This is a genomic window from Actinacidiphila epipremni, from assembly GCF_012034175.1.
Lineage (GTDB): Bacteria > Actinomycetota > Actinomycetes > Streptomycetales > Streptomycetaceae > Actinacidiphila > Actinacidiphila epipremni.
Genome location: NZ_JAATEJ010000001.1, coordinates 57,672 through 115,342 on the forward strand (window position 1 = coordinate 57,672; position 57,671 = coordinate 115,342).

The window sequence follows — 57,671 nt, forward strand, 5'->3', positions numbered from 1 at the left end:
AGGAATCCCGCTCCGAAGACTTGATTGCTAGCTTCAGCCTTCTGCTTGTCCACACCTTGGGGGGTTGCGGTGCGCAGTCATATCGGCATGCCATTGCGGAGACGCTCGGCGCGAGGTGCCCGCAAATCCTGGGCATGGGGCCTGTGGGCCGCCCTCCTCGCACTGGTCGTGCCGTTCGTCGCCGGCGGGCCGGCCGCCGTCGCCGACGCTCCGGACTACCGGGTCACGCTCACGAAGGAACGGGCCGTGCCGGTCACGCCGGTGGCCGCGCACAAGGTCAAGGTCCCCACGATGCCCGCCTGGGACCCGGCCGCCGCGCACCGCAGCTGGCCGGCGGCCGGCAGCGCCGACGTCGCCGTCGCCGCCACGCAGGCCAGGGCGGCGAGCCTGCCCGTGCGAATAGCCCAGGCCCCCGCCGCGAAGGCCACGGCGACCGGCGGCACCGCGAGGACCGCCTCGGGCACGAAGCAACCCGCCACCCGTACCCCCGCCACCCGTACCCCCGCCACCCGTACCCCCGCCACCCGTACCCCCGCCACCCGTACCCCCGTCACCCGCGCCCGCGTCACCGTCGCCGACCGCACGGCGACCCAGCGCCTCCACCTCGACGGCGTCGTCCTCCAGGTCACCCGGTCCGACGCCGCCACCGGCACCGGCGACGTCACCGTCAGCCTGGACTACTCCGCCTTCAAGGACGCCTACGGCGCCGACTGGGGCTCCCGCCTGCGACTGGTCTCGCTGCCCGCCTGCGCACTGACCACCCCCGACCTCCCCGCCTGCCAGACGCAGACGCCGCTGCCCTCCACGAACGACAGCGGCACCCACGTGGTCTCCGCCGTGGTGCCGCTGTCCACCACCGCGGTGCTGGCCGCCGCCGCGGGCACCGCGAGCGGCGGCGGCAGCTTCTCCGCGACCTCGCTGGCGCCCTCGGGCCAGTGGTCGGCCGGCAGCGCGACCGGCGACTTCTCCTGGTCCTACCCGATCGGCCTGCCCGACGTCCCCGGCGGCCTCGAACCCTCCGTCGCCCTCGGCTACAGCTCGCAGAGCATCGACGGCCGCACCTCCAGCACCTCCCCGCAGGCCTCCTGGATCGGTGACGGCTGGGACTACTCGCCCGGCTTCGTCGAGGAGTCGTACGCCGGCTGCTCCGACGACACCGCCGGCGGCAGCCCCAAGACCGGCGACCAGTGCTGGTCGGACGCCACCGACACCCTCACGCTCTCCCTCAACGGCTCCTCCAACACCCTGGTCCACGACGACGCCACCGGCACCTGGCACCCGCAGGGCGACTCCGGCGAGATCGTCAGCATCGCCACCGACACCGTCAACCCGGACCAGGAGCACCGCTACTTCACCGTCACCACCACCGACGGCACCACGTACTACTTCGGCCGCAACCGGCTGCCCGGCTGGTCCGACCACGGCACCGCCGCCGACGACCCGGTCACCAACTCGGTGTGGACCGCCCGCGTCTACGGCAACGACACCGGCGAGCCCTGCCACGCCTCGACGTTCGCCGCCTCCGCCTGCGACCAGGCCTACCGGTGGAACCTCGACTACGTCGTCGACGACCACAGCAACGCCATCAGCTACTGGTACACCCCGGAGACCGGCTACTACGGCGCCGACAACGCCACCACCCCGGCGGCCTACAGCCGCGGCGGCTACCTGACGAAGATCCAGTACGGCCAGCGCGCCGGCAAGGTCTACGACACCGCGGGCACCCCCGCCGCCGCCCAGGTCTTCTTCGACACCGCCGAACGCTGCCTGCCCACCTCCGGCTTCGACTGCGCCCCGGCCAAGCTCACCGCCGCCAACGCCGCCCACTGGCCCGACGTGCCGGCCGACCAGATCTGCGCCTCGACCGGCACCTGCAACAACCACGGCCCCGCCTTCTTCACCACCCGGTGGCTCAGCGGCATCCGCACCCAGATCCTCACCGGCGGCAGCTACCGGAACGTCGACTCCTGGGCGCTCACCCACAGCTTCCCGCCGCCCGCGGACGCCAAGGACACCACGACCCCGACCGCATGGCTGACCGGCATCACCCGCACCGGCCTCGACGGCGGCACCCTGGCCACCAAGCCCCTCACCTTCGCCGGCCAGGCGATGGTCAACCGGGTCGACGGCCTCGACGGCTACCAGCCGCTCGCCCGCTACCGGCTCACCGACATCACCACCGAGACCGGCGAGGTCATCAAGGTCCAGTACACCGCCCCGCAGTGCCACCGGTCGGGCACCACCGTGCTGCCGTCCGCCGCGGACGACAACCACCTGCTGTGCTACCCCGTCTACTGGACCCCGCCCGGCCAGGTCGACCCCCAGCTGGACTGGTTCAACAAATACCTCGTCCACGCCGTCACCGAGCAGGACCCGACCGGCGGCAGCCCGCCCATGGAGACCGTCTACTCCTACGGCGGCGACCCTGCCTGGCACTACGCCGACGACCCCGGCACACCCGCCAAGTACCGCACCTGGAACCAGTGGCGCGGCTACGGCCAGGTCGACACCCGCACCGGCTCCGACACCACCGGCGTCACCCTCGCCCGGGTCAGCTACTTCCGGGGCATGGACGGCGACAAGACGTCGACCGGCACCCGGAACGTCTCCCTCACCAGCTCGGGCGGCGACGTCACCGTCGCCGACAAGGACGAGTACGCCGGCCAGACCTTCGAGGCGCGCAACTACGACGGCGACGGCGGCGCGCAGCTCTCCGACGCGGTGACCGTCCCCTGGGAGAGCGCCGCGACGGCCACGCAGACCCGTACCAAGGCCGGTCTCGGACCGATCAGCTCCCACATCCTCGGGCTGGCACGCGAACGCGTCACCACGACCAAGGCCGACGGCACACCGATCACCGACGAGACCGACTACACCCACGACGCCACGACCGGCCTGGTGCTCGCCGTCGACGACAAGGGCGACCTCGCCACCGCCACCGACGACCGCTGCGAGAAGACCGCCTACGCCAAGAACGCCGCCGGCGGCCTGCTGCCCGCCCCGCGCCGCATCACCTCGCTCGGCGTCGGCTGCGCCGCGACCCCGGCCTACCCCGGCGACCTGCTCGGCGACGACCTGATCTTCTACGACGGCGCCACCGACAGCACCGCCCCGGTCACCGGCCCCGCCGACGTCACCAAGGTCCAGCGGGCCGACTCCGCGGCGGCCGACGGCACACCGCACTACGTCACCGCCACCGCGTACACCCTGCCGGGCACCAACACCCCGGACTACGACATCTACGGCCGGCAGCTGAGCCAGACCGACGCCCTCGGCCACCGCACCGTCACCGCCTACACCCCGGCGACCGGCGCCGCGCCCACCCAGATCAAGACCACGGAACCGCAGGTGACCGGCCAGTCGCTGCCGTTCACCTCCACCACCACCTACGACCCGGCCCGCGGCCTGGCCCTGTCCACCACCGACGTCTCCGGCTACACCAGCACCAGCACCTACGACCCGCTCGGCCGGATCACCGCCGGCTGGAGCCCCGGCTTCTCGCAGGCCCGGGGCGACCAGCCCAACATCACCTACAGCTACGACCTGTCCAACAGCGCGCCGTCCACCGTCACGACGAAGTCGCTCGTCGACAACGGCACCGCCACCACGTACCGCACGTCGATCACGCTCTACGACGCGCTGCTGCGCGCCCGCGAGACGCAGACCGCGACGGCCGACGGCGGACGCGTCGTCACCGGCACCGAGTTCGACGACCACGGCTGGGCGGTCAAGTCCAGCGGCCCCTACTACACCTCGGGCGCACCGGACGGGACGCTCGTCTCCGCGCCCGACGACCAGGTCGCCACCGAGAGCGCGACCTTCTACGACGGCGCCGGCCGCGTCACCGCCTCCGCCGCGTACGCCAAGGGCTCCGAGACCTGGCGCACCACCACGGCGTACCCCGGCTCGGACCGCACCGACGTCACCCCGCCGGACGGCGCCAGCCCCACCACGACCTACACCGACGGCCGCGGGCGCCCCGTCGCACTGCTCACCTACCACGGCAGCACCCCCAGCGGCCCGGCCGACACCATCCGCTACAGCTACGACAAGTCCGGCCACCAGACGGGTATCGCCGACGACGACGGCAACACCTGGTCGTCCACGTACGACATGCTCGGCCGCAAGGTCTCCCAGACCGACCCGGACACCGGCACGTCGTCCACCAGCTACGACCTGACGGGCCTGGCGCTCACCTCGACCGACGCCCGCGGCAAGCAGGTCAGCACCGCGTACGACGAGCTGGGCCGCCCGACCGCCACGTACGACACCACCGGCGGCGCCACCCCCTCGACCGCGAACCGGCTGGCGTCCTGGACGTACGACACGCTCAAGAAGGGCCTGCCCACCGCCACCACGTCCTACGACGACGGGCTCGCCTACACCAGCAAGATCCTCGGCTACGACAGCCACGGCTGGACCCAGTCCACCGAGACGATCATCCCGTCCGGCGACGGCAACCCGGCCGGCACGTACATCACCGACCGCACGTACACGCCGACCGGCAATCTGCGCTCCTACACCGACAGCGCCGCCGGCGCCCTGCCCCAGGAGACCGTCAGCTACGGCTACGACACCTTCGGCCGTCCGACGTCGGCCGGCGGTGACGCCGGCAGCTGGGACTACGTCGACAAGCTCGCCTGGACCGAATACGACGAGCCCCAGCAGTTCACCTTCGGGCCGTCCGGGAACTTCGCGCAGGAGACGTACTCCTACGACGAGCAGACCCGGCGGCTCAAGGGCCAGCTGACCGTCACCCAGTCCGGTCGGGTGCGTGCCGACGACGTCGCCTACGACTACAAGGCGTCCGGCGAGGTCACCCGGATCAGCGACAAGCTCGACTCCGGGCAGACCGACACCCAGTGCTTCCGCTACGACGGCGCGCAGCGGCTGTCGGCCGCGTGGACCGCGACCGACGACTGCGCCGCCACCCCCGCGGCAGGATCCGCCGCCACCGTGGGCGGCCCGGCACCGTACTGGCAGTCCTGGACCTACGACGCGACCGGCGACCGGGCCTCGCAGACCGAGCACAACCTGGCCGGGGACGCCGCGCAGGACGCCGTCGCCACCTACGCCGACGCCAAGGCGAGCGGGGGCCCCGCCCACGCGCTGGCGTCCGTCGGCACCCACACGCCGGGCGCGCCCGTACCCGACGCGACCACCTCGTACAGCTACGACGCGGCCGGCAACGTCGCCACCCGCACCACCCAGGCCGGCACCGACACCTTCACCTTCGACACCCAGGGCAAGCTCGCCGAGCTCCAGCAGTCCGGCCACCAGGACGCGACGACGTACGTCTACGACGCCGGCGGCAACCTGCTGGTGCGGCGGGACGCGGCGGGCAGCACGGTCTTCCTCGGCGACGAGGAGATCACCCTCAAGGCGGGGGAGAGCAACCGGACCGGCGTGCGCTACATCTCCATCGGCGGCATGCCGGTCGCCGTGCACTCCTCGGACGGCACCTTCTCCTACCTCGTCTCCGACCGGCAGGGCACCGGCCAGCTCCAGATCGACGCCGTGAGCCAGGCCCTCACCCGCCGCCAGTACCTGCCCTTCGGCGGCACCCGCACCTCCACCACCGGCTGGGTCGGCGACCGCGGCTTCGTCGGCGGCCAGCAGGACGACGCCACGGGCCTGACGAACCTCGGGGCCCGCGAGTACGACGCCTCCACCGGCCGTTTCCTCACCCCCGACCCGCTGCTCTCCCCGACCGACCCGCAGTCCCTGAACGCGTACTCCTACGCCGACAACAGCCCCGTCACGCTGTCGGACCCGAGCGGCAACCAGCCCGACGACTGCATCTACTACACGTGCAAGCGGGTCGGGAACACCTGGGCGTTCGGCGGCCTGCGCCCGGGCAAGGGCAACGGCGGCAGCAGCGGCGGCACCAGCAAGACCCCGGTGTCCGCGACCACGGCCAAGGCCCAGGACGACGCGGCGGCGGCCCAGCGCGCCGCCGACACCGCCAACTCCGTCGCCGCGGCGGCCCGGGCCCACAAGGAGGGCCTGGTCCACAAGATCATCGACCTGGTCGGTGACCTGATCGGCGTCAACGACGCGATCAGCTGCTTCACCGAAGGCAACGTCATGGGCTGCATCAACACAGCCCTGGGCTCGGTCCCGTGGACCAAGGTCTTCAAGGCGTTCAAGGTCGGCGTCAAGGCGTTCAAGATCTGGCGCGACGTGGAGAAGGCGGAAGCCGCCGTCAAGGACACGTCCGAGGCGCTGAACGTCGCCGAGGAGATCGCGGTCGCCAAGCGGCAGGCCGCCGACGCGGCGGAGCTGGACGACGCGGCGAACGCCGCCGCCAAGTCCGCGGAGGAGGCCCCGACCCCGGAGCCGGCCTCACCGGGATGCCCGACGCACAGCTTCCTCGCCTCGACGCCGGTCGCCCTGGCGTCGGGCGGCAGCAAGCCCATCTCCCAGGTCAAGGCCGGGGACACGGTCCTTGCGACCGACCCGCAGACGGGGCTGACCCGGCCCGAGAAGGTCACGAAGGTCATCGTCACCCACACCGACGAGGACTTCACCGACCTGACGGTGAAGAGCGACGCCCGGCCCAACGCCCCGCCGGCCACGCTCACCACCACCTGGCACCACCCCTTCTGGGACGCCACCCACCACCGCTGGACCGACGCCCACGACCTCACCCCCGGCACCCACCTCCGCCAGCCCGACGGCACCCCCGCCACCATCACCGCCGTCCGCAACTACCACCACCACACCCTCACCTACGACCTCACGGTCGCCGACCTCCACTCCTACTACGTCCTCGCCGGCACCACCGCCCTCCTCGTCCACAACTGCGGAACGGGAGCGTCCTCCAGCGGTGGCTCTCCCGATGAGCCCGCGCGGAGCGCCCACGGGAACACCGACCCTGCGGCGCTTCCGGAACTCCCCACTCCGGACGGTGGCTATGCAAGGCCCCAGCGGAGCACGGAACCCGAGGGGACCACGCGGAGGGCATCGCAGTCGGTCGGCGATGCAAGCCGTGACAGAACGTCCAGCGTCGGACGTTCTGTCAGCAATCCCGAAGACTTCGCGCATGCGATGGGGGACGTCGTACACACTCCGGATGGCTTGACAGGTGCGACGATGACGCTCGGAATGGTCGCCGCCCGGACCTGGCAGTTGATCCGGGGCCGATTCCGTAGGGCTCCTTGACGGGCGAGTGGAAGGGGAACGCGATGCGCAGCGCGGCCTGGGAGATCGTCAGGGAGTACGAGCGTTCGGGCGCCGTGTCGCCCGGCACCGAGAAGGCTTCGGGTTTCGGCGAGTGGAGCAGGCTGACGCCTGCGTGGGTGCTCTTCGCCGCCCTGAAACTCGAGGTCCTGGCTCGCCAGGACGCCGGTGATCCGGTGGAGAAAATTGTCGACGACCTGCGCGGACCGCTTTCTCGTGACGCCGCGACGCAGCTGGTGCGTGCGGCCATGGGGGACATGGAAGAAGTCCGGAAAACCGCTCCACGATCGGCGGTGACCCTGCAGAACGTCGCCGCGACGCTGTCGGCGGCCTGGGCCCGGGACGGCGTTCCGGACGCCGATGTCGACTTCCGGCTGGCCGCGGCCGAGGACGTCGCCTCGGACAGCGTGCGGCTCATGACCGCAGCGGACGGGGCGGGACGGGGGCGGGACACGGGGCCGTGGGACATCCGGGAGGTGCGGGACACCGCCACGGCGGGCCTTGCGGATCTCGGCGGGCTGCTCGTGCCGGTCGGAGCCGGAGTGCGGCTGGATCCCGTCTACGCGTGGGCTGAAGGCCCCGCTGTCGCGATCACGCTCTTCGGCGCGGGAACGGCGCTCCAGTTGCAGGCGTACCGGGCACGTCCGGGACGCTCGTGGGACAGCGTCCGGGCCCAGCTGAGCCGCTCGGTCACCGCGTCCGGAGGAACGGCGGCGGAATGGGCCGGCCCCGCAGGACTCGAACTGCGCGCTCGGCAGCCGGTGCAGAGCGGGGGCGCCCCTCACATGATGGATGTGCGCTTCGCCGGATGCGACGGCCCCGGATGGCTTCTGCGGGCCACGATCACCGGAGGGGGAGCGGCACCGGAAAGCGTCGAGGGCTGGGCCTACGAGGTTGTCCGCGGCACCGTGGTGAACTCCGGCTACGCACCTGACCCCTCGGCCGACTTCGTCACCCTCCGCTGGCCGCCCGAGCGGTGAACCTCGCCGTCCTCGCGGGCTCGATACGCGTCCGCCTCGGCGTGCGAGACCTGACCGTCGCCGGGTCGTGGCGTGGGTCAGTGGCGCGGGGGCTCAGGGGGGGAGGTTCACTCAGGGTCGGAGAATGCTTACGCCGTGGCGTGCTCCACCACGAGGACGACGGCGAGGAGGGCCACGAGGAGGGCGATGAGCGCCGCGGGCGATATCGAGGACCAGCCCGGCTCCTGCTGCAGCCGCGCGCGGTTGGCGCGGCAGACCGCGCAGCGGCCCTCCGCCACCGGGCCGGAACAGTTCGCGCACACCAGCCGGTCGACTGTCATGGTGGTCTCCTCACTCCGTCCGGTGAACGCTACCGGTGGGTGAATCGTTCCCGAGCGCATCCGCTCGTATGCGCCCGCAGCCCTGCCGGCCGCGCCCTCTGCGTGCCCCGACTGCACGACACGCTTACTCCACTCTGCCAGGTTCCCGCCCGCCGCGCCCGCCCACCCGGCCCCCGGCCGGCAACGCTCTGCGCGGAATGGACGCGCTTGCCCGGATATGGCCTGTGGGACCGCGCACGAACCCGCCGCGACGACTGCGCTCCCCGCGCGCTCTCGCGTAGTGTCGCCCCCATCCCCTGTCCGCTCACCCCGCAAACCACTGGTGCGAACGTGATCCGATTCGACAACGTCTCCAAGACCTACCCGAAGCAGAACCGTCCCGCCCTGCGCGATGTCTCGCTGGAGATCGAGAAGGGCGAGTTCGTCTTCCTGGTCGGGTCCTCGGGCTCGGGCAAGTCGACGTTCCTGCGGCTGATCCTGCGCGAGGAGCGGACCGACACCGGCATGGTGCACGTGCTCGGCAAGGACCTCGCCCGGCTGTCGAACTGGAAGGTCCCGCACATGCGGCGCCAGCTCGGCACCGTCTTCCAGGACTTCCGGCTGCTGCCCAACAAGACGGTCGCCGAGAACGTGGCCTTCGCCCTCGAAGTCATCGGCAAGCCGCGCGGCACCATCCGCAAGACCGTGCCGGAGGTGCTGGACCTGGTGGGCCTGGCCGGCAAGGAGGACCGGATGCCCGGCGAGCTGTCCGGCGGTGAGCAGCAGCGGGTGGCCATCGCCCGCGCCTTCGTCAACCGCCCGATGCTGCTGATCGCCGACGAGCCGACCGGAAACCTCGACCCCCAGACGTCGGTCGGCATCATGCGGCTGCTGGACCGTATCAACAGGACCGGCACCACCGTGGTGATGGCCACCCACGACCAGAACATCGTCGACCAGATGCGCAAGCGCGTCATCGAACTCGAGAAGGGGCGACTGGTACGCGACCAGTCGCGCGGTGTCTACGGCTACCAGCACTAGCCCGCAGCCGTACGCGGGCCGCGGCAGGCCCGCAGGACACCAGCCCCCTCCCGAAAGGACCCCTGACCCCCCATGCGCCTCCAGTTCTTCCTGTCGGAGATCGGCGTCGGCCTCCGGCGCAACCTCACGATGACCTTCGCCGTGATCATCTCCGTGGCGCTCTCGCTCGCCCTCGCCGGCGCGGCCCTGCTGGCCAACAAGCAGGTCGACTCGATGAAGGGCTACTGGTACGACAAGGTCCAGGTCACCGTCTACCTCTGCAACAAGAGCGACGCGGGCACCACGCCCAGCTGCGCCAAGGGCGCGGTGACCGACGACCAGAAGGCGACCATCCTGAAGGACATCAAGGCGCTCCCGGTCGTGGAGAAGGTCTACTACGAGAGCTCCCAGAACGCGTACAAGAACTACGAGAAGCAGTTCAAGAACTCGCCGCTGGCCACGTCCATCACGCCCGACCAGATGCCCGAGAACTACCGGGTCAAGCTCAAGGACCCGACGAAGTTCGCCGTCGTCGCGAGCGCCTTCGAGGGGCGGCCGGGCGTGCAGTCGGTCGAGGACCAGCGCGCGACGCTGCAGAACCTCTTCGCGCTGCTCAACGGCATGACGCGGGCGGCGTACGTGGCGCTGGCGTTCATGCTGACCGTCGCGATGCTGCTGATCATCAACACCGTGCGCGTATCGGCCTTCAGCCGCCGCCGCGAGACCGGCATCATGCGGCTCGTCGGCGCGTCCAGCTTCTACATCCAGATGCCGTTCATCATGGAGGCGGCCTTCGCCGGCCTGGTCGGCGCGGGTGTGGCGTGCGTCATGCTGCTCGGCGGGCGGTACTTCATGATCGACGCCGGGCTCAAGCTCCAGGACAAGATCCCCCTGGTGTCCTTCCTCGGCTGGGACTCGGTCATCAAGGTGCTGCCGCTGGTGCTGCTCATCGGTGTGGCGATGCCGGCGGTCGCCGCCTTCATCGCGCTGCGCCGCTACCTCAAGGTCTGAGCGGGGAACGGGAGTTCGGGGCGACGGGCGACCGTCGGCGGCGTCCGGCACGCGCGCCGGCGGTCGCCGCATCTTTCCGTACGGCGCCCGTTTCTCGCCTAGACTTCCGGCCATGTCCGGCCCGTTGCTGTTCGGGACGCCCCGCCGTATCCGCCGCGGGGCCACCCTGACGTTGGTCTTCGGCACCATGCTCGCCACCGGTGCCGCCGCGGGCAGCTTCGCCGAGCCGCAGCAGCGCGCGAGGATCGGCGCCGCCGCCGCGCCCGCCCCGGCCGTACGCGCCGGGAGCCCGGCCAACTCGGCCCGCACGGACGGCGCGAGCGGCGCCGCGGACGCCAAGTCCCGCGGTACGGACGGCCGGGCGACCCCGCGCGAGAGCGCCACCGGCCGGCCCGTCGACACCGACGGCATCGCCCGCAGGATCGCCGAGGGCACGGTCGGCCCGCAGGCCGTCCGCGGGCTCGTCAGCCGCAGCGGCGACCGCTGGTCGTCGGTCTACACCGCGCAGGAGTACGCCGGCCTCCAGGAGGCCCTGGACGGCCGCTACGTCGGCGTCGGGCTGTGGGTGCGGCGGGTGGACGGCGGCCGTATCGAGATCGCCCGGGTGCAGGACGGCAGCCCCGCCGCGCGGGCCGGCATCCGGGTCGGCGACGTCCTGGAGTCGATCGACTCCACCCGATGTACGGGCCTGGCCGTCACCGAGGTCGTCGCCGACCTGCGGGGCGCAGGCGTCCCCGGCTCCACCGTCACGCTCGTCGTCCAGCGCGGCGCCGAGCACCTCACCGTCGCCGTGCAGCGCGCCACGCTCCCCACCGAGGCCGTCACCGTCAGCCACCCCGACGGCGACGACGGCCCCACCGACATCGCCGTCGACGCCTTCTCCCTCGGCACCGGCAAGCAGGTACGGGCGGCCGTCGAGACCGCGCGGCACGGCGTGCTGCTGGACCTGCGGGGCAACTCCGGCGGCCTGGTCGACGAGGCCGTCGCCACCGCCTCCGCCTTCCTCGACGGCGGCCTCGTCGCCACCTACGACGTCCACGGCGAGCAGCAGGCCCTCTACGCCGCCCCCGGCGGCGACACCTCCGTGCCGCTGGTCGTCCTCGTCGACGGCGGCACCATGAGCGCGGCCGAACTGCTCGCCGGCGCGCTCCAGGACCGCGGGCGCGCGGTCGTCGTGGGCTCGCGCACCTTCGGCAAGGGCTCGGTCCAGATGCCCAGCACCCTCTCCGACGGCTCCGTCGCCGAGCTCACCGTCGGCCACTACTGCCTGCCGGACGGCCGCAGCGTCGACGGCCAGGGCATCGAGCCCGACGTCCAGGTCTCCGGCGGCGCCGACGCCATGGCCGCGGCCCGCGAGGTAATGGCTGGCCTCGGCACCCCCTCGTAGTGGGAGAATGGCCCTCCTATGGCAAAAGAGACCGGTCGCAAGATGATCGCGCAGAACAAGAAAGCGCGGCACGACTACCACATCCTCGACACGTACGAGGCCGGCCTGGTGCTCACCGGCACCGAGGTCAAGTCGCTGCGCCTGGGCCGCGCGTCGCTCGTCGACGGCTTCGCGCAGCTCGACGGCGGCGAGGCGTGGCTGCACAACGTGCACATTCCCGAGTACACGCAGGGCACCTGGACCAACCACTCGGCGCGGCGCAAGCGCAAGATGCTGCTGCACCGGGCGGAGATCGACAAGCTCAGCAGCAAGTCGCAGGAGACCGGCCACACGATCGTGCCGCTCGCGCTGTACTTCAAGGACGGGCGGGCGAAGGTCGAGATCGCGCTCGCGCGCGGCAAGAAGGAGTACGACAAGCGCCAGACGCTGCGCGAGAAGCAGGACCGGCGCGAGGCCGACCGCGCGGTCTCGGCGGCCCGCCGCCGCCAGCGCTGAGCGCTACCGACCCCGCGCTGCGCCCTCCGGGGGAATACGCTGGCCGCGTACGCCGTTGATCACGTACGATGGTGCCAGCGCCACCGGGCCATGGTGAGCCCGGCGAGCACCTTGAAAAAAACACATGGGGATGATCGGTTTCGACTGGGGATGTCGAAGCAGGGGAAGCGAGCCGAGGAAGCGGCAATGATCTCGTTAACCATATGCCGAAACCAATAATCGCCAACACCAAGCGCGATTCCTTCGCCCTCGCTGCCTAAGTAGCGACTTGCGAAGTGTCAGCCCGGGGCTGATCCCGACCCGGATCCTGGCATCATCAAGGGATCTAAACTTCCAGGACCGGTCACGGGTCCCGGAAGGAAACCAAACAGTGACTGGGCCCGTCGGCGGCTTGTCCGCGTGACCGCCGGGGCCGAGAAAAGCACAGCGGACTGCGCTCGGAGAAGCCCTGGTTCCGCACCACAGGACGCGGGTTCGATTCCCGCCATCTCCACTCATCCCATGCGCCGAACGGCGCCTCCCGTCTCCGGGGGGCGCCGTTCGGCGTTTCCTCGCGCTCCGGCACGTCACCGAGGGTGCGGCCGGAACGCGTCAGGTCATCACTACATGACTGGACGTGTGCGAGAGGTCCCCCCTAGGGTGAGAGCCGTTTCGTGACGTCTTGAGGTCGATGAATGCCGAATGAGCGCCTCCGTGCCGCGTTGCTCGAACGCGGGCTCACACTCGACGAACTGGCCGACTCCATCGACGTCGACCGGAAGACCGTCGAACGCTGGGTGACGACCGGACGCACTCCGTACCGTCGGCACCGGTACGCCGTGGCGGCGCGGCTCGGCCTCGACGAGACGTATCTGTGGCCCGACGCGTTCACGCCCGACCAGGTCGCCGGCGCGTCCGAGAGCGAGATCCTCACCGTCTACCCGCACCGCTGGTCCGTGCCCTCCGACCTGTGGCGGCGGATCTTCGAGACCGCGGAGCGCGAGATCGGCGTCCTCGTCTACAGCGGGCTGTTCCTGTCCGAGGACGCCGGCACCCACCAGGTCTTCCGCGACTAGGCGGACGCCGGCGTGCGGGTACGGATCCTCCTCGGGGATCCCGAGAGCGCGGCGGTCGCCCAGCGCGGCGCGGACGAGGGCCTGCACGAGGCCATGGCCTCGAAGATCCGCAACGCCCTGCTGATGTACCGGCCGCTGCAGGGTGTGGACGGCATCGACTTCCGCCTCCACGACACGATCCTCTACAACTCGATCTACCGCGCGGACGACCAGCTCCTCGTGAACACCCACATCTACGGCTTCAACGCGGCCCAGGCCCCGGTGCTCCACCTGCGGAAGGTCGCCGGGGGCGGCATGGTGAACCACTACCTCGACAGCTTCGAACGGGTCTGGGACCGCGCCCGGGAACTGGAGTGACCGACGACATGCCCACCCGTATCGACTACTTCGACGATCCGCGGGCCCCGAAGGCCAACAGCATCGTCCCCTCCGCGAACGTCATCGTCGCCGACGACGAGGGCCGCGTCCTCATGATCCGGCGTACCGACAACGGCAACTGGGCGGTGCCCGGCGGCGCGATGGACATGGGGGAGTCCCTCGTCCAGACCGGCGTCCGCGAGACCCTGGAGGAGACCGGGGTCCACTGCGAGGTCACCGGGCTGGTGGGCATCTACACCGACCCCCGTCATGTCATCCACTACACGAGCAACGACGAGGTACGGCAGGAGTTCTCGGTCGTCTTCACGGCGCGGTACGTCAGCGGGGAGCCGACGCCCAGTGACGAGTCCCGGGAGGTGGTGTGGGTGCCGAGGGAAGAGGTCGGCGGCCTGACGATGCACCGCTCGATGCGGCAGCGGATCGAGGCGTACCTCAAGGGCGAAGGGCTGCCCCAGCTTGGATAGCGACTGGGTGGGGGCCGCGGCCGACGTCTTCAGCGCGATCGGCACGGTCGGGGCTTTCGGTACCGGATTCGTCCTCCTGCGCCGCGAGCACCGCCGGGACGCCGACCGTGAGGAGGAGGCGCTCCGCGCCCAGGCGGCGCGCGTCAGCGCGTGGGTCGAGGCGTACAGCCGCCCCGACGGCGTACGGGAACTCGCGCTGCACGTCCACAACGCGAGCGACATGCCCATATACGAGGTGGAGCTGCCGCTTCCCGCACCGGTGGGCGAGGAGTCCCGTACCGAGTTCATCGGCCTCGTGCCGCCCAGCCAGACGGTCCGCCGCGCCGCCCCGCGTGAATGGCTGCGCTCGTACGTCGAGCCGGAGCCCGTCGAGATCGGCTTCCTCGACAGCGCCGGCCGCCAGTGGAGCCGCGACGAGCAGGGCAAGCTCGTCCGGGCGAGCCGCTCGGCGGCTACGTGACGAGCAGGCCCTCGATGCGCCGGACGGACGCCTTGATGTGCGGGACCGCTTCGGTGATGGAGCCGGTGACGACGTCCCCCGGGCCGTACCGCGACAGGATCTCGGCCAGGCGCGCGCCGACCTCGGTGGGTTCGCCGACCGGCGTCGTGGTCATGTCGCAGTAGGTCAGGGCGTCGGAGAGCAGGCCGTCGGGAGGATCGAACTCGGCGGTGAGCACGTCACCGAGGCCGCGGTTGCGGGCCTCGATGCGGGCGCAGGAGTGGTGGGCGACCAGAGCGCACAGCCGCGGGTCGGCGTGCTCGACGTCCCGGAGGTAGCGGGCACCGTCAAGACGGCGCGGAGGCCGGTGTCCACGAGCTTCGGGGCGTAGCCGATGTCGTGCAGCCACACGGCGCAGATCAGCAGGTCGGCGTCGTCCCCGGCGAGGTGCCCGATCGCCTCCGCCTTGCGGCCGACCCCCTGGCTGTGCGACCAGCGCCGCGGCAGCGCCTCGGCGAGGAGGTCACCGGCCAGTTGCTGGGCCCACACGACGGAAGTCACCTGTCGAGGCTATCTCGGTTGGCCGTCACTTCACGAAGCGACCTCTGCCCTGCCGCGTCTCGATGAGCCCGGCCGTCTCCAACTCCGTGAGCGCCTGCCGCACGGTCCAGCGGGAGACGCCGAATCGTGCTGTCAGCGTGGCTTCACTGGGCAGCGCAGCACCTTTGCACAGCTCACCGCCCTCGTCCCGCTGGGTGGGGTTTGTTCCTGGCTGGTGGGGCAGGCGGGGGGTGCTGGAAGCGATGGAGTGGAGGCGGGATCATGAGTGGCAAGGACAAGGCAGGGGCGAAGGCCGACGTGGCCGGGGGGAAGGCCAAGGAAGCGGTGGGGGAGGCCGTGGGGAATGAGCGGCTGGAGGCTGAGGGGCGGGGCGATCAGGCCGGCGGGCACGCCCGGGAGGCCAAGGAGAAGGCGAAGGACGCCGTCAAGGACGCGTTCGGGCGGCATCATTGAGCCCGCGCTGAGGCTGTCGGTGCTGCTTCGGCGCTGGGAGTCCGGCGGAACGGCGTTCCCTCGCAGGGGGCGCCGTTCGGCGTTTCCGGGGGCTCACAGGGGGCGGGTGGCGGGAATGAGTGCACGGTTGCCCGGGTGTCACGTGGGGGCACGGGGAGGGTAACGCGGCGTTTCTAGGGTCGGCGGGGCCGGGGTGGAACCCGGGCGGCGGACACAGGGAGGCGCCATGAGTCGGTGGACGGGCCGGTGGATCGAGCGGTGGGACCCCGAGGACGAGACGTTCTGGCACGAGGGCGGCGGGCGGCGGACCGCGCTGCGCAACCTGGTCTTCTCCGTGCTGAGCGAGCACATCGGCTTCTCGATCTGGAGCCTGTGGTCGGTGATGGTGCTGTTCATGGGGCCCGAATACCACGTCGACCCGGCCGGCAAGTTCTTCCTGGTCGCGATGCCGACGCTGGTCGGCGGCGTGCTGCGGGTGCCGTACACCTTCGCGGTCGCGAAGTTCGGCGGGCGCAACTGGACGGTGGTCAGCGCGCTGCTGCTGCTCGTGCCGACGGTCGCCGCGGCGGTCGTGACGAAGCCGGGCGTCTCGTACCCCACGCTCATGGTCGTCGCCGCGCTCACCGGCGTGGGCGGCGGCAACTTCGCCTCCTCCATGACCAACATCAACTCCTTCTACCCGCTTCGGGAGAAGGGCTGGGCGCTCGGGCTGAACGCCGGCGGCGGCAACGTCGGTGTCGCCGCGATCCAGCTCGTCGGGCTGCTGGTCATCGCCACCGCGGGCGCCGCGCACCCGCGGATCGTGCTTGCCGTCTACATCCCGCTCATCGTGGTGGCCGCGGTGCTCGCCGCGGTGTTCATGGACAACCTCGCGCCGGTGCGCAACGACACCGGTGCCGCGCTCGACGCGGGCCGCGACCCGCACACCTGGATCATGTCGCTGCTGTACGTCGGTACGTTCGGGTCGTTCATCGGCTACAGCTTCGCCTTCGGGCTGGTGCTGCAGAACCAGTTCGGCCGCACACCGCTGCACGCGGCGTACCTGACCTTCATCGGGCCGCTGCTCGGCTCGCTGGTCAGGCCGCTGGGCGGGCGGCTCGCCGACCGGTACGGGGGCGGGCGCATCACGCTGTGGAACTTCCTGGCCATGGCCGCGGCGACCGGTGTCGTCATCGTCGCGAGCGAGCAGAAGTCGCTGGGGCTGTTCCTGCCCGGCTTCATCGCGCTGTTCGCGCTCAGCGGGCTCGGGAACGGATCGACGTACAAGATGATCCCCGGCATCTTCCAGAAGAAGGCGGAGGCCGCGGGGCTGGCGGGGGAGGCCGCGGCGGCGCACGCGCGGCGGCTCTCGGGGGCGTCGATGGGGCTGATCGGGGCGGTCGGGGCGCTCGGCGGGGTCGGCATCAACCTCGCCTTCCGGGAGTCGTTCCTGAACGCGGCGAGCGGGACGCCGGCCTTTGTGTCGTTCCTGGCGTATTACGCGGTCTGTTTCGCGGTGACGTGGGCCGTATACCTGCGGCGGCCGGCGAGGAGCGCGGGCGGCGCGGGGCAGGTCGCCCCGGCGGCGACGACGGCGTACGCCGAGGTCTGAGCGGCGGGCGGCACGTAACACCCGGGAAATCAGGGCGAACCGAACCCGTCACCCCGCCTTGGGACGATGCGAGTCCCTCCGGGCGGGGTGGCGGGGGCGTCACGGGGTCGGGGGCGGGGCGCCGGGCGCATGCCTGACGGGACGCCTGGCGCAACGCCTGGCGGGACGCCTGACGGGACGCCTGACGGGACGCCGGGCGGGACGCTTGACGGGATGCTTGACGGAAAACGGCAGCAAGGTGGGCGCAACGATGGAGCCGACACGATCTTCGCGGGTGCCGCGGTCTTCGGGGCCGGCGCGGCCGGCGGGGGACGGCGTGCCGCCGCTCGCCGGGTTCACCGTCGGGGTGACCGCGGCCCGGCGGGCCGACGAGCTGGCCGCGCTGCTGGAGCGGCGCGGGGCGGCGGTGCTGCGGGCGCCGGTGCTGCGGATCGTGCCGCTGCCCGACGACGCGGAGCTGCTGGCCACGACGAAGCAGCTGCTGGACGACGCGCCGGACGTCGTCGTCGCCACGACCGCGATCGGCTTCCGGGGGTGGATCGAGGCGGCCGACGGCTGGGGGCTGGGCGAGGCGCTGCTGCGCCGGCTCGGCGAGGTCGAGCTGCTGGCGCGCGGGCCGAAGGTGCGGGGCGCGGTGCGGGCGGCGGGGCTGACGGAGGCATGGTCGCCGGCGTCGGAATCCATGGCCGAGGTGCTGGAGCGGCTGCTGGAGGAGGGCGTCGAAGGGCGGTGCGTGGCCGTGCAGCTGCACGGGGAGCCGCTGCCCGGCTTCAACGAGTCGCTGCGGGCGGCCGGGGCGCGGGTCGTGGCCGTACCCGTCTACCGCTGGATGCCGCCGGAGGACCTGGCGCCGGTGGACCGGCTGCTGGACGCGGTGTTCACGCGCTCCCTGGACGCGGTGAGCTTCACCAGCGCGCCGGCGGCGGCGTCGCTCCTGGGGCGGGCGTCGCAGCGGGGGCGGCTCGACGATCTGCTCGGCGCGCTGCGCGGTGACGTGCTCGCGGCGTGCGTCGGGCCGGTGACGGCGCTGCCGCTCCAGGCGCATGACGTGCCGACGCTCCAGCCCGAGCGGTTCCGGCTCGGGCCGCTGGTGCAGCTGCTGGCGCGGGAGCTGCCGGGGAGGGTACGGCCGCTGCCCGTCGCCGGGCACGATGTCGAGATACGGGGGCAGGCGGTCGTCGTGGACGGGATGCTGCGGCCGGTGCCGCCGGCCGGGATGGCGCTCCTGCGGGCGCTGGCGCGGCGGCCGGGGTGGGTGGTGTCGCGGGCGGAGCTTTTGCGGGTTTTGCCGGGGGCCGGGCGGGATGAGCATGCCGTGGAGACGGCGATGGCTCGGTTGCGGGCCGCGCTTGGCGCTCCGCGGGTGATTCAGACCGTGGTCAAGCGGGGGTATCGGCTCGCGCTCGATCCGCACGCCGATAAATACGCCTCGGGCGCCGTCTGACGCACCCCGCGGGGTGCGTATGCGCTTTTGAGGGCGGGCCCCTGGGGCTGCCCCTTCCCGCCGTGACGGGACCTTCCGCCGGTGGCGGCTGAGCGCTCCGTTCCCCCCCAGCGCTTCGCCTGGGGGTACCCCCCCGTGCCCCTGCGCCTTGGGCTGCCCCTTGCCGTCGTCTCGCGATCGTCCGCCGGTGGTGCCTGAGCGCGCAGTTCCCCGCGCCCCTATCCGCCCGGGGGATGCCCCGTTCTGCCGTTGCCGGATCGTCCGTTGAGTCGTGGCTGGTCGCGCAGTTCCCCGCGCCCCTGGGTATGCGTGCCCTCACGCGCAATGCCCGCGCCTGCGGCGCCGGGCAGGCCACCAGGGGCCTGGCCCTGCGCGTGAGGGCAACCACTCAGGGGCGCGTGGGGGTACCCCCAGGCGAAGCGCTGGGGGAGAACGGAGCGACAAGCCACCCACGGGGGGAAGGTCCGGAAACGGCCGAACGGGGCACCCCCAGGCGGATGGGGGCGCGGGGAACTGCGCGACCAGCCATTCACCGGGGGAAGGTCCGGCGGCAACAGGGCGGGGCAGCCCGGGCGGGCGGGGGCCGCGGTGGGGGCGGGGGTGCGCGGGGCTAGCCCACCGGCAAGGGAGTTGGCACTCTAAGGGGGCGACGGCGTGGAGGAGGGAGGGGGCGGTGGGGGAGTTGAGGTTTGACGGGGGCAGGGTGTGTCTGGACCTCGTGGCGACGAGGGTGGCGCGGCCGGTGGGGGAGCGGCTGGACCGGGCCGAGCGCGTGGCGGAGTGGGTGATCGGCGCCGGGCTCGTACCGCCGGGTACGGTCGTCGCCGCGGACGCGGACTGGGCCCGCGGCCTGCGCGAGCTGCGGACGCTGCTGGAGGCCCTGGTCGGGGCCCACCTCACCGCCGCCCCACCCCCGCCGGAGGCGGTCGCCCGGCTCAACCATCTGGCCCGCGCCGCCCCGCCCGCGCCCCGCGCCGTGCTCGGCCCCGACGGCACCCTGGTCAGGGCGCTGGCCGCGCCGCCGGACGCCCCCGGCCTGCTCGCGGCGGTGGCCCGCGACGCGGTGGACCTGTTCACCGACCCCGTCGCCCGCTCCCAGCTGCGCCGCTGCGAGGGCGAGAACTGCTCCCTGGTCTACCTGGACACCTCCCGCGGCCGGCGCCGCCGCTGGTGCAGCAGCGAGGTGTGCGGCAACCGCGAGCGCGTCGCCCGGCACCGCCGCCGTACGAACGCCCCCGCGCTGCGCAACGTCTGAGCGCCGCAAGACCGCGGCCCCGGACCCACCGGAGGGAATCCGTCCGGCCCGCGCGGGGCCGCCGGGTGGGCAGAAGCGCGCAGGTCGCGTACGGTTGCAGGCTGCCGCTCGCACGGAACGGGACACCGCGGGCGGTCAGCACGACGTACAGACGAAGGGGGCGCTGCGTGGCCGCGCAGTCCGCAGTTCAGGGCCGGCAGGGGGGCGGCGGCGTCCGGGAGCAGGAGATCGCCGTCGAGCAGCGGCACCTCGACCGGGTCTACCGCCGCCTGGAGGACAAGATCCACGAGGTGGAGTTCCTGATGAGCGACGCCGCCCAGCGCGGCCACGTCGGCACGCCCGGCGCGCTCGCCGAGCGGGACGCGCAGGTCTACCGGGCGAGCGTGCACCTCAACCGGCTCAACAGCGAGTTCGAGGACTTCCTCTTCGGCCGGATCGACCTGCTGCGCGGCAAAGACGGCAAGAAGGGCAGCGACGGCGCGTACACCTCCGTGGACCCCGCCGACGACGCGATCCGCGCGGACGCCACCGCCGACATCGCCGAGACCCTGCACATCGGGCGGATCGGCGTGCTCGACACCGACTACTCGCCCCTGGTCATCGACTGGCGCGCGCCGGCCGCCGCGCCCTTCTACCGCTCCACGCCGGTGGCCCCCGGCCGGGTGGTACGGCGCCGGGTCATCCGCTCCAAGGGGCGCCGGGTCCTCGGCGTCGAGGACGACCTGCTGCGCCCCGAGCTGACGACCGGCCTGCCGGTGGTCGGCGACGGCGCGCTCATGGCGGCGCTCGGGCAGGCCAGGACGCACACGATGCGGGACATCGTCGCGAGCATCCAGGCCGAGCAGGACATGGTCATCCGGGCGCCCGCCGCGTCCGTCACGGAGGTCACCGGCGGGCCCGGCACCGGCAAGACCGCGGTCGCGCTGCACCGCGCGGCGTACCTGCTCTACCAGGACCGCCGCCGCTACTCCGGCGGCATCCTGTGCGTGAGCCCCACGCCGCTGCTGGTGGCGTACACCGAGGGCGTGCTGCCCTCGCTCGGCGAGGAAGGGCAGGTCGCGATCCGCGCGCTCGGCTCGCTCGTCGACGGCGTGACCGCCGAGCTGTACGACGAGCCGGCCGTCGCCCGCGTCAAGGGCTCGCTGCGGATGCAGAAGGTGCTGCGCAACGCCGCCCGCGGCTGCCTGGAGCTGGCGCCCGGCGCGCCCGAGACGCTGCGGGTGGTGGCCTTCGGGCGGCGCCTGGAGCTGTCGGCGACGGAGCTGGCCGCGGTACGGCGGGCCGCGCTCGGCGGCACCGCGCCGGTCAACCTCATGCGGCCCAGGGCCCGCCGGCTGCTGCTGGACGCGCTGTGGCGCAGGACCGGGCGCCGCTTCGACGACACCGAGCTCGCCGCGGAGGAGCGGCAGGGCTTCGACGAGGACATCACCACCGAGCAGGACTTCACGGACTTCCTCGACGCGTGGTGGCCGCTGCTGGAGCCGCGTACGGTGCTGGCCGCGCTCGCCGACGAGCGGCGGCTCGCGCGCTGGTCGCGGCGGGTGCTGACGCCGCCGGAGGTGCGGAAGGTCGCGCGCTCGCTGCGCCGGGAGGGCGTGAGCACGCACGACGTGGCGCTGCTCGACGAGCTGGCCGCGCTGCTCGGGCCCCTGCCGCGGCCCAAGCGGCGCGAGGCGGACCCGCTGGACCAGCTCACCGGGCTGGAGGAGGTCACGACGTACGCCGACCGGCTGGAGGGCGGGCGGCGCGGCCGGGCGGACCGGCTGGAGGAGGAGCGCACGGAGTACGCGCACGTCATCGTCGACGAGGCGCAGGACCTCACGCCGATGCAGTGGCGCATGGTGGGGCGGCGCGGGCGTACGGCGACGTGGACGATCGTCGGCGACCCGGCGCAGAGCTCGTGGTCGGACGTGGACGAGGCCGCGCAGGCGCGCGACGAGGCGCTCGGCTCGCGGCCCCGGCGGCGCTTCACCCTGACGGTGAACTACCGCAACCCGGCGGAGATCGCGGACGTCGCCTCCACGGTGCTCGCGCTCGCCATGCCGGGGACGGAGCCGCCGCGGGCGGTGCGTACGACGGGCGTCGCGCCGCGTTACGAGGTCGCGGGGGCGGACCTCGGGGCGGACGTACGGGCTGCCGCGGCGCGGCTGCTGTCCGAGGTGGACGGTACGGTCGGGGTCGTCGTGGCCATGGGGCGGCGGGCGCAGGCCCGCGGCTGGATCGAGGGGCTCGGGGAGCGGGTCGTCGCGCTGGGCAGCCTTGAGGCGAAGGGCCTGGAGTACGACGCGACGCTCGTCGTGAGCCCGGCGGAGATCGCCGAGGAGTCGCCCGCGGGGTTGCGGGTGTTGTACGTCGCCCTGACGCGGGCGACCCAGCGCCTGGCCGTCCTCTCGACGCCCCTCGACACGCCTGACTCCGCCGGCATCCCGGACCTCTTGCTGCCCTGACCGCCCGGGGCCGGACTTTGCGCGCGGAGACCGGCTTTTCACGCGCGGAGGTCGGCTTTTCAGGGGCGCGGGGAACTGCGCGACCAGCCACAGCGCAAGGGACGATCCCGTCACGGCGGGAAGGGGCAGCCCGGCGGGCGTAAACGCCGCGGCCCCGCGGAAAGGCGGGGCCCGGGGGCCGGCCCCTGGTGAGGGACTCGGCGAGGTCGGGGACGCCGGCCCGCCATGCTCGCCTCGCGGCAAGTGGGCGCTCGAAGCGCCTAAGGTTGGGCCCGGGGGCTTGGATCGGGCCGGCGTCGTACCCAGGCTAACAAACACCGGCGGGAAGCTGTTCCCTCCCTGCGCCGAACCGGGGTGTTGCCGCCGGTTCACGTCGTGGAAGTAGTGTTCCACGCGTACGCACGCGCAGCGCAGCGCGGCGCGTACGCGCACACGGACCCACCTCGGAAGAAGGTCGTCATGGCAACGGCGCCAAGCGTCTCGTACTCGATCACCGTACGTCTGGAGGTCCCCGCCGGCGGGACCGCGGTCAGTGCGCTGACCACCGCGGTGGAGTCCTCGGGCGGCTCGGTCACGGGCCTGGACGTGACGGCGTCGGGGCACGAGCGGTTGCGTATCGACGTCACGATCGCCGCGAGCTCCACCGACCACGCCGCCGAGATCGTCCGCAAGCTGCGCGGCATCGAGGGCGTCACGATCGGCAAGGTCTCCGACCGTACGTTCCTGATGCACCTCGGCGGCAAGATCGAGATGCAGTCCAAGCACCCCATCCGCAACCGCGACGACCTGTCCATGGTGTACACGCCGGGCGTGGCGCGGGTGTGCATGGCGATCGCCGAGAACCCGGACGACGCCCGCCGGCTGACGATCAAGCGCAACAGCGTCGCCGTGGTCACCGACGGCTCCGCCGTGCTGGGCCTGGGCAACATCGGGCCGAAGGCCGCGCTGCCGGTGATGGAGGGCAAGGCCGCCCTCTTCAAGCGCTTCGCCGGGATCGACGCGTGGCCGCTGTGCCTGGACACCCAGGACCCCGACAAGATCGTCGAGATCGTCAAGGCCATCGCCCCGGGCTTCGCGGGCATCAACCTGGAGGACATCTCCGCGCCGCGCTGCTTCGAGATCGAGGCCCGGCTGCGCGAGGCCCTGGACATCCCGGTCTTCCACGACGACCAGCACGGCACCGCCATCGTCGTGCTCGCCGCGCTGACCAACGCGCTGCGGGTGGTCGGCAAGCACATCGGCGATGTACGGGTCGTCATGTCCGGTGCGGGCGCGGCCGGTACGGCGATCCTGAAGCTGCTGCTCGCGGCGGGCGTCAAGCACGCCGTCGTCGCCGACATCCACGGCGTGGTGCACGCCGGCCGCGAGGACCTGGTCGATGCGCCCGCCGGCTCGGCGCTGCGGTGGATCGCGGACAACACCAACCCCGAAGGCGTCACGGGCACGTTGAAGCAGGCCGTGGTGGACGCCGACGTCTTCATCGGGGTGTCCGCGCCCAACGTGCTGGACGGCTCGGACATCGCCGCGATGGCGGACGGCGCGATCGTCTTCGCGCTGGCCAACCCCGACCCCGAGGTGGAGCCGGGCGAGGCGCGGCAGACCGCGGCGGTGGTGGCCACCGGCCGCAGCGACTTCCCCAACCAGATCAACAACGTGCTGGTCTTCCCCGGGGTCTTCCGCGGCCTGCTGGACGCCCAGTCACGCACCGTCAACACCGAGATGATGCTGGCCGCGGCCCGCGCGCTGGCCGGCGTGGTCGCCGACGGCGAGCTGAACCCCAACTACGTCATCCCCAGCGTCTTCAACGACAAGGTCGCCGGCGCCGTCGCCGACGCCGTACGGGACGCGGCGCGGGCGCAGGGCCCGGCGGTGTCCGCGGCGGCGGCATCGGGTCCTGCCGCACCGGCGCTGTGACGGGCGGAGGGCCCGCGGAAGACCGGGAAACGTATTCCGAGCGTCGAACACCGGACGACAATCCGTCATCCTTGCCCCGCCGCACGTCTTTTTCCGCGACTCGCGCGGGCAGGCGATTGGCTTTCCGCCCATATATGGGGGCAGGATGCACACCTGGGCAGTGAGGCACACAGCAACAGCCGAGCTCGCGCCCCCATGGCAGAAAGAACACGGGAGTACAGATATGAACCGCAGTGAGCTGGTGGCCGCGCTGGCCGACCGCGCAGAGGTGACCCGCAAGGACGCCGACGCCGTCCTCGCGGCTTTCGCCGACACCGTCGGCGAGATCGTGGCCAAGGGCGACGAGAAGGTCACCATCCCCGGCTTCCTGACCTTCGAGCGCACTCACCGTGCCGCCCGCAGCGCCCGTAACCCGCAGACGGGTGAGCCGATCAGCATCCCCGCCGGTTACAGCGTCAAGGTCTCCGCCGGGTCCAAGCTCAAGGAAGCCGCCAAGGGCAAGTAAGCGCCGGCCGAGCGCCCGGGACGAACACCGCGAGGGCGGCCTCCCCAGCCGGGGAGGCCGCCCTCGGGCGCGTACGCGGCCGGCGCCGCGTCAGGCGACCGCCGCACGGGCCGCGTCACCGGAGGCGGGGCGCGGCACCCCGGGCAGCTCGATGTGCGCGCCCAGGCCCTCCAGCTTGGCCAGGAAGTTCTCGTAGCCGCGGTTGATCAGCCCGATGCCGTGCACCCGCGACATGCCCTGCGCGGCGAGCGCCGCGATCAGGTACGAGAACCCGCCGCGCAGGTCCGGGATGACCAGATCCGCGCCCTGGAGCTTCGTCGGGCCCGACACCACCGCCGAATGCAGGAAATTGCGCTGCCCGAACCGGCACGCGCTGCCGCCCAGGCACTCGCGGTAGAGCTGGATGTGCGCCCCCATCTGGTTGAGCGCCGAGGTGAATCCGAGCCGCGACTCGTACACCGTCTCATGCACGATCGACAGCCCCGACGCCTGCGTCAGCGCCACCACCAGCGGCTGCTGCCAGTCGGTCTGGAAACCGGGGTGCACGTCCGTCTCCAGCGCGATGGCGTTCAGCGGGCCGCCCGGGTGCCAGAACCGGATGCCCTCGTCGTCGATCGCGAACGCGCCGCCGACCCGGCGGAAGGTGTTCAGGAACGTCATCATGGAGCGCTGCTGCGCACCGCGGACGTAGATGTCGCCCTCGGTCGCGAGAGCCGCGCTCGCCCATGAGGCGGCTTCCAGCCGGTCGGGAATCGCCCGGTGCGTGTACCCGCCCAGCTTCTCCACGCCGGTGATGCGGATGGTGCGGTCGGTGTCCATGGAAATGATCGCGCCCATTTTCTGCAGGACGCAGATCAGGTCCTCGATCTCCGGTTCGACCGCGGCGTTCGACAGCTCGGTGACGCCCTCGGCGAGCACCGCCGTGAGCAGCACCTGCTCGGTGGAGCCCACCGACGGGTACGGCAGCCGGATCTTGCAGCCGCGCAGCGGGCGCGGCGCCTCAAGATACTGCCCGTCGGCCCGTTTCTCGATCCGCGCGCCGAACTGCCGCAGCACGTCGAAGTGGAAGTCGATCGGCCGGCCGCCGATGTCGCAGCCGCCCAGGCCCGGGATGAAGGCGTGGCCCAGGCGGTGCAGCAGCGGGCCGCAGAACAGGATCGGGATACGGGAGGACCCGGCGTGCGCGTCGATGTCGGCGACGTTCGCGCTCTCCACCCGGGTCGGGTCGAGCACCAGCTCGCCGGGCTCCTCACCGGGAGCGACCGTCACTCCGTGCAACTGGAGCAGCCCGCGCACCACCCGCACGTCCCGGATGTCCGGCACATTGCGCAGTCTGCTCGGTTCGCTGCCGAGAAGGGCGGCGACCATGGCCTTCGGCACGAGATTCTTCGCGCCTCTGACCCGGATCTCGCCTTCGAGGGGGGTTCCGCCATGGACAAGCAGTACGTCGGCGATGTCGGTCATGGAACTCGCGATCGTCGGAACGGGTTCGGAACGGGGTGCTGCGGGTGCTGCGGGGTGGTACGCGGTGGTGCGGGGCTCTACGGGGGTGGTGCGGGGTGGTGCGAGGGGGGCGTGCGGCAGGACGGATCCCGTCGCGGAAAAGAGGTTGAGCCGCGAACTGAGCACATCGTAATGCGCCCCACGCGCCCCTCCCGTGGGTGCGGGCCGCGCCGCACCGCGCGACGCCGCCCCCGTACTCCGGGCGGGCGCCCCCGTGCCGCCCCGGGCCGCGTCCGCCCGCCGTCCACAGGTGCGTCCACAGGTCCGGGAGACGACTCCCCATGGCGCCCCCGCATGCGGGATCATGTGGCCATGACCGAGGTGTCCTCGCTCACCGGACGACTGCTCGTCGCCACGCCGAAGCTGTCCGACCCGAACTTCGACCGGGCCGTGGTGCTGCTGCTCGACCACGACACGGAGGGTTCCCTCGGCGTGGTCCTGAACCGGCCGACCCCGGTCGGCGTGGGCGATGTGCTCCAGCCGTGGGCGGCGCTCGCGGTGCTGCCGCAGGTCGTCTTCCAGGGCGGCCCGGTCTCGCTGGACTCGGCGCTGGGCCTGGCCGTCGTCCCGGGCGAGCCGCGGCCCGGCGAGGCGGTGGAGCTGCTGGGCTGGCGCCGGGTGCACGGCGCGATCGGCCTGGTCGACCTGGAGGCGCCCCCCGAGCTGCTGGCCGCCGAGCTCGGCAGCCTGCGCATCTTCGCCGGCTACTCCGGCTGGGGCCCCGGCCAGCTGGAGCGCGAGCTGGTGGACGGGGCGTGGTACGTGGTCGAGTCCGAGCCAGGTGACGTGTCCGCGCCGAACCCGGAGCGGCTGTGGCGCTCGGTGCTGCGCCGGCAGCGCAATGAGCTGGCGATGGTGGCCACGTATCCCGACGATCCCTCTCTCAACTAGTCTTGTCTCTTATGAGCACTCTTGAGCCCGAGCGCGGGGCGGGCACCGGCACCCTGGTCGAGCCGACCCCGCAGCTCTCCCATGGTGACGGCGACCACGAGCGCTACGCGCACTACGTCCAGAAGGACAAGATCATGGCGAGCGCGCTGGAAGGCACGCCCGTCGTCGCCCTGTGCGGCAAGGTCTGGGTCCCCGGACGCGACCCGAAGAAGTATCCCGTCTGCCCCATGTGCAAGGAGATCTACGAGGGCATGCCGCTCGGCGGCGGCGGAGGCAAGGACAAGTCCGGCAAGGGCAGCGGCGGCAACGCCTGACGCCCTTCCGGCGGACAGGGGAGGCCCGTGGAAGGCGACGAGGGTGACGGGGGCGTGTTCGGTACGCCGGACGCGCCCGACGACGACTCCACCAGCAACGAGCGCGTCCACGCGCTGGTCGCGCAGGGGCGCTTCGCGGAGGCGCACGCCGTGGTCGGCGACGCCTTCGTGGAGCGCAACGGCAGTGCGGGCTATCTGCTGCGGGCGTGGGTGCTCGCGCAGGAGCGGCGGCCCGCGGAGGCGCGCGAGGCCGTCGACTGGGCGCTGGCCCTGGCCGGGCCGGCCGAGACCGGTGACGTCTTCCTGCTCGCCGGTGTGGTGCTTCTCTCACTCGACGAGGTCCACGACGCGCTGATCGTGGCGCTGCGCGCGAGCGGGGCGGATCCCGACGGCTGGGAGCCGGCGGTGCTGCTCTCCGACGTCTACCGGCGGCTCGGGCGGGTGCCCGACGCCGTGGCCGCCGCCCGCAGGGCCGTCGCGCTGGCCCCGCAGGAGGCCGAGGCGCAGCTGGCACTCGCCCGCTCGCTCAGCGCGGGCCGGGGACTGCTGGGCCGCCTCCCGCGGCGGCTGCGGGCCGAGCACCGGGACGCGGTCGAGCGCTCGCTGATGCTCGGGGCCGACCCCGGGCAGCTCCAGGCGCCGCGGGCCGGCGTCGTCACCGGCGGGCTCGCGGTGGCGGTGCTCTGGGCGATCCAGCTCTACCGGATCGAGACCGGCGACGACTGGCAGTTCGTCGCGGCGGGCGTCGTGCTGCTGGTGACGGCGGCGCTGCTCGCGGTGCTCGTACGGGTGCACAGCCGGCGCACCGGGACGGGCGCGCGGGCGCGCGTCATGGGGATCAGGGCGACCGTGCGGACGGAGCTCACCGCGGACGACCGGCTGTGGCGGCTGCGGGCCGCGCACGTCGGGGCGGCGATCCCCGTCGCGCCGCTGCTCACCACCGGGCTGGTCGCGGATCGCGCCTGGCGGCGCGAGCTGTGGCCGCTGTGGGCGGCCGTGCCGGTGACCGCGGTGGGTGTCGCCGGGGTCGCGCTCGCCGTGGCCGGCGTGCACTGGTGGTACGGGCCCGAATTCACCCGCCGGGCGTTCCTCTTCTCCTGGGCCGGCCGCCTCCAGCTCGTCCTCCCCGCGCTTCTCCTCGGCTCCACCCTCGCCGCGTCCATCGCGGGCTCCGCCCCGCGCTCCACCTGGCGCGCCCTCGCCCTCGCCCACGCGGGCTGGCTCGTCGCCACGTGGGCGATTGCCTTCGGCCTCTCCACCAGGGCCCGCCGCGCGGTCTGACCCCCGCAGCCCGCCCGCCCTGCCCCGTCCTGTGGTCGCCGGACCTTCCCCCGGCAGTGGGTTGCTCGCGCAGTTCCCCGCGCCCCTGGGTATGCGTGCCCTCACGCGCAATGCCCGCGCCTGCGGCGCCGGGCAACCACTCAGGGGCCTGCCCCTGCGCGTGAGGGCAACCATCCAGGGGCGCGGGGAACTGCGCGACCAGCCACGACGCAACGGACGATCCCGCGACAACAGAACGGGGCAGGGCGGGGGGCGCCGGGGGGAGCCCTGGCGTCGGGGCGGGGGGAGGGCAGGGGAGGATGAGGGTATGGAATTCGTGCCGGCGGTGCGGGGTGGGGCGGTAAAGGGCGGGCGGCTTGCGCTCGGGGAAAAGGTGCGGGTCGAGGTGGGGGCCGGGGCGGAGAGGGCCGGGCGCTGGGTGCGGGGGGCGCTCGGCGCGGCGACCGGCGTGGACTTCGCGGCCCCCGACGGGGTGCGGCTGAGCCTGCGGGTCGAGGAAGCGCTCGGCGCGGAGGCGTACCGCCTGGACGTCGGCCCGCACGGCATCGAGATCACCGGCGGCGACGGCGCCGGGGCCTTCTGGGGAGCACAGACCTTGCGCCAGCTCCTCGGCCCCGAAGCCTTCCGCAAGGCCCCGCTGCCCCGCGGCGGCGAGCTCTGGACCGTACCCCACTGCCTCATCGAGGACGCCCCCCGCTTCCACTGGCGCGGCTTCATGCTGGACGTCGCACGGCACTTCATGCCCAAGGACGGCATCCTGCGCCACCTCGACCTGATGGCCGCGCACAAGCTCAACGTGCTGCACCTGCACCTCACCGACGACCAGGGCTGGCGCGTGCAGATCCACCGCCACCCCCGCCTCACAGAAGTCGGCGCGTGGCGCCGCCGCACCAAGGTGGGCCTGCTGGAGTCCCCGCTGTGGGACGAGCGCCCGCACGGCGGCTTCTACACGCAGGACGACCTGCGCGAGATCGTCGCGTACGCCGCCGAGCGGCACATCACCGTCGTCCCCGAGATCGACATCCCCGGCCACTCCCAGGCGGCCATCGCCGCCTACCCCGACCTCGGCAACACCGACGTCGTGGACACCGCCGCCCTGGAGGTCCTGGACCACTGGGGCGTCAACCCCAACGTCCTGGCCCCCACCGAGCACGTCCTGCGCTTCTACGAGGACGTCCTCACCGAGGTCCTGGACCTCTTCCCGAGCACCTTCGTGCACATCGGCGGCGACGAGTGCCCCAAGGACCAGTGGCGCGCCTCGCCCACCGCCCAGGCCCGTATCGCCGAGCTGGGCGCGGGCGACGAGGACGGCCTGCAGAGCGCGCTCATCCGGCACTTCGACCGCTGGCTCGCCGACCGCGGCCGGCGGCTCATCGGCTGGGACGAGATCCTGGAGGGCGGCCTCGCCGAGGGCGCCGCCGTGTCGTCCTGGCAGGGCTACGCGGGCGGCATCGCCGCGGCCCGGGCCGGCCACGACGTGGTGATGTGCCCGCAGACCCAGGTCTACCTGGACTGGCGGCAGGCCGACGGCCCCGACGAGCCGGTGCCGATCGCCCATGTCCGCACCCTGGAGGACGTCTACCGCTTCGAGCCGGTCCCGGCCGAGTTGACGCCCGAGGAGGCCGCGCACGTCATCGGCACGCAGGCGAACGTGTGGACCGAGGTGCTGGACTCGCCCCGCACCGTCGACTACGCCGTCTACCCGCGGCTGAGCGCCCTCGCCGAGGTCGCCTGGTCGCCGCTGCCCGCGCCCGCCGAGCGCGACTGGCCCGGCTTCGAGGCCCGTATGCGCACCCACTACGCCCGGCTGGACGCCCTCGGCGTCGAGTACCGCCCGCCCGGCGGCCCGCACCCCTGGCAGCGCCGCCCGGGCGTCCTGGGGCGCCCGAAGGACGGCCCGCCCCCGATCGTGTGACCCCATCCGGGGATTCCCGCAAAATCCGCAACTTCCGCCCCACGAAGCCCCGGACCTGGCACCGTGGACCCGTAACGCCGCAACATCCGCGAAGCGCGGCAATTGCGGCACTGTGCCTATTTCTCCGGGAGACGTACGATCACCGGCGTGGCGGACGGATCGGTACTTCGTGGACCCTCGCGCCGACCCCCGGGGAAGATGTGCCAGAGTTGCCACGTCCGGGCTGTCAGCACGTACGGTACGGCTACCGCGTGACGGAGGAAGGCCGGGAAGGGGCAGCTGCGTGAGCACGTATGCACAGCAGACCGCGGAGAACGTCACGTTGCCGTCCTCGCTGGACGAGGCGGTGGCGGCGCTCGCCGCCATGCCCAGCGCGGTGCCCGTCGCGGGCGGCACCGACCTCATGGCGTCGGTCAACGCCGGGCTGCTGCGCCCGGCCGCGCTCGTCGGCCTCGGCCGCATCGCCGAGATCCGCGGCTGGCAGTACGCCGACGGGGCCGCGCTGCTCGGCGCCGGCCTGACCCACGCGCGCATGGGCCGCCCCGACTTCGCCGCGCTCATCCCCGCGCTGGCCGCCGCCGCCCGCTCGGCCGGCCCGCCGCAGATCCGCAACGCCGGCACCCTCGGCGGCAACATCGTCTCGGCCGCGCCCACCGGCGACTCGCTGCCGGTGCTGGCCGCGCTGGAGGCCAGCGTCGTCCTCGCCGGGCCCGAGGCCGACCGGGAGATCCCGGTCAGCCACCTGCTGACCGGCATGGACCCGCTGCGGCCCGGCGAGTTGCTGGCCTTCGTGCGCATCCCGCTGCTGCACGCCCCGCAGACCTTCCTCAAGGCCACCGGCCGCACCGGGCCCGGCAGAGCCGTCGCCTCCGTCGCGCTCGTCGTCGACCCGGCCAGACGCCAGGTGCGGTGCGCCGTCGGCGCGGTCGCCCAGGTGCCGCTGCGCCCGCTGGAGGCCGAGCAGTGGGTGGCCGGGCTCATCGACTGGGACGGCGAGCGCACCCTGGCCCCCGAGGCGTGCACCGCCTTCGGCGAGTACGTCGCCGCCGCCTGCATCCCCGACCAGCCGGGCGTCGAACTGCCCCCGGCGGCCGTCCAGCTGCGCCGTACCGTGGCCGCACTGTCCCGCCGAGCGCTCGGGAGGGCCCTGGCATGACCGACCAGCCGCAGCAGCCGGGCCCCGCCGGCAACTCCGGGGCCTGGCAGCCCGTCCCCGGCGGCGGGGACTACGACCCCGACCAGACCATGCACGTCTCCTTCGCCGCGCAACTGCCCCCGCAGCCGCGCCCCGGCGAGGACCCGCTCATCGCGCACGGCCCGGTGGGCGAGCCGGACGCGGCGACCACCTGGACGATCCCGGTCATCCGGGAGGACGGCGAGGGCGACTCCGGCGAATACTCCGCCGGCGCCTTCACCTCGCCCTGGGACCAGGCCCCTTCGCCCGCCGCGCCCACGCAGTCCTTCCCCGCGGGGATGTTCGGGCAGGGCGCCGCCGCCGCGCAGGCCGCCCAGGCGCAGGCCCGCGCCGAGGCAGCCGCCGCCGCGGTGGACACCGGCCAGTCCGGCACGCCGTGGTCGCCGTTCGGGGTGCCCGAGGCGGTGCCGTGGACGCCGGTCGACCCGGCGGCGGCCGAGGCCGCGTGGTCCTCGGTCGTCGACGAGGTGCCCGAGCCGGCCCCCGAGGGCCCGCCGCCGCACGAGCCGGCGCCCGAGGACGAACTGCTCGCCGACCGCCTCCCGCCGGCCGCCGAGCCGCTGCCCGAGGCGGCGCTGGAGGGCGAGCCCTCACCCGTCGCCGACACCCGGCCCGAGCCGCTGCCCGAGCACGAGCCGGTCGCCGAGGCCGACCCCGCTCACCAGCCCGACGCCGACGCCGGCCACGCGGCGGACTACGACGGCGACTACGACGGCGACCACGGCTACGACCCCGGGTCCGCGCCCGCCGCGGACACCGGCGAGGCGTACGAGGCCGGGCCCGGCCACCGGCCGGAGTACGCAGGCGACCCGCCCGCCGCCGAGGACACCCGCAGCGAACACCCGCTCGCCTCCTACGTCCTGCGGGTCAACGGCACCGACCGGCCGGTCACCGACGCGTGGCTCGGCGAGTCGCTGCTGTACGTGCTGCGCGAGCGGCTGGGCCTGGCCGGCGCGAAGGACGGCTGCGAGCAGGGCGAGTGCGGCGCGTGCTCGGTCCAGGTCGACGGGCGGCTCGTGGCGTCCTGCCTGGTGCCCGCCGCGACCGCCGCCGGCAGCGAGGTCCTCACCGTCGAGGGCCTGTCCGCCGACGGCCGGCCCAGCGACATCCAGCAGGCCCTCGCCGACTGCGGCGCCGTCCAGTGCGGCTTCTGCATCCCCGGCATGGCGATGACCGTGCACGACCTGCTGGAGGGCAACCACCGCCCCACCGACCTGGAGACCCGGCAGGCGCTGTGCGGCAACCTGTGCCGCTGCTCCGGCTACCGCGGGGTCGTCGAGGCGGTGCGCCAGGTCGTCGGGGCGCGCGACGCCGAGGACCCGCCGCCGCCGGCCCCGCGCATCCCCGCCCAGCCCGGCCCCGCCTCCCCGGAGGCGTCCGCGTGAACCGCCGTACGGGCCGCACGCCGGGCCCCCGCAAGGACCGCGCCCGTACGGACCCGCTCCGTCGCGCGCACCGCCCACGTACCACCGCGGCCCGCCCGGCCCACCGGGTGCCGCCCGTCCCAGCCGGAGGCGCGCGATGAGCGTCATCGACGGATCGGCGCCCGCCGCCGGGACCCTCGCCGGGGACACCCCGCACGGCATCGGCACGTCCGTGCCGTCCACCGACGCCCTCGCCAAGACGCAGGGCACCTACCCGTACGCCGCCGACCTGTGGGCCGAGGGCCTGCTGTGGGCCGCGGTGCTGCGCTCGCCGCACCCGCACGCGCGCATCCTGCGCATCGACACCGCCGACGCCGCCGCGATGCCGGGCGTACGGGCCGTCGTCACCCACGAGGACGTGCCCGGCGACGCCATGCACGGCCGCCGGGTCGCCGACCGGCCGGTCTTCGCCCACGACATCGTGCGCCACCACGGCGAGCCCATCGCCGCCGTCGCCGCCGACCACCCCGACACCGCGAGGCTCGCCGCCGCCGCGATCCTCGTCGAGTACGAGGTGCTGGAGCCGGTCACCGACCCGGAGAAAGCCTTCGCCGCCGAGCCGCTGCACCCCGACGGCAACCTCATCCGGCACATCCCGCTGCGCTTCGGCGACCCCGAGGCGGTCGGCGAGGTCATCGTCGAGGGCCTCTACCGGGTCGGCCGCCAGGACCCCGCGCCCATCGGCGCCGAGGCGGGGCTCGCCGTGCCGCGCCCGGACGGCGGCGTCGAGCTGTACGTCGCCTCCACCGACCCGCACGCCGACCGCGACATCGCCGCCGCCTGCTTCGGCCTGGAGGCCGACCACGTCAAGGTCGTCGTCACCGGCGTGCCCGGCGCGATGGGCGACCGCGAGGACTCCGGCGTGCAGCTGCCGCTCGGCCTGCTCGCGCTCAAGACCGGCTGCCCGGTGAAGTTCGTCGCCACCCGCGAGGAGTCCTTCCTCGGCCACGCCCACCGCCACCCCACGCTGCTGCGCTACCGCCACCACGCCGACGCCGAGGGCCGGCTGGTCAAGGTCGAGGCGCAGATCCTGCTGGACGCCGGCGCCTACGCCGACGCCTCCTCCGACGCGCTCGCCGCCGCCGTGGCCTTCGCCGCCGGCCCCTACGTCGTCCCGCACGTCTTCGTCGAGGGCTGGGCGGTACGCACCAACAACCCGCCGTCCGGACACGTCCGCGGCGAGGGCGCGCTCCAGGTGTGCACGGCCTACGAGGGCCAGATGGACAAGCTCGCCGCCAAGCTCGGCCTGGAACCGGCCGAGATCCGGATGCGCAACGTCCTGTCCACCGGCGACCTGCTGCCCACCGGCCAGACCGTCACCTGCCCGGCGCCGGTCGGCGAGCTGCTGAAGGCCGTCCGCGACGCCGACCTGCCGCCGCTGCCCGACGGCGACGACGAGTCGCAGTGGCTGCTGCCCGGCGGCACCTCCGGCGCGGGCGAGCCCGGCGCGGTGCGCCGCGGCGTCGGCTACGCGCTCGGCATGGTGCACGTGCTCGGCGCCGAGGGCACCGACGAGGTGTCCACCGCGACCGTCCGCGTCCACGACGGGCGCGCCACCGTCATCTGCGCCGCCGTCGAGACCGGCCAGGGCTTCACCACGCTGGCCCGGCAGATCGTCCAGGAGGTGCTGGGCGTCGAGGACGTCCGGGTGCTCGCGCCCGACACCGACCAGCCGCCCGCCGGGCCGTCCGCGCGCGGCCGGCACACCTGGGTGTCCGGCGGGGCGGTGGAGCGCGCCGCGAAGATGGTGCGCACGCAGGTCCTGCAGCCGCTCGCCGCGAAGTTCGGCATGTCCGTGGAGCTGCTGAGCATCGCCGACGGCAAGATCACCTCCTACGACGGGGTGCTCTCCACGACCGTCGCCGAGACGCTGGACGGCAAGGAGCTGTGGGCGACCGCGCAGTGCCGCCCGCACCCCACCGACCGGCTCGACGACACCGGGCAGGGCGACGCGTTCGTCGGCCTCGCCTTCTGCGCGATCCGCGCGGTCGTCGACGTCGACATCGAGCTGGGCGCGGTACGCGTCGTGGAACTCGCCGTCGCGCAGGACGTCGGCCGCATCCTCAACCCGCGCCAGCTCGCCGCCCGCATCGAGGCGGGCGTCACGCAGGGCCTGGGCCTGGCGCTCATGGAGGACCTGCGCGCGCCGCGCGGCGTCGTCAAGCGCCCCTCGCTGACCGGCTACGCCCTGCCGACCGCGCTGGACGCGCCGGACGTGCGCATCGTCAAGCTCGTCGAGGAGCGGGACGTGGTGGCGCCGTTCGGCGCGAAGGCGGTCAGCGCGGTGCCGGTCGTGACGTCGCCGGCCGCGATCGCCTCCGCCGTGCGGGCCGCGACCGGCCGGCCGGTCTCCCGGCTGCCGATCCGCCCGCAGGCCGCGATCGTCAAGCCGCAGGCGTAAAGCCCACCCGCAGGGCTGAACCTCCGGTTCCGGACGTGGTGTTTCCGTTCCGGTCCGGTGGAAAACCCGCGCACGGGAGCTGACACTCCGTCATAATACGGGGACGGCAGACACCCGTGACCCCCGCGGCCACGGGGCAATCGGGGGTACGCATGACCGCACCCGTCCCACCCTCCGTCCCCGCGCCCGCGCCACCCGCGGGCGTTCCGCTTCCGGCGCCGCCCGCAGGGCCGCCGCAGCCGCCGTCCCGCACGGAGGCGACCCGGCTGCTGTGCGCCGGGGCGTACTTCGACACGGACTTCCGCACCCGGGTCATCGAGCAGCTGGTGGAGCACGAGGAGCGCCCCGTCGCGCCCTCGCTCGGCGTGGACGTGCTCCCGGTGCTCGCGCACGCGCTGCGCGCCCGCCGCCGCGAGGCGCAGACCGGGGTGTGGGCGCTGCTGGTGTGGCTCGGCTTCATCGCCTGCGCGCTGACCGGCGCGGGCTCCCAGACGCTCGTGCCCGTCCCGTGGTGCCTGGCCTACGCGGCGCTGTGCGCGGTCGCGTGGTTCACCCGCGGCGCGGGCGCGGTGAGCCTGGCCGTCTTCACCCTCGACCGCGGCGCGGTCCGGCAGGCCACCGGCGGCCGGCTGAAGCTGCTGCTGCCGCTGGCCGTGCCGCTGCTGAGCGCGCTCTACGTCCTGCTGGTCGCGGTCGCGCTGTTCACCGGCCGCAACGCGTGGGCGGCGGTGGTCTTCCCGCTGCTGCTCGTCGCGGTGGTGTGGAGCCACCGCGACCACGTCATCGGCGTGATGTGCCGGGAGCTCGGCCCGGCGGTCTACCCCGTCGTGCCGCGCCCGACGCTCGGCGACACCCCGCAGTGGCGGCGGATCGCCGCGGCCGTCGACCGCGAGCAGCACGCGCGGCTGACCATCTACGACCCCTTCCGGCCCTTCGTCGGCGCCGGGAAGCCGTACGAGCCGTGGTCGCTGGCGATGGAGCTGGTGCCCTCCGGGCGCGGGCCCGTGGACGCGGCGGAGGCCGAGGCGGGCCGGGCGGCTGCGCCGCGGCTGACCGGGCGGGACGTCATCGACCTCGTCAAGCCGCGGCTCGTGGCGCTGCGGGAGTCGGCCGCCGCGAGCCGGGACCGGCTGCGGGACCTGGAGATCGAGGAGTTCGTCTACCTGCCGGCCGGGCTGCACCGCGCGGACGTCTCGTACGACCCGGCGACGGTCGAGGAGCACGTCCAGGCGGCGGTCGGCGAGGGCGCCGAGGCCCGCCGGCACTTCCTGCGGGTCCGGGTGGGCGCGTGGGACGAGCAGGTCGTGGTGTCGGTGCTGGTCCGGGTCCACACGCAGGGCGGCATGCTCGTGCTGGAGGTCGTCCCGCACGTCCTGACGCCGGTGCGGCCCGAATACCGGGCCGTGGACGTCATCGCCGCGCGCGGCCGGGGCGGCGGCGGACGCGAGACCCTGCACGCGCTCCTGGCCACCCCGGCGGCGGGCGTCACCGCGGGCCTGTCGCTGGCGCGCACGGCGCTGTCGGTCTTCCGCACCTGGCTGACCGTCCCGCAGCACGGCTTCCCCGACGGCCCGGCGGCCTCCGTGCGGGAGCTGGGCAGCGTGGACGAGGTGTCGATCTTCCAGGAGATGGACATCAGCCGCTACGTCAAGACCCTCCAGGACCGCATCACCAGCGGCGTCCGCGATGCGCTGCGCTCGGCGGGCTACGCGACGGGCGAGTTCGAGCAGAAGATCGTGAACGTCAGCGGGGGCGGCGTCTACATCGGCGCGATGAGCGGTGGCGCGGTCGCCACGGGCGAACGTGCTTCTGCGAAGCACGTCCGTCAGAGCAGAAGCGGAAAGGGCGGCCCGCCATGAGGTCCCGCAAACACCGTCCGCCGCCGCCGCCGAGCCAGCCGCCGCAGCGGGAGCCGGGCGCTGACGCGCCCGAGCCGGCTGCGGGGGGCGCGGGGGCGCCCGGCCCGGGGGCGGGAGGCGGCAATGCGTCCGGCCCGGGTGCGGGCGGGGCTGGTGCATCTGGCTTGGGCGTGGTGGGTTCGGGTGCCGAGGGTGCCGGGGCCTCGGGCGCTGGCGCGCCCAGCCCGGCTGGGGGTGGCGCTGACATGCCCGGCCCGGGCGTGGGGCGCGCTGGTGCCGCTGGGTCGGGTGCGGATGCGGCTGTGGACTTGGGCGCGGCGGGTTCAGCTGGCACGGGGGGCGCTGGGGTCTCGGGCACGGGACCGGGCGGGAGTGCTGGGGGGATTGCGATCGGGACGTTGACCGGTGGGGCCGTTGCCTTCGGGGTCGGGGCCGTGGCGGAGGACCGGTCGTGGCGTGGGGCGGCGGGCGGTGGGGCGGCGGGCGGTGGGGTGTCGGGTGGGGGCGTCGTGCCGGGGGTGCCGGCGGGTGGGGTTGCCGTGGGGGCGATGAGTGGTGGGGCCGTTGCCGCGGGGGAGGGGGCCAGGGCGGTGGACGCCGGGGCGCGTACCGGGGACGGCACCGCGGAGCTCATCGCGGCCGTGCGGGTGCTGCGGGCGGAGCTCAGCGGTTTGGCGGCGGCCCCGGGGGTTGTGGAGCTCGATGCCGAACTCGCCGGCGTCGAGGCGGAGATCGCCGGGGGCGGCGGGGTGGACCGCGGGCGGCTGGGGCGGTTGCGGGAGCGGCTGGAGGTCGGGGCGACCGCCGCCGCGGGGCTCGCCTCGGCCGCGGCCGTCGCGCAGGCGTGCGTCCAGCTCCTGGGCTGAGAGGGTGGTCACGGATGGCGCGATGGGACGAGGAGCACCAGCGCTGGGTGCATGATCCGCCACCGGGCGCCCCGGCCGGCTCGCCGCCCGCGCCCGTGCTGCCGCAGCCGGCGGGACCGCCCGGCGAGGCGGGCCGCCGGGCCGCGATCGTGGCCGTCGTGGTGCTGCTGGTGTGCGGGGCGGCGGGCGCGGGCCTGTGGGCCCTGACCGGCGGTCACGACGGCGGCCCCACCGCCGGGCAGCCCCCGGCCGTCGTCGTCACGCCCTCCGATCTCACCGGCACGGACGACGGCACCGACGACGGTACAGACGGCAGCGACTACGGCGACGACGGCAGCGGGCCCACCGACGACAGCGGCAGCTCCGACGACGACGGCAGCAGCTCCGACGACTCCGCCCCCGACGGCTACGAGCAGGTCGACGACCCGGCCGGCTTCACCCTCGACGTCCCGGAGGAGTGGACCCGCAGCACCTCGGGGGCCAGCAGCATCCACTACACCTCCCCCGAGGGCGAGCACCTCATCCAGATCTACACCGTCGACGCGGCGGACGGCACGCCCTACGACGCCCTCTCCACGACGGAGTCGACCGTCTCCTCCTACGACGACTACACCCTCATCGACCTCTCCCGCACCGACGACGGCCCGCAGGACGACGCCGCCCGGCTCGAATACACCTACCTGCGCGACAACGGCGTGACCCGCCACGTCGTGGACCGCGCCTTCACCGCCGCGGACGGCACGCAGTACGCCCTGCTGGTCGCCGGGCCCGACGACGACTGGCAGGCGTGCGAGGACGTCTTCCGTACCGTCGTGGACTCCTTCTGCCCCGACGGCTACTGCACGGACTGAGCCGCGAGCCCGCTGGCCATCTCGCGCACCGCGTCGAGCGCCTGCGCCTGGAGGCCGCCGCCGAAGGTGACCCGGGTCGCGCCGAGGGCGCCCAGCTCGCGCGGGGAGGGCGTGCCGGGCTTGCACAGGGCGTTGACAGGGGCGCCGACCGCGTCGGCGATCAGGGCCAGGTGGGTGGCCGGCGCGAGGATGGGGTAGACGCAGTCCGCGCCGGCGGCGACATACCGCAGCGCCCGGTCGATCGCGGCCTGCGGGGTGCGCTCGCCGCGCAGGTACGTGTCCACGCGGGCGTTGAGCACCAGCGCCCCGCCGGCCGCCGCGACGACCTCCGCGAGCCGTTCGGCCTGCCGCTCGGCGTCGACCAGGGCGCCGGTCGCCGGGTCGGAGTCCTCCAGGTTGCAGCCGGCCGCCCCCGCCTCCAGCAGCCGCTCGACCAACTCCGCGGCGGGCAGCCCGTATCCGGCCTCGACGTCGGCGCTCACAGGTACGTCCACCGCCCGGGTGATGCGCCGGATCGCCGCGAACATCTCGGCCGGCGGGGTGCCCTGCCCGTCCTCGTAGCCGAGCGAGGCGGAGACCCCGGCGCTCGGCGTGGCGAGCGCCGGGAAGCCCGCGTCGGCGAAGGCCCGCGCGCTGGCCGCGTCCCACGGCCCGGGCAGCACCAGCGGATCGCCCGCCGCCCGCCCCTGGTGCAGTCCCCGCAGCACCGCTGCGTGGCCGGTGGCCGCCTGCTGCCCGTCCGTCGTCGTCTGCTGCGTCATACGCCCGACGGTACGGCCTGCGGGCCGGCCGCGGCTGGACCACTCGGCACCGTAAAACGTGGGCCAATCCGCCGCGGGCGGACCGGGTATGGAGGCCGTGACCGGATTCGAACCGGTGTATCTCGCTTTGCAGACGAGTCCCTGAACCACTCGGGCACACGGCCGTGTCGTGCGGTGTGCTCCGAGGTTCGCAAGCCGGGGCGGTCGCGGTCAATGGGGCGGGGGAGGGTGCCATACGACTGCAATGCCGTGTTCATGTACGGCGATGGGGCGAGGCGGCCCGCGCAGCGGCAGGTGGGCCGGGGCGCGGGCGCGGCGGGGACCGCGGGGCGTAGGGCGGAAGGCGGAGCCGGGTCCGGTCCCACGGCAGGGGTGAAACACGGGTACGCCCCTTACGCTGGCGTGATGACCGTAACGAACGAGGCAGCCGCGCGGGGCGCCCGCCCCGGAGAGGACGAAGCGGGCGGGATCCTGTCCCGTACCTACCGGGCGCTGACGCTCGGCGTGGTCTCGGTCGTGCTGCTCGTGGCGTTCGAGGCGACCGCCGTGAGCACCGCGATGCCGATCGCGGCCCGCGACCTGCACGGTCTGGGCCTGTACGCCTTCGGCTTCTCCGGCTACTTCACGACGTCCCTGCTCGCGATGGTCGTCAGCGGCCAGTGGTGCGACCGCACCGGCCCGCTCAAGCCGCTCACCGCGGGCATCACCGCCTTCGCGGCCGGCCTGCTGCTGAGCGGCACGGCCTCCTCGATGCCGGTCTTCGTCCTGGGCCGGGCCGTCCAGGGCTTCGGCGGCGGGCTGGTGATCGTCGCGCTCTACGTCGTGGTGGGCCTGGCCTACCCCGAGCGGCTGCGGCCCGCGGTCATGGCGTCCTTCTCCGCCTCCTGGGTCGTGCCGTCCATCGTGGGGCCGCTGGTCTCCGGCACGGTCACCGAGCAGCTGGGCTGGCGCTGGGTGTTCCTGTCCATCCCGGCGCTGGTCGTGCTGCCGGTCGCCGTGATGCTCCCGGCGCTGCGGCGCACCGCCACGCAGCCGAGCCCGGCCGCGCGGATGGACGGCCGGCGGATCTGGCTCGCCGTGGCGCTCGCGGGCGGCGCGGTGCTGCTGCAGTACGCCGGGCAGGACCTGCGGCTGCTCTCCCTGCTGCCCGCCGCCCTCGGCGCGGCCCTGCTGGTGCCGGCCGCGCTGCGGCTGCTGCCGCGCGGCACCTTCCGGGCGGCCCGCGGGCTGCCCACCGTCGTGCTGATGCGCGGCCTCGCGGCCGGCACCTTCGCCGGCGCGGAGACCTTCATCCCGCTCATGCTCGTCACCCAGCGCGGCCTGTCCGCGACGCTCGCCGGCCTGTCGCTGGCCGGCGCGGGCCTGACCTGGGCGCTGGGCTCGTACCTCCAGGCCCGGCCGCGCTTCGAGCCGGCCCGCGAACGGCTCGTGCAGCTCGGCATGCTGATGTCGGCGGCGGCGATCGCGGCGGTGCCGCTGGCGCTGGACCACGCGGTGCCGGTCGGGATCGTGGCGGTGGCGTGGTGCCTGGCCGGCATGGGGATGGGCATGGCGATCTCCAGCCTCACCGTGCTGATGCTGCGGGTCTCCCGGCCCGCGGACACCGGCACCAACTCCGCGGCCCTCCAGGTCGGTGACGCGCTCGCCAACGTCGTCCTGGTCGCGACCGCCGGCACGCTCTTCGCCTCCCTCGGCGGCGGCTCGATCGCGCCCGCCGCCGACACCGCCGCGGGCACCGCCGCGCACCCCACCGCCTTCGCCGCCGCGATCCTGCCGCTGGCCGCGCTGGCGTTCGCCGCGGTGGCCGTCGCGGCCCGGCTGCGACCGAAGGCCGGGCGCGGCGTGTGACGTCGGTCGCACCCGCGGGCGGGCAGGCGTCAAAGTCCGGGCGCCGGGCGGCGGGCCGTTACGCTGAGGCGGTCGTACGGGCCGTGCACCGGGACCGGGGGCCGGCCGCCGTCCAACCGCCAGCGGAGACCGTGACTACCACCTCGCACCCCCACCACCTCTCGCCCGCCTTTCCCGGCCGCGCCCCCTGGGGCACGGCGAACAAGCTGCGGGCGTGGCAGCAGGGCGCCATCGACGCCTATGTCGCCGCCCAGCCGCGGGACTTCCTGGCGGTCGCGACCCCGGGCGCGGGCAAGACCACGTTCGCGCTGACCCTCGCCTCCTACCTGCTGCACAACCACCTGGTGCAGCAGATCACCGTCGTGGCGCCCACCGAGCACCTCAAGACGCAGTGGGCGGACGCGGCGGCGCGGATAGGGATCCGGCTCGACCCGCAGTACAGCGCGGGCCCGGTGGGGCGCGAGTTCCACGGCGTCGCGGTGACGTACGCCGGTGTCGGGGTGCGGCCGATGCTGCACCGCAACCGGTGCGAGCAGCGCAAGACGCTGGTGATCCTGGACGAGATCCACCACGCCGGCGACAGCAAGTCCTGGGGCGAGGCGTGCCTGGAGGCGTTCGAGCCGGCGACCCGGCGGCTGGCGCTGACCGGCACGCCGTTCCGCTCGGACACCAACCCGATCCCGTTCGTGACGTACGAAGAAGGCAACGACGGCATCCGCCGCTCCTCCGCCGACTACACGTACGGATACGGCAGCGCGCTCGCCGACGGCGTCGTCCGCCCGGTCATCTTCCTGTCCTACAGCGGGAACATGCGCTGGCGCACCAAGGCCGGCGACGAGATCGCCGCCCGGCTCGGCGAGCCGATGACCAAGGACGCGACCGCGCAGGCGTGGCGCACCGCGCTGTCGCCGACCGGCGAGTGGATTCCCAACGTCCTGAAGTCCGCCGACCAGCGGCTCACCGAGGTCCGCAAGGGCATCCCGGACGCCGGCGGCCTGGTCATCGCCACCGACCAGGACTCCGCCCGCGCGTACGCCAAGCTGCTGCGCGAACTGACCGGCGACAAGCCCACCGTGGTGCTCTCCGACGACACCGGCGCCTCCAAGCGCATCGAGGAGTTCAGCGCCGGCGACGACCGCTGGATGGTCGCGGTGCGCATGGTGTCCGAGGGCGTGGACGTGCCGCGCCTGGCGGTCGGCGTCTACGCCACGACGATCTCCACGCCGCTGTTCTTCGCGCAGGCGGTGGGCCGTTTCGTCCGGTCCAGGCGGCGCGGCGAGACCGCGTCCGTCTTCGTCCCCACCATCCCGATGCTGCTGGAGTTCGCCGCGGAGATGGAGGTCGAGCGCGACCACGTGCTCGACAAGCCGCGCAAATCCGGTGAGGACGACATCTTCGCGGAGGAGGAGCAGTTGCTCGCCGACGCGGAGAAGGCCGAGGACGAGGTCACCGAGGACGACCAACTGCCCTTCGAGGCGCTGGAGTCCGACGCGGTCTTCGACCGGGTCCTCTACGACGGCGCCGAGTTCGGCATGCAGGCCCACCCGGGCAGCGAGGAGGAGCAGGACTACCTCGGCATCCCGGGCCTGCTGGAGCCGGACCAGGTGCAGATACTCCTGCAGCGGCGGCAGGCCCGGCAGATCGCGCACAGCCGCAAGAAGCCGGACGAGGAGGCGGACCTGCTCGAACTGCCCGCCGAGCGCCGCCCGGTGGTCTCGCACCGGCAGCTGCTGGAGCTGCGAAAGCAGTTGAACACCCTGGTCGCCGCGTACAACCATCAGAGCGGCAAGCCGCACGGCGTGATCCACACGGAACTGCGCCGGGTGTGCGGCGGACCGCCCAGTGCCGAGGCGACCGCGGGCCAACTCGGCGAACGGATCAAGAAGGTGCAGGAGTGGGCCACCCGAATGCGATGATTTCCCCCGTGTTACTGGGATATGACAAGCGACGGCGTGTCACCACACCGACCGGATTGTGGACGGCCTCTTCCGCTGAGCGGTACATCCTCGCTACCGTGCCGATCACGCACGCGCCGTGGCAGAGCCGCCGCGAAGCGCAGCCGGTAAGCCGACAACCGGCGGCCACTCCGCGCACTGCCGCGGGACCGGCGGTGCGTCGTCTCCCAGACAAGCGCCGCCGATTCTATGAGGAGGGGGCGTCGTGACCGCGGAGACGTCTCAGACACTGGACAGGGGCCTTCGGGTCCTGAAACTGCTCGCCGACACCGACCACGGCCTGACCGTGACCGAACTGGCGGCCAAACTCGGGGTCAACCGGACGGTGGTCTACCGGCTGCTGGCCACGCTGGAGCAGCACTCACTCGTCCGCCGCGACCTCGGCGGGCGCGCCAGGGTCGGGCTCGGCGTGCTCGGACTCGCCCACCAGGTCCACCCGTTGCTGCGCGAGGCGGCGCTCCCGGCGCTGCGCTCGCTCGCCGAGGACATCGGCGCGACCGCCCATCTCACCCTGGTCGACGGCAGCGAGGCGCTCGCCGTCGCCGTGGTCGAGCCGACCTGGACCGACTACCACGTCGCCTACCGCACCGGCTTCCGGCACCCGCTGGACCGGGGCGCGGCCGGCCGGGCGATCCTCGCCGGGCGCGGCATGCAGCCCACGCCCGACGGGAGCCGCTGGGAGCGCTTCGTGGACCCCGCCGAGCAGGACGGCGACCTCGACGAGGAGCGCGGCACCCTGGTGCGCACCGGCACCGCCACGGTCGGCACGGGCCTGGCCACCGACCAGGTCCGCTACGTCCTGACCCACGGCGAGCTGGAGGCCGGCGCGAGCGGCGCCGCCGCCCCGCTGCTGGGCGTGCCGGGCGTGGAGGGCAGCGTGGGCGTGGTGATGCTCTCCGAGGCCGTCCCGGAGCGGGTGGGCCCGCGGGTGGTGGAGGCGGCCACCGAGGTCTCGGAGGCGCTGCGCTGACCGGGTGACGAAGCCGGGAAAGGGTGCGGTTTCAGGGCATGCGCCCGGGTGCCATAAGGTCGGGCGCATGCCTACGCTCTCCCGCCGGTCCCTCACGCTCGCGGTGTGCGCGGCGGTGCTGGCCGCCCTGGTGGCGGTGGCCGCCTTCGCACCGCTGCCGGTGTCCATCGTGCAGCCCGGGCTCACCGCGGACGTCCTGGGCAAGAACGCGGGCACGCAGGTCATCACGATCAGCGGCACGCCGGTACGGGCCACCACCGGGCAGCTGCGGCTGGTGACCATCGCCGCGACCGGGCCGAGCGCGCCGGTGCACTTCATCGACGTGGCCAGGGCCTGGTTCGACTCGCACGAGGCCGCCATGCCGCGCGACTCGGTCTACCCCAGCGGCGGCTCGGTCAAGGAGATCGAGAAGGCCAACCTCAAGGAGATGACGCAGTCCCAGCAGGACGCGACCGCCGCCGCCCTGAACCACCTGCGCCTGTCGCCGCAGCAGGTCACCGTCCAGCTCAAGCTCGCCGACGTCGGCGGCCCCAGCGCGGGACTGCTGTTCACCCTCGGCATCATCGACAAGATCGCCGGCAACGGCCACGGCGGCGACCTCACCGGCGGCCGGGTCGTCGCCGGCACCGGCACCATCGACTCCGCCGGCAAGGTCGGCGCGGTCGGCGGGGTGCCGCTGAAGGAGCTGGCCGCCCGGCGCGACGGGGCGACCGTCTTCCTCGTGCCCCGCGACGAGTGCTCCGACGCCACCGCCCAACTGCCGCACGGCATGCGGCTGATCCCGGTCGACACCCTCGACGGCGCCCTCGCCGCCCTCGCGGCCCTCGACGCGGGGCGCAAGACCCCCACGTGCTGAAGGCTGCCGGGGCTGCCGGGCCTGCTGAGGCCGCGGCAGGGCGGCGCCCTCAGGCCGCGGCCGGCTCCTGCACCGGCGTCACGCCCGTCCCCGGCGGCGGCGCGTCCCACTGCCGGAAGGCGGGCAGTACGAGCGGGCTCAGCGTCGTCACCAGGTAGATCCCGCTGACCACCAGCAGGCTCGCCCGCAGCCCCGCGTACTGCACCAGGTAGCCCGCGAGCAGCCCGCCCAGCGGCACCGCCACCAGCACCCCCGAGGTGGTCGCGCCGAACACCCGGCTGCGCAGCCGCTCGGGCACCAGCCGCACCAGCTCGGTGCCGATCACCGGATTGAGCACCCCCGCCGCCAGCCCGCACACCACGGTCGTCACCAGCAGCGGGGTCAGCCCCGGCAGCAGCGCGGCGACCGCGGTGCGCGGGAAGCCGCAGACCAGGAAGGCCGCGATGAACAGCCCGCGGCGCGGCAGCCGCTGCCCGAAGAAGCCGTAGAGCACCGAGCCGACCAGCGCCGCCCCGCCCATCGCCCCGGAGACCAGGCCGATGCTCTGCGCGCCGTGCAGGTGCTCCCGGGCCTCGACGGGCAGCAGCACCGCCGACCACGCCTGGTCCAGCGCGTTGGTCACCATCACCATGCCCACGACCGCGAGCAGCAGCCGCGCCGCCCACAAGTAGGCGTAGCCCTCCCGCAGTTGCCCGAGATACCCGGGCCCCTGCCCCGCTGGCGCGGCGCCGGCCGGGCGCCGGTCCCGTACGCCGAGGCCGACCAGCAGCGCGGAGGCCGCGAAGCTGCCGGCGTCCACCAGCAGCGCGTCGGCCGCGCCGACCGCCGCGATGAGCACACCGGCCAGCGGCGCGCCCAGCATCCTGGCCCCGCGCGACGCGCTCTCGTAGAAGCTGGAGGCCCGCGTGAAGTCCATGCCGGCCCGCTGGGCGAGCCGCGGCAGCAGCACCTCGCGGGCGGTCTCGCCGGGCGCGTGGAAGAGCCCGGCCACCGCGACGAGGCCGAGCAGCGCCCCGTACGACAGCGCGCCCGCCATGTGCAGCACCGGCACGGCGCCGATCGCCAGCGCGCACACGGTGTCGGAGACCACGCTGCTGACGGTCAGCCCGAGCCGGTCGATGAGCGGCCCGCCGAGCAGCGCGGCGAGCACCACCGGCAGCGTCGAGGCGAAGGCGACCAGGCCGGCGCGGGCCGGGCTGCCGGTGCTCTGCAGCACCAGCCACGGCACGGCGACGACGGTCAGCATGTTGCCGCTGACGGATATCACGTTGGCGGTGAGCAGCAGGCCGAGCGGGCGCCGCTCCGGGGTGTCGTACGTGGGCATGGTCCCCCCTGGGATGTCTGCGTGACGGCGGGTCAGTCCGCCCGGCGCGGGAAGGCGTGCAGGTGGATACGGACCCGGGCGGAGCCCTCGACGGGCTCCGGGAGCCGGTCGCGGTAGGACTCGACGAGGGCGTGCAGCCGCTCGCCCAGCTCCCTCGCGAGCTCCGGGGTCAGCCGGATGCTGAAGTCGCTGAGGTCGGAGGCCTCCCGCCACGCCGCCGGCCATTCGTGCATGGTGCCGATCCAGCCGTTCAGCTGCTCGGCGTGGGCGGCGGAATGGGCGTACAGCAGGGCGCTGATGGCGCCGCGCACCTCCGGGTCGGGGTGCGCGGTGAACTCCTCCATGCTGTCCACCCGCACCCCGCGGTGCGCCGCCTTCCACCACCGCTCGCGGCCGGTGCCGCGGCCGGGGTCGTCGACGACGAAGCCGTACGCGGCGAGCTGCCGCAGGTGGTAGCTGGTGGCGCCGCTGGACTCGCCGAGCCGGGCGGCGAGCGCGGAGGCCGTCGCGGGCCCGTCCTCGCGCAGCGCGGCCAGCAGCCGCATCCGCAGCGGGTGCGCGAGGCCGCGCAGCGACCGCGGGTCCAGCGGCGGCACGTCGGCGTGCAGCACGGGGTCGGGCGGCGGTGCGTCGGCGGGCGGCGGGTCGGCCGCGGGGGTGTGGGTCACCCGTTCAGGGTAGGAACGCAAAGACTCCTTTGCAACGGCTTTTGCAAAGGAGTCTTTGCATCTGCGGCAGGCGCAGGGCCGGCGCCGGGCTGTGGACTCCGGGCCGGGAAGGACGGGGCCGCGGGCCTACGCGTCCCGGGCGGCCTGCTCCACCAGGGGGATGATCCGCATCGGCACCGGGTTCTCCAGCGCGATCGCCGTGGAGGCCCGCACGATGCCCTCGAAGCCCACGACCCGGTCGATGACCCGCTGCAGATCCGCGTTCGAACGGGCCACCAGGCGGCACAGCATGTCGCCCTCGCCGGTGATCGTATGCAGTTCCAGCACCTCCGGGACCGACGCGAGGTGGGCGCGCACGTCCGGGCCGAGGCCCTGCCGGATCTCCAGCGTCGCGAACGCCGTCACCGGATAGCCGAGCGCCGCCGGGTCCACCTGCGGGCCGAAGCCGCGCACGACCCCCTGCGCGCGCAGCCGGTCCAGCCGGGCCTGGACGGTGCCGCGCGCCACCCCGAGCCGGCGGGAGGCCTCCAGCACGCCTATCCGCGGCTCCCGGTCCAGCAGCGCGATCAGCCGCCCGTCCAGCGCGTCGATGCCCATCCCCGCCCCACCGGCCTTCCGCATGGTCATCCTGCACAGATTGACCCGACGATCGTCGCCCGGGCTGTGCAGTCTGTCCAGCGAAAACCGGAACTGTTGCGCACTCTGGGAGGCGGCGGGACGCTTTTGCCATGACTGAGACCAAGGACGCCTTCCCCGTCAAGGGCATGGACGCGGTCGTCTTCGCCGTCGGCAACGCGAAGCAGGCCGCGCACTACTACTCGACCGCGTTCGGCATGCGCCGCGTGGCGTACTGCGGACCGGAGAACGGCAGCCGGGAGACCGCCAGTTACGTCCTGGAGTCCGGCGGCGCGCGCTTCGTCTTCACCTCCGTCATCAAGCCCACGACCGAGCACGGCCGCTTCCTGGCCGAGCACGTCGCCGCGCACGGCGACGGCGTGATCGACCTGGCCCTCGAAGTCCCCGACGCCCGGGCCGCGTACGCCTACGCCGTCGCGCACGGGGCGCGCGGGCTCGCCGAGCCGTACGAGCTCAAGGACGACGGCGGCACCGTGGTGCTCGCCGAGATCGCGACCTACGGCCAGACCCGGCACACCCTCGTCGAGCGCACCGGCTACGACGGGCCCTACCTGCCCGGCTACACCGCGGCGCAGCCGATCGTCGAGCCGCCGGCGCAGAGGTTCTTCCAGGCGATCGACCACTGCGTGGGCAACGTCGAACTCGGCCGGATGGACGAGTGGGTGGCCTTCTACAACCAGGTCATGGGCTTCACGAACATGAAGGAGTTCGTGGGCGACGACATCGCCACCGAATACTCCGCCCTGATGTCGAAGGTCGTCGCCGACGGCACGCTCAAGGTCAAATTCCCGCTCAACGAGCCGGCGGTGGGCAAGAAGAAGTCCCAGATCGACGAGTACCTGGAGTTCTACGGCGGCCCCGGCGTCCAGCACATCGCGCTCGCGACGAACGACATCGTGGCGTCGGTGCGGGCGATGCGGGCGGCCGGCGTGGAGTTCCTGGACACGCCCGACTCGTACTACGACACGCTCGGCGAGTGGGTCGGCGACACGCGGGTGCCGCTGCACGAGCTGCGCGAGCTGAAGATCCTCGCGGACCGCGACGAGGACGGCTACCTGCTGCAGATCTTCACCAAGCCGGTCCAGGACCGCCCCACCGTCTTCTTCGAGATGATCGAGCGGCACGGCTCCATGGGCTTCGGCAAGGGCAACTTCAAGGCGCTCTTCGAGGCGATCGAGCGCGAGCAGGAGCGGCGCGGCAACCTCTGACGCCCCCTCGGCCCCCCGCGGTGATCCGGATCACGTCTTCCCAGGTCGCCGCGGGGGTGCCAGGGTGGGGGGATGGGTGACGTGATCGGGGAACTGGTGGCCGGGCTGCCCGCGGGGGCGGTCGTGACGGATGCGGCGGTCGCCGCGTCGTACGCACAGGACATGGCCGGTTTCTCGGCCGGCGGGCAGCCGCTCGCCGTCGTGACGGCGCGCAGCACCGAGGACGTGCAGCACGTGATGCGCACCGCGACCGCGCACCGGGTGCCGGTCGTGCCGCAGGGCGCGCGGACCGGGCTTTCCGGCGGGGCGAACGCCGTCGACGGCTGCCTCGTGCTGTCCCTGGTCAAGATGGACCGCATCCTGGAGATCGACCCCGTCGAGCGCGTCGCCGTCGTCGAACCCGGCGTCGTCAATGCGGTGCTCTCCCGCGCGGTGGGGAAGCACGGGCTGTCCTACCCGCCCGACCCGTCGAGCTGGGAGCAGTGCACCATCGGCGGCAACATCGCCACCGGCGCCGGCGGCCTGTGCTGCGTCAAGTACGGCGTGACGGCCGAGTACGTCCTCGGCCTCGACGTCGTCCTCGCCGACGGGCGGCTGCTGCGCACCGGGCGGCGCACCGCCAAGGGCGTCGCCGGCTACGACCTGACCCGGCTGTTCGTCGGCTCCGAGGGCACCCTCGGCGTCGTCGTCGGGGCGGTGCTCGCGCTCAGGCCCGCGCCGCCGCCGCACCTCGTGCTCGCCGCGGAGTTCCCGTCCGCCGCAGCCGCCGGGGAGGCGGTGTGCGCGATCATGGCGGCCGGGCACGTACCGTCGCTGCTGGAGCTGATGGACGGCACGACCGTACGGGCGGTCAACGCCATGGCCCGCATGGGGCTGCCGGAGACCACCGAGGCGCTGCTGCTCGCCGCGTTCGACACCCCCGACCCCGCGGCCGACCTCGCGGCGGTCGGCGCGCTGTGCACCGCCGCGGGCGCCACCGAGGTCGTCCCGGCCTCCGACCCCGCCGAGTCCGAACTGCTGCTCCAGGCCCGCCGGTTGTCGCTCACCGCGCTGGAGAAGGTCTCGACGGCCATGCTCATCGACGACGTGTGCGTCCCGCGCGGCCGGCTCGGCGAGATGCTGGACGGCGTCGCGGCGATCGCCGGCACGTACGGCCTGACGATCGGGGTGTGCGCGCACGCCGGCGACGGCAACACCCACCCCGTGGTGTGCTTCGACCGGCACGACGCCGACGAGACCCGGCGGGCCCGGGAGTCCTTCGACGCGATCATGGCGCTCGGCCTGTCGCTCGGCGGCACCATCACCGGCGAGCACGGGGTGGGGCTGCTCAAGCGCGACTGGCTGGCCCGGGAGGCCGGCCCGACCGGCATGGAGCTCCAGCGCGGCATCAAGGCCGTCTTCGACCCGCTCGGCCTGCTCAACCCCGGCAAAGTCCTGTGACCGCACCGCACCCCGGCGGGGCGGCTACGCACTCGCGTCCGGGGTGTCGTCGGAGTCCTTCCACGCCTCGCGCAGCCACACGTCGTCCCCGGCGGTCGGCGCGAGCAGCCGGCTCAGCCCGTCGTCCATGCCCAGCTGCTCGTGCTCGGTGCCCGGCGGCACCGCCCGCAGCGTGCGCTCCAGCCAGGACGCGACCGGCGAGGACGGCGCCTCCAGCAGCGCCTCGCCGTCCGGCGAGCTGAGCGCCATGCACAGCACGCTGCGCCCGCCCACCTTCGTCGGCCAGATCCGCACGTCGCCGTGCCCGCACGGCCGGAACACCCCCTCCACGATCAGCTCACGGGCGAACGTCCAGTTGACGGGCAGGTCGGAGCCCACATGGAAGGTGATGTGCACGGCGAACGGATCGCTGGAGCGGTAGACCAGCCTCGCCGGTACGGGGATGCTGCGCTCGGGCGACAGCACCAGCTGCATTTCGAGTTCGCGTTCCACCACGGTCTGCATCGAGTCGACGTCCTTTCCTTGGCGCGGCGGCCCCTCTTGGCGGGTATCGCTGAGCGGGGCCAGCACCTGGAGAGAGCGCGTGCCTCTCTCACCATTACGTGACTTCGCGGGATTAGGTTCAAAATCCGGGAAGAGGGGGCGCGCGGCGGCGTGTGCGGGTAATGACGAGTCAGGCGTGCGAGGCATGCCGGGGCGCGGAGCGGGGTAGGGCGGGGCGGGTGCGTGGCCGGTGCGCGGCCGGTGCGTGGCCGGTGCGCGGCCGGTGCCGGGCGGGTGCCGGGCGGTGCGGCGCGCGGCGGCGCGGGCCCGCGGGTGCCCCGGGTCTGGTATTTCTGGACGCTGCACCCCCTGGCCGAGCAGATACGGACCCCGTGACCCATGAGCGCACCTCCTTCCGGTCCTTCTGGTTCTTCCGGTTCCGCGTCGTCCCCGGCGCCCGGCTACTACCCGGACCCGTCGATCCCGAACTACATCCGCTACTGGAACGGTTCCGCGTGGGTGCCGGGCACCAGCAGGCCGGCCCCGCCGGGCGAGTCCGGTACGGCCTCCGGTCCGCCGGCGCCCGGGCCCGTCGTGCCGCCGCCCGCGATGCCGGCCGTCGACGAGTCGGGCCCGATGTTCCTCGACGCCGACCCCGCGGCCCCCACCGCCGTCCAGGGCACCCCGGCCCCCACGGTCCCGCCCCAACCCGCCGCCGGTGAGTGGCCCGAGCCGGCCGCTGCGCCGCCCGCCGCGGAGTGGCCCGAGCCGGCCGAGCCCGCCGGGGGTTGGCCGTCGCCGGCCGGGCAGCAGGCCGCCGCGGCGCCCGGGCCCGCGTGGCCGGTGCCGGCGGCGAACCCGCCGGGGGGTGAGCTGCCGCCCATCTCCTGGGGCGCGCAGGGGCAGCCCGCGCCGCACCAGCACCCGGCTCCGCACCAGCAGCAGCAACCTGCCCCGCAGCCCTTCCCGATGCCGTCCCCGCCCGAGCCGCCCACGCAGTCCACGCCCTCGCCCATCGGCAACCCGCCCGTGCCGCAGCAGAACGCCGCGCCCTGGGCCGAGCAGGTGCACGAGCTGGCCCGTGACGCGCCGCTGCCCTGGCGTCCCGTCGCCGCCGACCCGTTCGCGAGCGCCCGGGCGCAGGACCGGCCCGGCGGGCTGCTCCGGCGGCTGGCCGCGTGGGTCGTCGACACGGTGGTCTTCGTCGCGGTGACCGGGGCGGCGGCGCTGCCGCTGGGCTCGGCGGCGTACCACCACGCGCAGGACAAGGTGGACGCGGCGAAGCTCACCGGCGAGACGGTGAAGGTGTGGCTCCTGGACGCCACGACCGGCGCGGAGGCCGCGGCGGCGCTCCTGGTCGCCCTCCTCGCCGGCATCCTCCTGGAGGTGCTCCCCACGGCCAAGTGGGGCCGCACGCTGGGCAAAAAGCTCACCGGCCTGAGGGTCCTCGACATCGAGGCCCAGCAGCCCCCCACCTTCTGGCCCAGCCTGCGCCGCTGGTTGCTCCGCACGGTCCTCAACGCCCTCGCCATCGGCGCGGTGGGTATGGCCTGGGCCCTCATCGACCGCCCCTGGCACCAAGCCTGGCACGACAAGGCAACCCACACGTTCGTCGCCGCGAGCTAACCCCGACGCCGGTGGCCGCCCCCCCCGGGGGCCAAGGGGGCGGCTACGCCGCGGGGCGCCCGCCCGGGGGCGCGGGGCCGCCCTGCATTTGCGCCCACCGCCGCATCTGCGCCCGGCGGGGCTGCGGCTGCGCCTGACGGCCACCACCCAGGGGCGCGGGGAACTGCGCGCGCAACCAACCACCGGCCGGTGGCCCGGAGACGACAGCAACAGCCCCTTTGGGGCGGTGACGACCTGCGGGCCGCATATGGCTGGTCGCGCAGTTCCCCGCGCCCCTGAAAAAGCATCCGGCGGCGCAGCCGCAAGCCCCCGCCGGCTGGGCGCCTGGACGCCGGACGTCAACCTCCAGGGGCGCGGGGAACTGCGCGCGCAACCGGCCACCGGCCGGTGGTCCGGATCGGACTGAATAGCCCCTTTGGGTCGGTGGCGATGTGCAGGCCGGTTCTTGGCTGGTCGCGCAGTTCCCCGCGCCCCTGGTGTGCTGGCCCGCGGCGCAGCCGCAAGCCCCGCCGGGGAGCGCCCACGCGGCGGCAGCCGCACATCAAACACAGCCCCGCGCCCCTGGTGTGCTGGCCCGCGGCGCAGCCGCAAGCCCCGCCGGGGAGCGCCCACGCGGCGGCAGCCGCAGATCAGATACAGCCCCGCGCCCCTGGTGTGCCGGCCCGCGGCGCAGCCGCAAGCCCGCGCGCCCCGGGGGGTTGGCGTTCGGCGTCGGGAGTCCCCCGGATGGGGGTTGGTGGGGGGCGGAGGGGCAGGTCGCGGGGTGTACTCGGCTCATGAGTAGTGATCAGCCGCCGCAGCAGCCGCCCGCAGGGAACCCGTACGGCAGCCCTCCGCCGGGGGAGGGCGGGAACCCGTACGGGAGTCCGCCGCCCGGGGAGGGTGGGCCGTACGGGGGGCAGCCGCCCGGGGGAGGCGGGCCGTACGGGGGGCCGCCGGGAGGCGGGGGGTGGGGTGGGGGGAGTCCGTACGGGCGGGGGGCGGAGCCCATGCCGGGGATGCCGCCGCTTGCCGCCTCAGGCAAGCGCCTGCTCGCCCGCATCATCGACGTCATCATCGTGCTGATCCCCGCCGGCCTCCTGGACTGGGCCGCCGGCGGCGTCCACGGCGACGACTGGACCGCCGGCCGCTCCGCGATCGGCGGCATCTTCACCGCCGGCCTCGGCTTCCTCTACGAGTGGTACATGACCAAGTCCACCGGCCAGACGGTGGGCAAGAAACTCATGGGCATCCGCGCCGCGACCCTCTCCGACGGCAGCGTCCCGTCCACCAACGCCGCCGCGGCCCGCGCCGCGATCCTCTGGCTCCCCGCCTTCTGCTGCAGCTGCTTCTGGTTCCTCATCATCGGCATCACCGTGCTGTTCGACCGCCCCTACAAGCAGGGAGTGCACGAGAAGGCGGCCAGGACCGTGGTCGTGACCGCCGTCTGATGGTGCGTTCAGCGCCGCAGCGAGTGCTGCCGTACGGGGCCGGCCTCGGCCGCGCCGGCGACCCGGGAGCGGGGGACCGGCACCGCGGCGGGCGCCGGGGCGGCGGCCGGGCGCGGGGCGGCGGCGCGGCGGGCCGCGGACACCGTGACGGCGAGCCCGAGCAGCAGCCCGCCGGCGGCGACGGCGACGACGGCGGCGCCGGAGCGTACGTCGGACAGCAGCAGCGCCGCGAAGGTGGACAGGACGACGGTGAGGGAACCGTAGGCGAGTTGCGCGGTCGTCGGACGTGGCATCGGGGGGACCGTCCTCGGGTACGTCGAAGCGGGGGCACGCTGACGGGTGGCTCCTGTTGTGCGTGCCCGGGGCGAACAGCCGGTAAGCGTGACCTAACCCACAGCACGGAGCACAAGGGGGCGCACGGGGTCGCACGCGCGTCCGAACGCCGCAATTGCAGCGGTCAACAGCCGTCCCCCGACCGCGGCCTGACGTCCGCTCAGCGGAACCGCGGAACCGGTAAACGTACTGTCCCGCCATGTCCAAGTCAAGATCTGTTTTTTCCCGCGGCACTCCGGTGCAATGGCCTTTCCCAAGGGGAGGTCAAATAATCTTGAAGAATCAGCGGAGGATCACCCAGACCGCCGCCCTGTCCCTGGCCATCGCCGTCCTCGGCGTGCTGCCCACCGCCACCGCGGCGGGCGCGTCCGAGGCGGCGCAGGACCACGCGTCCGGGACCGTGGCGTCGGCGACTTCCGACCCGGCGCAGAGCGAGCCGCACGACCTGCCGGGCCCGTTCACCAAGCAGCAGGCCGCCGAGCGGTCCGCGGCGCTCCAGCAGGTCGTCGCCGGCAAGGCGACCGTCCAGCAGATCGGCGGCTCCAAGGTCGTCAAGATCGGCGCCGGCAAGGGCGGCAAGGCCAAGGGCAAGAGCAAGTACGTGGAGCTCAGCCGGGAGAAGACCGACAAGATCTTCACCATCCTCGCGGAGTTCGGCGACCAGGTGGACAGCACCACCACCTACGACCCCGACGGCCCCGACGGCCCCGAGGCCCCCGTCACCAAGTACGGCGGCCAGCCCGGCCCGGCGCACAACCAGATCGCCCAGCCCGACCGGTCCGAGGACAACAGCACGGCCTGGCAGGCCGACTACGACCAGCAGCACTTCCAGGAACTGTACTTCGCCCACAAGTCCGGCCAGGACTCGCTGGCCACCTACTACGAGCGCCAGTCCTCGGGCCGCTACTCGGTCGACGGCGAGGTCTCCGCGTGGGTCAAGGTGCCCTGGAACGAGGCCCGTTACGGCTCCAACTACTGCGGCGCCAGCACCTGCTCCAGCGCCTGGGACCTGATCCGCGACGCCACCACCGCGTACGTCGACGACCAGAAGGCGCAGGGCCGCACCGACGCCCAGATCAAGGCGGACCTGGCGCAGTACGACCAGTGGGACCGCTACGACTACGACGGCGACGGCAACTTCAACGAGCCCGACGGCTACATCGACCACTTCCAGATCGTGCACGCCGGCGCCGACGAGTCGGCCGGCGGCGGCGCGCAGGGCACCGACGCGCTGTGGGCGCACCGCTGGTACGCCTACGGCACCGACGCCGGCCGCACCGGCCCGGCCGACAACCGCGCGGGCGGCACCCAGATCGGCGACACCGGCATCTGGATCGGCGACTACACCCTCCAGCCGGAGAACGGCGGCCTCGGCGTCTTCGCCCACGAGTACGGCCACGACCTGGGCCTGCCCGACGAGTACGACACGACGTACATAGGCGAGAACAACACCGCCTTCTGGACGCTGATGTCGTCCGGCTCGTGGATGGGCACCGGCAAGAACGCCATCGGCGACCGCCCCGACGACATGAACGCCTGGGACAAGCTCCAGCTCGGCTGGCTCAACTACGGCACGGCCAAGGCCGCGACGCGCTCCACCACCAAGCTGGGCGTGGCCGAGTACAACACCAAGGACAAGCAGGCGCTGATCGTCAGCCTCCCCGACAAGACGGTGACCACGACGATCACCCAGCCCGCCGAGGGCAGCAAGCAGTGGTGGTCCGGCAGCGGCGACAACCTCGCCAACACCCTCACCCGATCGGTGGACCTGACGGGCAAGACGTCCGCCGCCCTCACCCTCAAGGGGTGGTGGGACATCGAGGAGAACTACGACTACCTCTACACCGAGGTCTCCACCGACGGCGGCGCGAACTGGACCGCCCTCGACGGCACCGCGAACGGCGCGTCGCTGCCGCGTGACGGCGGCAACACCCCGGCGCTGACCGGCACCAGCGGCGCGTACGAGGACCTGTCCTTCCCGCTCGACGCCTACGCGGGCAAGCAGATCCAGCTGCGCTTCCGCTACCTCACCGACGGCGGTGTCGCCCAGCAGGGCTTCGCGGCCGACGCGATCACCGTCACCGCGGACGGTTCCACGCTCCTCAGCGACGGCGCCGAGACCGACGACAACGGGTGGACCGCGAAGGGCTTCAGCCGCATCGGCGCGTCCTTCACCGACGACTACCCCGAGTTCTACATCGCCGAGAACCGGCAGTACGTCAGCTTCGACCAGACGCTCAGGACCGGCCCGTACAACTTCGGCTGGACCGGCACCGCGCCGCAGAAGGTCGAGCACTTCCCGTACCAGAACGGCCTGCTGATCTGGCTGTGGGACACCTCGCAGGCCGACAACAACGTCGGGCTGCACCCGGGCGCGGGGCAGATACTGCCCGTCGACGCGCACGCCAAGGCCGAGAAGTGGGCGGACGGCTCGCTCATGCGCAACCGCATCCAGGCGTACGACTCGGCCTTCAGCTGGTATCCGACGCAGGGCTTCACCCTGCACAACAACGGTGTCGCCGCGAAGGTGCGCGCCAAGCTCGGCGTGCCGGTCTTCGACGACCACTACGGCGACTACTACGACGAGTCCAACCCGTACGGCAGCGTGCAGGTGCCCGACACCAACACGCGGCTGACCATCGTGGGCCAGCCGCTGGACGGCAGCACGATCACCGTCCAGGTGGGCCCCGCCCACCGCTGAGGCCGGCCCCGGGCACCCGGGGTCCGACCTGCTGTGATGCCGCGTTCGGCCG

Annotated in this window: 47 protein-coding genes, 1 tRNA gene and 1 other RNA gene; 37 read left to right on the forward strand and 12 right to left on the reverse strand. The window is 73.6% G+C overall.

Annotation, left to right across the window (positions count from 1 at the left end; all coding sequences use genetic code 11):
* Positions 1-87 precede the first annotated feature (87 nt).
* On the forward strand, positions 88-7,164 hold the full coding sequence (locus tag HCN08_RS36025) for an RHS repeat-associated core domain-containing protein (RefSeq protein ID WP_265738137.1): 7,077 nt from the start codon (positions 88-90) through the stop codon (positions 7,162-7,164).
* Positions 7,165-7,187: 23 nt separating this feature from the next.
* On the forward strand, positions 7,188-8,162 hold the full coding sequence (locus HCN08_RS00180; protein ID WP_167980731.1) for a DUF3710 domain-containing protein: 975 nt from the start codon (positions 7,188-7,190) through the stop codon (positions 8,160-8,162).
* 128 nt (positions 8,163-8,290) lie between these two features.
* Here HCN08_RS00180 and HCN08_RS00185 read toward each other — a convergent pair whose 3' ends face one another.
* Positions 8,291-8,482 carry a hypothetical protein gene (locus tag HCN08_RS00185; protein ID WP_167980732.1) on the reverse strand — a complete coding sequence of 64 codons (192 nt, stop codon included), beginning with the start codon at positions 8,480-8,482 and terminating at the stop codon, positions 8,291-8,293.
* A gap of 330 nt (positions 8,483-8,812) precedes the next feature.
* On the opposite strand from HCN08_RS00185, the gene ftsE reads away from it, so the two are divergent.
* The 9 genes from ftsE (at position 8,813) to HCN08_RS00225 (ending at position 14,731) form a co-directional block, all read left to right on the forward strand.
* The gene (gene ftsE / locus HCN08_RS00190) at positions 8,813-9,502 is read left to right on the forward strand and encodes a cell division ATP-binding protein FtsE (RefSeq protein ID WP_167980733.1); all 690 of its coding nucleotides are present in this window, start codon (positions 8,813-8,815) and stop codon (positions 9,500-9,502) included.
* Between the two features lie 72 nt (positions 9,503-9,574).
* Complete coding sequence (gene ftsX / locus HCN08_RS00195; protein WP_167980735.1) at positions 9,575-10,492, forward strand: permease-like cell division protein FtsX; 918 nt, start codon at positions 9,575-9,577, stop codon at positions 10,490-10,492.
* A gap of 112 nt (positions 10,493-10,604) precedes the next feature.
* Positions 10,605-11,879 carry a S41 family peptidase gene (locus HCN08_RS00200; protein WP_167980736.1) on the forward strand — a complete coding sequence of 425 codons (1,275 nt, stop codon included), beginning with the start codon at positions 10,605-10,607 and terminating at the stop codon, positions 11,877-11,879.
* A gap of 18 nt (positions 11,880-11,897) precedes the next feature.
* Positions 11,898-12,374 carry an SsrA-binding protein SmpB gene (smpB, locus tag HCN08_RS00205; RefSeq protein WP_167980737.1) on the forward strand — a complete coding sequence of 159 codons (477 nt, stop codon included), beginning with the start codon at positions 11,898-11,900 and terminating at the stop codon, positions 12,372-12,374.
* Between the two features lie 126 nt (positions 12,375-12,500).
* Positions 12,501-12,870, forward strand: a transfer-messenger RNA (tmRNA) gene (gene ssrA, locus HCN08_RS00210).
* Between the two features lie 178 nt (positions 12,871-13,048).
* Complete coding sequence (locus tag HCN08_RS36355) at positions 13,049-13,429, forward strand: helix-turn-helix domain-containing protein (protein ID WP_322974146.1); 381 nt, start codon at positions 13,049-13,051, stop codon at positions 13,427-13,429.
* Positions 13,430-13,441: 12 nt separating this feature from the next.
* Positions 13,442-13,786 carry a hypothetical protein gene (locus HCN08_RS36360; protein ID WP_322974147.1) on the forward strand — a complete coding sequence of 115 codons (345 nt, stop codon included), beginning with the start codon at positions 13,442-13,444 and terminating at the stop codon, positions 13,784-13,786.
* A gap of 8 nt (positions 13,787-13,794) precedes the next feature.
* Positions 13,795-14,271 (forward strand): NUDIX domain-containing protein, encoded by a 477-nt coding sequence (locus tag HCN08_RS00220; RefSeq protein WP_167981200.1) that lies wholly within the window; start codon positions 13,795-13,797, stop codon positions 14,269-14,271.
* A complete protein-coding gene (locus HCN08_RS00225; RefSeq protein WP_167980738.1) occupies positions 14,264-14,731 on the forward strand; it encodes a hypothetical protein in 468 nt (155 codons plus the stop codon). The genes HCN08_RS00220 and HCN08_RS00225 overlap by 8 nt, the downstream gene beginning before the upstream one ends.
* On the opposite strand, the gene HCN08_RS36365 is transcribed toward HCN08_RS00225, so the two are convergent.
* The 3 genes from HCN08_RS36365 to HCN08_RS36375 are packed head-to-tail and all read right to left on the reverse strand — an operon-like array spanning position 14,724 to position 15,515.
* Positions 14,724-14,885 (reverse strand): hypothetical protein, encoded by a 162-nt coding sequence (locus tag HCN08_RS36365; protein ID WP_322974148.1) that lies wholly within the window; start codon positions 14,883-14,885, stop codon positions 14,724-14,726. The genes HCN08_RS00225 and HCN08_RS36365 overlap by 8 nt on opposite strands.
* Before the next feature lie 11 nt (positions 14,886-14,896).
* Positions 14,897-15,271 (reverse strand): HD domain-containing protein, encoded by a 375-nt coding sequence (locus tag HCN08_RS36370; RefSeq protein WP_322974149.1) that lies wholly within the window; start codon positions 15,269-15,271, stop codon positions 14,897-14,899.
* A gap of 25 nt (positions 15,272-15,296) precedes the next feature.
* Positions 15,297-15,515 (reverse strand): GntR family transcriptional regulator, encoded by a 219-nt coding sequence (locus HCN08_RS36375; protein ID WP_167981201.1) that lies wholly within the window; start codon positions 15,513-15,515, stop codon positions 15,297-15,299.
* Positions 15,516-15,532: 17 nt separating this feature from the next.
* Here HCN08_RS36375 and HCN08_RS00240 point away from each other — a divergent pair, with 17 nt between their 5' ends.
* From HCN08_RS00240 to HCN08_RS00270, 7 genes are all read left to right on the forward strand, one after another.
* On the forward strand, positions 15,533-15,724 hold the full coding sequence (locus HCN08_RS00240) for a CsbD family protein (protein ID WP_167980739.1): 192 nt from the start codon (positions 15,533-15,535) through the stop codon (positions 15,722-15,724).
* 226 nt (positions 15,725-15,950) lie between these two features.
* Entirely contained in the window at positions 15,951-17,315 is a 1,365-nt protein-coding gene (locus tag HCN08_RS00245; RefSeq protein WP_167980741.1) for an MFS transporter, read from the forward strand.
* Positions 17,316-17,565: 250 nt separating this feature from the next.
* Positions 17,566-18,759, forward strand: a complete 1,194-nt coding sequence (locus HCN08_RS00250) for a uroporphyrinogen-III synthase (protein ID WP_167980742.1) — start codon at positions 17,566-17,568, stop codon at positions 18,757-18,759.
* Positions 18,760-19,432: 673 nt separating this feature from the next.
* Complete coding sequence (locus HCN08_RS00255; protein ID WP_167980743.1) at positions 19,433-20,014, forward strand: CGNR zinc finger domain-containing protein; 582 nt, start codon at positions 19,433-19,435, stop codon at positions 20,012-20,014.
* A gap of 167 nt (positions 20,015-20,181) precedes the next feature.
* Complete coding sequence (locus HCN08_RS00260; RefSeq protein ID WP_167980744.1) at positions 20,182-22,461, forward strand: HelD family protein; 2,280 nt, start codon at positions 20,182-20,184, stop codon at positions 22,459-22,461.
* A 459-nt stretch (positions 22,462-22,920) separates the two neighbouring features.
* Positions 22,921-24,375: an NAD-dependent malic enzyme gene (locus HCN08_RS00265; RefSeq protein WP_167980745.1), complete on the forward strand. Its 1,455-nt coding sequence runs from the start codon at positions 22,921-22,923 to the stop codon at positions 24,373-24,375.
* A gap of 223 nt (positions 24,376-24,598) precedes the next feature.
* Complete coding sequence (locus tag HCN08_RS00270) at positions 24,599-24,880, forward strand: HU family DNA-binding protein (RefSeq protein WP_167980746.1); 282 nt, start codon at positions 24,599-24,601, stop codon at positions 24,878-24,880.
* 90 nt (positions 24,881-24,970) lie between these two features.
* Here the strand turns inward: HCN08_RS00270 and murA are convergent, their stop codons facing one another.
* Positions 24,971-26,344 (reverse strand): UDP-N-acetylglucosamine 1-carboxyvinyltransferase, encoded by a 1,374-nt coding sequence (murA, locus tag HCN08_RS00275; protein ID WP_167980747.1) that lies wholly within the window; start codon positions 26,342-26,344, stop codon positions 24,971-24,973.
* A gap of 351 nt (positions 26,345-26,695) precedes the next feature.
* Here murA and HCN08_RS00280 point away from each other — a divergent pair, with 351 nt between their 5' ends.
* The 10 genes from HCN08_RS00280 to HCN08_RS00325 all read left to right on the forward strand — a co-directional run bounded on the left by HCN08_RS00280 (position 26,696) and on the right by HCN08_RS00325 (position 39,380).
* On the forward strand, positions 26,696-27,274 hold the full coding sequence (locus tag HCN08_RS00280) for a YqgE/AlgH family protein (RefSeq protein WP_167980748.1): 579 nt from the start codon (positions 26,696-26,698) through the stop codon (positions 27,272-27,274).
* An 11-nt stretch (positions 27,275-27,285) separates the two neighbouring features.
* Complete coding sequence (locus tag HCN08_RS00285) at positions 27,286-27,588, forward strand: DUF3039 domain-containing protein (RefSeq protein WP_031525215.1); 303 nt, start codon at positions 27,286-27,288, stop codon at positions 27,586-27,588.
* Between the two features lie 54 nt (positions 27,589-27,642).
* Positions 27,643-28,869 (forward strand): tetratricopeptide repeat protein, encoded by a 1,227-nt coding sequence (locus HCN08_RS00290; RefSeq protein WP_167980749.1) that lies wholly within the window; start codon positions 27,643-27,645, stop codon positions 28,867-28,869.
* Positions 28,870-29,176: 307 nt separating this feature from the next.
* Positions 29,177-30,784, forward strand: coding sequence for a beta-N-acetylhexosaminidase (locus HCN08_RS00295; protein WP_167980750.1), 1,608 nt, complete (start codon positions 29,177-29,179; stop codon positions 30,782-30,784).
* 283 nt (positions 30,785-31,067) lie between these two features.
* Complete coding sequence (locus tag HCN08_RS00300; protein ID WP_167980751.1) at positions 31,068-31,940, forward strand: FAD binding domain-containing protein; 873 nt, start codon at positions 31,068-31,070, stop codon at positions 31,938-31,940.
* Positions 31,937-33,364 (forward strand): (2Fe-2S)-binding protein, encoded by a 1,428-nt coding sequence (locus HCN08_RS34935; protein ID WP_167980752.1) that lies wholly within the window; start codon positions 31,937-31,939, stop codon positions 33,362-33,364. The genes HCN08_RS00300 and HCN08_RS34935 overlap by 4 nt, the downstream gene beginning before the upstream one ends.
* Before the next feature lie 136 nt (positions 33,365-33,500).
* Complete coding sequence (locus HCN08_RS00310) at positions 33,501-35,804, forward strand: xanthine dehydrogenase family protein molybdopterin-binding subunit (RefSeq protein WP_167980753.1); 2,304 nt, start codon at positions 33,501-33,503, stop codon at positions 35,802-35,804.
* Positions 35,805-35,956: 152 nt separating this feature from the next.
* Positions 35,957-37,663 carry a hypothetical protein gene (locus HCN08_RS00315; protein WP_167980754.1) on the forward strand — a complete coding sequence of 569 codons (1,707 nt, stop codon included), beginning with the start codon at positions 35,957-35,959 and terminating at the stop codon, positions 37,661-37,663.
* A 548-nt stretch (positions 37,664-38,211) separates the two neighbouring features.
* Positions 38,212-38,529, forward strand: a complete 318-nt coding sequence (locus HCN08_RS00320) for a hypothetical protein (protein WP_167980755.1) — start codon at positions 38,212-38,214, stop codon at positions 38,527-38,529.
* A 14-nt stretch (positions 38,530-38,543) separates the two neighbouring features.
* On the forward strand, positions 38,544-39,380 hold the full coding sequence (locus HCN08_RS00325; protein WP_167980756.1) for a DcrB/PsbP domain-containing protein: 837 nt from the start codon (positions 38,544-38,546) through the stop codon (positions 39,378-39,380).
* Here HCN08_RS00325 and HCN08_RS00330 read toward each other — a convergent pair.
* Both HCN08_RS00330 and HCN08_RS00335 read right to left on the reverse strand, forming a co-directional pair.
* Positions 39,365-40,141, reverse strand: coding sequence for an isocitrate lyase/PEP mutase family protein (locus tag HCN08_RS00330; protein ID WP_167980757.1), 777 nt, complete (start codon positions 40,139-40,141; stop codon positions 39,365-39,367). The genes HCN08_RS00325 and HCN08_RS00330 overlap by 16 nt on opposite strands.
* Before the next feature lie 89 nt (positions 40,142-40,230).
* Positions 40,231-40,305, reverse strand: a tRNA-Cys gene (locus HCN08_RS00335).
* 241 nt (positions 40,306-40,546) lie between these two features.
* Between HCN08_RS00335 and HCN08_RS00340 the strand changes: the two genes are divergently transcribed.
* From HCN08_RS00340 to HCN08_RS00355, 4 genes are all read left to right on the forward strand, one after another.
* A complete protein-coding gene (locus tag HCN08_RS00340; RefSeq protein WP_167980758.1) occupies positions 40,547-41,989 on the forward strand; it encodes an MFS transporter in 1,443 nt (480 codons plus the stop codon).
* A 131-nt stretch (positions 41,990-42,120) separates the two neighbouring features.
* Positions 42,121-43,905 (forward strand): DEAD/DEAH box helicase, encoded by a 1,785-nt coding sequence (locus tag HCN08_RS00345; protein ID WP_167980759.1) that lies wholly within the window; start codon positions 42,121-42,123, stop codon positions 43,903-43,905.
* 244 nt (positions 43,906-44,149) lie between these two features.
* A complete protein-coding gene (locus HCN08_RS00350; protein WP_167980760.1) occupies positions 44,150-44,914 on the forward strand; it encodes an IclR family transcriptional regulator in 765 nt (254 codons plus the stop codon).
* Positions 44,915-44,981: 67 nt separating this feature from the next.
* Positions 44,982-45,770 (forward strand): S16 family serine protease, encoded by a 789-nt coding sequence (locus HCN08_RS00355; RefSeq protein WP_167980761.1) that lies wholly within the window; start codon positions 44,982-44,984, stop codon positions 45,768-45,770.
* Positions 45,771-45,819: 49 nt separating this feature from the next.
* Here HCN08_RS00355 and HCN08_RS00360 read toward each other — a convergent pair whose 3' ends face one another.
* The 3 genes from HCN08_RS00360 to HCN08_RS00370 all read right to left on the reverse strand — a co-directional run bounded on the left by HCN08_RS00360 (position 45,820) and on the right by HCN08_RS00370 (position 48,359).
* Positions 45,820-47,094, reverse strand: coding sequence for an MFS transporter (locus tag HCN08_RS00360; protein ID WP_167980762.1), 1,275 nt, complete (start codon positions 47,092-47,094; stop codon positions 45,820-45,822).
* 32 nt (positions 47,095-47,126) lie between these two features.
* A complete protein-coding gene (locus HCN08_RS00365) occupies positions 47,127-47,762 on the reverse strand; it encodes a helix-turn-helix domain-containing protein (protein WP_407648617.1) in 636 nt (211 codons plus the stop codon).
* Between the two features lie 126 nt (positions 47,763-47,888).
* Entirely contained in the window at positions 47,889-48,359 is a 471-nt protein-coding gene (locus tag HCN08_RS00370) for an Lrp/AsnC family transcriptional regulator (protein WP_167981203.1), read from the reverse strand.
* 131 nt (positions 48,360-48,490) lie between these two features.
* On the opposite strand from HCN08_RS00370, the gene hppD reads away from it, so the two are divergent.
* Together hppD and HCN08_RS00380 are read left to right on the forward strand one after the other, a co-directional pair.
* Positions 48,491-49,606: a 4-hydroxyphenylpyruvate dioxygenase gene (gene hppD, locus HCN08_RS00375; RefSeq protein ID WP_167980763.1), complete on the forward strand. Its 1,116-nt coding sequence runs from the start codon at positions 48,491-48,493 to the stop codon at positions 49,604-49,606.
* Positions 49,607-49,678: 72 nt separating this feature from the next.
* Positions 49,679-51,046, forward strand: a complete 1,368-nt coding sequence (locus tag HCN08_RS00380) for an FAD-binding oxidoreductase (protein WP_167980764.1) — start codon at positions 49,679-49,681, stop codon at positions 51,044-51,046.
* A gap of 24 nt (positions 51,047-51,070) precedes the next feature.
* On the opposite strand, the gene HCN08_RS00385 is transcribed toward HCN08_RS00380, so the two are convergent.
* Positions 51,071-51,550: an SsgA family sporulation/cell division regulator gene (locus HCN08_RS00385; protein WP_167980765.1), complete on the reverse strand. Its 480-nt coding sequence runs from the start codon at positions 51,548-51,550 to the stop codon at positions 51,071-51,073.
* 378 nt (positions 51,551-51,928) lie between these two features.
* On the opposite strand from HCN08_RS00385, the gene HCN08_RS00390 reads away from it, so the two are divergent.
* Complete coding sequence (locus HCN08_RS00390) at positions 51,929-53,155, forward strand: RDD family protein (protein ID WP_167980766.1); 1,227 nt, start codon at positions 51,929-51,931, stop codon at positions 53,153-53,155.
* Positions 53,156-54,144: 989 nt separating this feature from the next.
* Positions 54,145-54,585: an RDD family protein gene (locus HCN08_RS00395; RefSeq protein ID WP_240969651.1), complete on the forward strand. Its 441-nt coding sequence runs from the start codon at positions 54,145-54,147 to the stop codon at positions 54,583-54,585.
* A gap of 8 nt (positions 54,586-54,593) precedes the next feature.
* Here HCN08_RS00395 and HCN08_RS00400 read toward each other — a convergent pair whose 3' ends face one another.
* Positions 54,594-54,878: a hypothetical protein gene (locus tag HCN08_RS00400; protein ID WP_167980768.1), complete on the reverse strand. Its 285-nt coding sequence runs from the start codon at positions 54,876-54,878 to the stop codon at positions 54,594-54,596.
* Between the two features lie 314 nt (positions 54,879-55,192).
* Between HCN08_RS00400 and HCN08_RS00405 the strand changes: the two genes are divergently transcribed.
* A complete protein-coding gene (locus tag HCN08_RS00405) occupies positions 55,193-57,619 on the forward strand; it encodes an immune inhibitor A domain-containing protein (RefSeq protein ID WP_206318175.1) in 2,427 nt (808 codons plus the stop codon).
* Positions 57,620-57,671: the final 52 nt, after the last annotated feature.

Bases quoted from the DNA above. Each gene is read 5' to 3' on its own strand.
- HCN08_RS36025 (WP_265738137.1), top strand. From the start codon at position 88: ATGCCATTGCGGAGACGCTCGGCGCGAGGTGCCCGCAAATCCTGGGCA.
- HCN08_RS00180 (WP_167980731.1), top strand. From the start codon at position 7,188: ATGCGCAGCGCGGCCTGGGAGATCGTCAGGGAGTACGAGCGTTCGGGC.
- HCN08_RS00185 (WP_167980732.1), bottom strand. From the start codon at position 8,482: ATGACAGTCGACCGGCTGGTGTGCGCGAACTGTTCCGGCCCGGTGGCG.
- ftsX (WP_167980735.1), top strand. From the start codon at position 9,575: ATGCGCCTCCAGTTCTTCCTGTCGGAGATCGGCGTCGGCCTCCGGCGC.
- HCN08_RS00200 (WP_167980736.1), top strand. From the start codon at position 10,605: ATGTCCGGCCCGTTGCTGTTCGGGACGCCCCGCCGTATCCGCCGCGGG.
- smpB (WP_167980737.1), top strand. From the start codon at position 11,898: ATGGCAAAAGAGACCGGTCGCAAGATGATCGCGCAGAACAAGAAAGCG.
- HCN08_RS36355 (WP_322974146.1), top strand. From the start codon at position 13,049: ATGCCGAATGAGCGCCTCCGTGCCGCGTTGCTCGAACGCGGGCTCACA.
- HCN08_RS00220 (WP_167981200.1), top strand. From the start codon at position 13,795: ATGCCCACCCGTATCGACTACTTCGACGATCCGCGGGCCCCGAAGGCC.
- HCN08_RS36365 (WP_322974148.1), bottom strand. From the start codon at position 14,885: ATGACCACGACGCCGGTCGGCGAACCCACCGAGGTCGGCGCGCGCCTG.
- HCN08_RS00240 (WP_167980739.1), top strand. From the start codon at position 15,533: ATGAGTGGCAAGGACAAGGCAGGGGCGAAGGCCGACGTGGCCGGGGGG.
- HCN08_RS00245 (WP_167980741.1), top strand. From the start codon at position 15,951: ATGAGTCGGTGGACGGGCCGGTGGATCGAGCGGTGGGACCCCGAGGAC.
- HCN08_RS00250 (WP_167980742.1), top strand. From the start codon at position 17,566: ATGGAGCCGACACGATCTTCGCGGGTGCCGCGGTCTTCGGGGCCGGCG.
- HCN08_RS00265 (WP_167980745.1), top strand. From the start codon at position 22,921: ATGGCAACGGCGCCAAGCGTCTCGTACTCGATCACCGTACGTCTGGAG.
- HCN08_RS00270 (WP_167980746.1), top strand. From the start codon at position 24,599: ATGAACCGCAGTGAGCTGGTGGCCGCGCTGGCCGACCGCGCAGAGGTG.
- murA (WP_167980747.1), bottom strand. From the start codon at position 26,344: ATGACCGACATCGCCGACGTACTGCTTGTCCATGGCGGAACCCCCCTC.
- HCN08_RS00280 (WP_167980748.1), top strand. From the start codon at position 26,696: ATGACCGAGGTGTCCTCGCTCACCGGACGACTGCTCGTCGCCACGCCG.
- HCN08_RS00285 (WP_031525215.1), top strand. From the start codon at position 27,286: ATGAGCACTCTTGAGCCCGAGCGCGGGGCGGGCACCGGCACCCTGGTC.
- HCN08_RS00295 (WP_167980750.1), top strand. From the start codon at position 29,177: ATGGAATTCGTGCCGGCGGTGCGGGGTGGGGCGGTAAAGGGCGGGCGG.
- HCN08_RS34935 (WP_167980752.1), top strand. From the start codon at position 31,937: ATGACCGACCAGCCGCAGCAGCCGGGCCCCGCCGGCAACTCCGGGGCC.
- HCN08_RS00310 (WP_167980753.1), top strand. From the start codon at position 33,501: ATGAGCGTCATCGACGGATCGGCGCCCGCCGCCGGGACCCTCGCCGGG.
- HCN08_RS00315 (WP_167980754.1), top strand. From the start codon at position 35,957: ATGACCGCACCCGTCCCACCCTCCGTCCCCGCGCCCGCGCCACCCGCG.
- HCN08_RS00320 (WP_167980755.1), top strand. From the start codon at position 38,212: ATGAGTGGTGGGGCCGTTGCCGCGGGGGAGGGGGCCAGGGCGGTGGAC.
- HCN08_RS00325 (WP_167980756.1), top strand. From the start codon at position 38,544: ATGGCGCGATGGGACGAGGAGCACCAGCGCTGGGTGCATGATCCGCCA.
- HCN08_RS00330 (WP_167980757.1), bottom strand. From the start codon at position 40,141: ATGACGCAGCAGACGACGACGGACGGGCAGCAGGCGGCCACCGGCCAC.
- HCN08_RS00340 (WP_167980758.1), top strand. From the start codon at position 40,547: ATGACCGTAACGAACGAGGCAGCCGCGCGGGGCGCCCGCCCCGGAGAG.
- HCN08_RS00355 (WP_167980761.1), top strand. From the start codon at position 44,982: ATGCCTACGCTCTCCCGCCGGTCCCTCACGCTCGCGGTGTGCGCGGCG.
- HCN08_RS00360 (WP_167980762.1), bottom strand. From the start codon at position 47,094: ATGCCCACGTACGACACCCCGGAGCGGCGCCCGCTCGGCCTGCTGCTC.
- HCN08_RS00370 (WP_167981203.1), bottom strand. From the start codon at position 48,359: ATGGGCATCGACGCGCTGGACGGGCGGCTGATCGCGCTGCTGGACCGG.
- hppD (WP_167980763.1), top strand. From the start codon at position 48,491: ATGACTGAGACCAAGGACGCCTTCCCCGTCAAGGGCATGGACGCGGTC.
- HCN08_RS00380 (WP_167980764.1), top strand. From the start codon at position 49,679: ATGGGTGACGTGATCGGGGAACTGGTGGCCGGGCTGCCCGCGGGGGCG.
- HCN08_RS00385 (WP_167980765.1), bottom strand. From the start codon at position 51,550: ATGCAGACCGTGGTGGAACGCGAACTCGAAATGCAGCTGGTGCTGTCG.
- HCN08_RS00390 (WP_167980766.1), top strand. From the start codon at position 51,929: ATGAGCGCACCTCCTTCCGGTCCTTCTGGTTCTTCCGGTTCCGCGTCG.
- HCN08_RS00395 (WP_240969651.1), top strand. From the start codon at position 54,145: ATGCCGGGGATGCCGCCGCTTGCCGCCTCAGGCAAGCGCCTGCTCGCC.
- HCN08_RS00400 (WP_167980768.1), bottom strand. From the start codon at position 54,878: ATGCCACGTCCGACGACCGCGCAACTCGCCTACGGTTCCCTCACCGTC.